57 protein-coding genes and 2 pseudogenes (2 of these 59 only partly in view) are annotated in these 56907 nt (G+C 66.5%); 20 read left to right on the forward strand and 39 right to left on the reverse strand.

Annotated features, from left to right (window positions below; genetic code table 11):
- Window positions 1-410, forward strand: partial view of a sigma-70 family RNA polymerase sigma factor gene (locus H7J93_RS20460; RefSeq protein WP_267308138.1) — the 3' portion only. 574 nt of this gene lie to the left of the window's left edge; only the last 410 of its 984 coding nucleotides appear in the window; its start codon lies beyond the left edge, outside the window; it ends in the stop codon at window positions 408-410.
- 10 nt (window positions 411-420) lie between these two features.
- On the opposite strand, the gene H7J93_RS20465 is transcribed toward H7J93_RS20460, so the two are convergent.
- A complete protein-coding gene (locus tag H7J93_RS20465) occupies window positions 421-867 on the reverse strand; it encodes a MarR family winged helix-turn-helix transcriptional regulator (RefSeq protein WP_267308340.1) in 447 nt (148 codons plus the stop codon).
- 67 nt (window positions 868-934) lie between these two features.
- Between H7J93_RS20465 and H7J93_RS20470 the strand changes: the two genes are divergently transcribed.
- Window positions 935-1696 carry a pirin family protein gene (locus H7J93_RS20470; RefSeq protein ID WP_267308139.1) on the forward strand — a complete coding sequence of 254 codons (762 nt, stop codon included), beginning with the start codon at window positions 935-937 and terminating at the stop codon, window positions 1694-1696.
- Window positions 1674-2981, forward strand: coding sequence for a PQQ-dependent sugar dehydrogenase (locus tag H7J93_RS20475; RefSeq protein ID WP_267308140.1), 1308 nt, complete (start codon window positions 1674-1676; stop codon window positions 2979-2981). Before H7J93_RS20470 ends, H7J93_RS20475 begins: the two co-directional genes overlap by 23 nt.
- Here H7J93_RS20475 and H7J93_RS20480 read toward each other — a convergent pair.
- Window positions 2978-3256, reverse strand: coding sequence for a GlsB/YeaQ/YmgE family stress response membrane protein (locus tag H7J93_RS20480; protein WP_267308141.1), 279 nt, complete (start codon window positions 3254-3256; stop codon window positions 2978-2980). The genes H7J93_RS20475 and H7J93_RS20480 overlap by 4 nt on opposite strands.
- Complete coding sequence (locus H7J93_RS20485) at window positions 3253-3702, reverse strand: SRPBCC family protein (RefSeq protein ID WP_267308142.1); 450 nt, start codon at window positions 3700-3702, stop codon at window positions 3253-3255. The genes H7J93_RS20480 and H7J93_RS20485 overlap by 4 nt, the downstream gene beginning before the upstream one ends.
- A gap of 218 nt (window positions 3703-3920) precedes the next feature.
- On the opposite strand from H7J93_RS20485, the gene H7J93_RS20490 reads away from it, so the two are divergent.
- Entirely contained in the window at window positions 3921-4946 is a 1026-nt protein-coding gene (locus H7J93_RS20490) for a phosphodiester glycosidase family protein (protein WP_267308341.1), read from the forward strand.
- On the opposite strand, the gene H7J93_RS20495 is transcribed toward H7J93_RS20490, so the two are convergent.
- The 17 genes and pseudogenes from H7J93_RS20495 to fadD5 form a co-directional block, all read right to left on the reverse strand.
- Window positions 4943-7525 (reverse strand): alpha/beta hydrolase family protein, encoded by a 2583-nt coding sequence (locus tag H7J93_RS20495; RefSeq protein ID WP_267308143.1) that lies wholly within the window; start codon window positions 7523-7525, stop codon window positions 4943-4945. The two genes, H7J93_RS20490 and H7J93_RS20495, sit on opposite strands and share 4 nt — an antisense overlap.
- Window positions 7526-7685: 160 nt before the next feature.
- Window positions 7686-8453 carry a fructosamine kinase family protein gene (locus tag H7J93_RS20500; RefSeq protein WP_267308144.1) on the reverse strand — a complete coding sequence of 256 codons (768 nt, stop codon included), beginning with the start codon at window positions 8451-8453 and terminating at the stop codon, window positions 7686-7688.
- 1 nt (window position 8454) lies between these two features.
- Window positions 8455-9285 carry an SDR family NAD(P)-dependent oxidoreductase gene (locus H7J93_RS20505; protein WP_267308145.1) on the reverse strand — a complete coding sequence of 277 codons (831 nt, stop codon included), beginning with the start codon at window positions 9283-9285 and terminating at the stop codon, window positions 8455-8457.
- Window positions 9286-9294: 9 nt separating this feature from the next.
- Window positions 9295-9975, reverse strand: a complete 681-nt coding sequence (locus tag H7J93_RS20510; protein WP_267308146.1) for a YoaK family protein — start codon at window positions 9973-9975, stop codon at window positions 9295-9297.
- Window positions 9976-9994: 19 nt separating this feature from the next.
- On the reverse strand, window positions 9995-10843 hold the full coding sequence (locus tag H7J93_RS20515; RefSeq protein ID WP_267308147.1) for a mammalian cell entry protein: 849 nt from the start codon (window positions 10841-10843) through the stop codon (window positions 9995-9997).
- Window positions 10810-11361 carry an Rv1363c family protein gene (locus H7J93_RS20520; protein ID WP_267308148.1) on the reverse strand — a complete coding sequence of 184 codons (552 nt, stop codon included), beginning with the start codon at window positions 11359-11361 and terminating at the stop codon, window positions 10810-10812. The genes H7J93_RS20515 and H7J93_RS20520 overlap by 34 nt, the downstream gene beginning before the upstream one ends.
- Window positions 11358-12332, reverse strand: a complete 975-nt coding sequence (locus H7J93_RS20525) for an RDD family protein (RefSeq protein WP_267308149.1) — start codon at window positions 12330-12332, stop codon at window positions 11358-11360. The genes H7J93_RS20520 and H7J93_RS20525 overlap by 4 nt, the downstream gene beginning before the upstream one ends.
- Entirely contained in the window at window positions 12329-12982 is a 654-nt protein-coding gene (locus H7J93_RS20530; protein WP_267308150.1) for an Rv1363c family protein, read from the reverse strand. Before H7J93_RS20530 ends, H7J93_RS20525 begins: the two co-directional genes overlap by 4 nt.
- Window positions 12952-14517, reverse strand: a complete 1566-nt coding sequence (locus H7J93_RS20535) for an MCE family protein (protein WP_267308151.1) — start codon at window positions 14515-14517, stop codon at window positions 12952-12954. Before H7J93_RS20535 ends, H7J93_RS20530 begins: the two co-directional genes overlap by 31 nt.
- Before the next feature lie 3 nt (window positions 14518-14520).
- Window positions 14521-15681 carry a virulence factor Mce family protein gene (locus tag H7J93_RS20540; RefSeq protein WP_267308152.1) on the reverse strand — a complete coding sequence of 387 codons (1161 nt, stop codon included), beginning with the start codon at window positions 15679-15681 and terminating at the stop codon, window positions 14521-14523.
- On the reverse strand, window positions 15681-17330 hold the full coding sequence (locus H7J93_RS20545) for a virulence factor Mce family protein (RefSeq protein WP_267308153.1): 1650 nt from the start codon (window positions 17328-17330) through the stop codon (window positions 15681-15683). Before H7J93_RS20545 ends, H7J93_RS20540 begins: the two co-directional genes overlap by 1 nt.
- A 13-nt stretch (window positions 17331-17343) precedes the next feature.
- Entirely contained in the window at window positions 17344-18927 is a 1584-nt protein-coding gene (locus H7J93_RS20550) for an MCE family protein (RefSeq protein WP_267308154.1), read from the reverse strand.
- Complete coding sequence (locus tag H7J93_RS20555) at window positions 18924-19955, reverse strand: virulence factor Mce family protein (protein ID WP_267308155.1); 1032 nt, start codon at window positions 19953-19955, stop codon at window positions 18924-18926. Before H7J93_RS20555 ends, H7J93_RS20550 begins: the two co-directional genes overlap by 4 nt.
- A pseudogene (locus tag H7J93_RS20560) lies at window positions 19952-21164 on the reverse strand (MCE family protein). Before H7J93_RS20560 ends, H7J93_RS20555 begins: the two are co-directional and overlap by 4 nt.
- Before the next feature lie 4 nt (window positions 21165-21168).
- Window positions 21169-22038, reverse strand: coding sequence for an MlaE family ABC transporter permease (locus H7J93_RS20565; protein ID WP_083153110.1), 870 nt, complete (start codon window positions 22036-22038; stop codon window positions 21169-21171).
- A 1-nt stretch (window position 22039) separates the two neighbouring features.
- Window positions 22040-22837, reverse strand: a complete 798-nt coding sequence (locus H7J93_RS20570; RefSeq protein ID WP_267308156.1) for an MlaE family ABC transporter permease — start codon at window positions 22835-22837, stop codon at window positions 22040-22042.
- 212 nt (window positions 22838-23049) lie between these two features.
- Window positions 23050-24693 carry a fatty-acid--CoA ligase FadD5 gene (fadD5, locus tag H7J93_RS20575; RefSeq protein ID WP_267308157.1) on the reverse strand — a complete coding sequence of 548 codons (1644 nt, stop codon included), beginning with the start codon at window positions 24691-24693 and terminating at the stop codon, window positions 23050-23052.
- Between the two features lie 127 nt (window positions 24694-24820).
- Here fadD5 and H7J93_RS20580 point away from each other — a divergent pair, with 127 nt between their 5' ends.
- Window positions 24821-25513 carry a GntR family transcriptional regulator gene (locus H7J93_RS20580; RefSeq protein WP_267308158.1) on the forward strand — a complete coding sequence of 231 codons (693 nt, stop codon included), beginning with the start codon at window positions 24821-24823 and terminating at the stop codon, window positions 25511-25513.
- 13 nt (window positions 25514-25526) lie between these two features.
- Here the strand turns inward: H7J93_RS20580 and H7J93_RS20585 are convergent, their stop codons facing one another.
- From H7J93_RS20585 to H7J93_RS20600, 4 genes are all read right to left on the reverse strand, one after another.
- Window positions 25527-25967 (reverse strand): SRPBCC family protein, encoded by a 441-nt coding sequence (locus tag H7J93_RS20585; protein WP_267308159.1) that lies wholly within the window; start codon window positions 25965-25967, stop codon window positions 25527-25529.
- Window positions 25968-25983: 16 nt separating this feature from the next.
- A complete protein-coding gene (locus tag H7J93_RS20590; protein WP_267308160.1) occupies window positions 25984-26430 on the reverse strand; it encodes an acyl-CoA thioesterase in 447 nt (148 codons plus the stop codon).
- A gap of 25 nt (window positions 26431-26455) precedes the next feature.
- Entirely contained in the window at window positions 26456-27148 is a 693-nt protein-coding gene (locus tag H7J93_RS20595) for a class I SAM-dependent methyltransferase (RefSeq protein ID WP_267308161.1), read from the reverse strand.
- 80 nt (window positions 27149-27228) lie between these two features.
- Window positions 27229-28269, reverse strand: a complete 1041-nt coding sequence (locus H7J93_RS20600) for an alpha/beta fold hydrolase (protein WP_267308162.1) — start codon at window positions 28267-28269, stop codon at window positions 27229-27231.
- A 53-nt stretch (window positions 28270-28322) separates the two neighbouring features.
- Between H7J93_RS20600 and H7J93_RS20605 the strand changes: the two genes are divergently transcribed.
- The gene (locus H7J93_RS20605) at window positions 28323-29432 is read left to right on the forward strand and encodes an alcohol dehydrogenase catalytic domain-containing protein (RefSeq protein ID WP_267308163.1); all 1110 of its coding nucleotides are present in this window, start codon (window positions 28323-28325) and stop codon (window positions 29430-29432) included.
- Here the strand turns inward: H7J93_RS20605 and H7J93_RS20610 are convergent.
- The 3 genes from H7J93_RS20610 to H7J93_RS20620 all read right to left on the reverse strand — a co-directional run bounded on the left by H7J93_RS20610 (window position 29419) and on the right by H7J93_RS20620 (window position 32802).
- Window positions 29419-30273, reverse strand: coding sequence for a mechanosensitive ion channel family protein (locus H7J93_RS20610; RefSeq protein WP_267308164.1), 855 nt, complete (start codon window positions 30271-30273; stop codon window positions 29419-29421). The genes H7J93_RS20605 and H7J93_RS20610 overlap by 14 nt on opposite strands.
- 69 nt (window positions 30274-30342) lie before the next feature.
- Window positions 30343-32109, reverse strand: a complete 1767-nt coding sequence (locus H7J93_RS20615; protein ID WP_267308165.1) for an acyl-CoA dehydrogenase — start codon at window positions 32107-32109, stop codon at window positions 30343-30345.
- Between the two features lie 33 nt (window positions 32110-32142).
- On the reverse strand, window positions 32143-32802 hold the full coding sequence (locus H7J93_RS20620; protein ID WP_267308166.1) for a TetR/AcrR family transcriptional regulator: 660 nt from the start codon (window positions 32800-32802) through the stop codon (window positions 32143-32145).
- 140 nt (window positions 32803-32942) lie between these two features.
- Between H7J93_RS20620 and H7J93_RS20625 the strand changes: the two are divergent.
- The 6 genes and pseudogenes from H7J93_RS20625 to H7J93_RS20650 form a co-directional block, all read left to right on the forward strand.
- Window positions 32943-33053, forward strand: a pseudogene (locus H7J93_RS20625) (CAP domain-containing protein); the annotation flags it as partial.
- Between the two features lie 90 nt (window positions 33054-33143).
- Window positions 33144-34613: an IS30 family transposase gene (locus tag H7J93_RS20630; protein WP_267308167.1), complete on the forward strand. Its 1470-nt coding sequence runs from the start codon at window positions 33144-33146 to the stop codon at window positions 34611-34613.
- Between the two features lie 137 nt (window positions 34614-34750).
- Complete coding sequence (locus H7J93_RS20635) at window positions 34751-36271, forward strand: Re/Si-specific NAD(P)(+) transhydrogenase subunit alpha (protein ID WP_267308168.1); 1521 nt, start codon at window positions 34751-34753, stop codon at window positions 36269-36271.
- A gap of 3 nt (window positions 36272-36274) precedes the next feature.
- Window positions 36275-37720, forward strand: a complete 1446-nt coding sequence (gene pntB / locus H7J93_RS20640; protein WP_267308169.1) for a Re/Si-specific NAD(P)(+) transhydrogenase subunit beta — start codon at window positions 36275-36277, stop codon at window positions 37718-37720.
- Between the two features lie 68 nt (window positions 37721-37788).
- Window positions 37789-38691 carry a DUF4436 domain-containing protein gene (locus H7J93_RS20645; protein WP_372507975.1) on the forward strand — a complete coding sequence of 301 codons (903 nt, stop codon included), beginning with the start codon at window positions 37789-37791 and terminating at the stop codon, window positions 38689-38691.
- Window positions 38692-38760: 69 nt separating this feature from the next.
- Window positions 38761-39912, forward strand: a complete 1152-nt coding sequence (locus H7J93_RS20650; RefSeq protein ID WP_267308171.1) for an acyl-CoA dehydrogenase family protein — start codon at window positions 38761-38763, stop codon at window positions 39910-39912.
- Between the two features lie 70 nt (window positions 39913-39982).
- Here H7J93_RS20650 and H7J93_RS20655 read toward each other — a convergent pair whose 3' ends face one another.
- The 3 genes from H7J93_RS20655 to H7J93_RS20665 are packed head-to-tail and all read right to left on the reverse strand — an operon-like array spanning window position 39983 to window position 42762.
- Window positions 39983-40882, reverse strand: a complete 900-nt coding sequence (locus H7J93_RS20655) for an alpha/beta fold hydrolase (RefSeq protein ID WP_267308172.1) — start codon at window positions 40880-40882, stop codon at window positions 39983-39985.
- 51 nt (window positions 40883-40933) lie between these two features.
- Window positions 40934-42118, reverse strand: a complete 1185-nt coding sequence (locus H7J93_RS20660) for a sensor histidine kinase (RefSeq protein WP_267308173.1) — start codon at window positions 42116-42118, stop codon at window positions 40934-40936.
- 2 nt (window positions 42119-42120) lie between these two features.
- A complete protein-coding gene (locus tag H7J93_RS20665) occupies window positions 42121-42762 on the reverse strand; it encodes a response regulator (protein ID WP_267308342.1) in 642 nt (213 codons plus the stop codon).
- Window positions 42763-42943: 181 nt separating this feature from the next.
- On the opposite strand from H7J93_RS20665, the gene H7J93_RS20670 reads away from it, so the two are divergent.
- The 3 genes from H7J93_RS20670 to H7J93_RS20680 all read left to right on the forward strand — a co-directional run bounded on the left by H7J93_RS20670 (window position 42944) and on the right by H7J93_RS20680 (window position 43939).
- Window positions 42944-43273, forward strand: coding sequence for a hypothetical protein (locus H7J93_RS20670; protein WP_267308174.1), 330 nt, complete (start codon window positions 42944-42946; stop codon window positions 43271-43273).
- 108 nt (window positions 43274-43381) lie between these two features.
- Window positions 43382-43549 carry a hypothetical protein gene (locus tag H7J93_RS20675; RefSeq protein WP_308204939.1) on the forward strand — a complete coding sequence of 56 codons (168 nt, stop codon included), beginning with the start codon at window positions 43382-43384 and terminating at the stop codon, window positions 43547-43549.
- 141 nt (window positions 43550-43690) lie between these two features.
- Window positions 43691-43939 carry a hypothetical protein gene (locus H7J93_RS20680; RefSeq protein ID WP_267308175.1) on the forward strand — a complete coding sequence of 83 codons (249 nt, stop codon included), beginning with the start codon at window positions 43691-43693 and terminating at the stop codon, window positions 43937-43939.
- A gap of 13 nt (window positions 43940-43952) precedes the next feature.
- Here the strand turns inward: H7J93_RS20680 and H7J93_RS20685 are convergent, their stop codons facing one another.
- Entirely contained in the window at window positions 43953-44414 is a 462-nt protein-coding gene (locus H7J93_RS20685) for a nuclear transport factor 2 family protein (protein WP_267308176.1), read from the reverse strand.
- A gap of 77 nt (window positions 44415-44491) precedes the next feature.
- Between H7J93_RS20685 and H7J93_RS20690 the strand changes: the two genes are divergently transcribed.
- Window positions 44492-45724 (forward strand): acyl-CoA dehydrogenase family protein, encoded by a 1233-nt coding sequence (locus tag H7J93_RS20690; RefSeq protein ID WP_267308344.1) that lies wholly within the window; start codon window positions 44492-44494, stop codon window positions 45722-45724.
- Window positions 45721-46518 carry a tyrosine-protein phosphatase gene (locus H7J93_RS20695; protein ID WP_267308177.1) on the forward strand — a complete coding sequence of 266 codons (798 nt, stop codon included), beginning with the start codon at window positions 45721-45723 and terminating at the stop codon, window positions 46516-46518. The genes H7J93_RS20690 and H7J93_RS20695 overlap by 4 nt, the downstream gene beginning before the upstream one ends.
- Window positions 46519-46521: 3 nt before the next feature.
- On the opposite strand, the gene H7J93_RS20700 is transcribed toward H7J93_RS20695, so the two are convergent.
- The 8 genes from H7J93_RS20700 to H7J93_RS20735 all read right to left on the reverse strand — a co-directional run bounded on the left by H7J93_RS20700 (window position 46522) and on the right by H7J93_RS20735 (window position 53603).
- Window positions 46522-47007: a DUF456 domain-containing protein gene (locus H7J93_RS20700; protein WP_267308178.1), complete on the reverse strand. Its 486-nt coding sequence runs from the start codon at window positions 47005-47007 to the stop codon at window positions 46522-46524.
- Between the two features lie 17 nt (window positions 47008-47024).
- Complete coding sequence (locus H7J93_RS20705) at window positions 47025-47765, reverse strand: methyltransferase domain-containing protein (RefSeq protein ID WP_267308179.1); 741 nt, start codon at window positions 47763-47765, stop codon at window positions 47025-47027.
- 22 nt (window positions 47766-47787) lie between these two features.
- On the reverse strand, window positions 47788-48492 hold the full coding sequence (locus H7J93_RS20710) for a haloacid dehalogenase type II (protein ID WP_267308180.1): 705 nt from the start codon (window positions 48490-48492) through the stop codon (window positions 47788-47790).
- Window positions 48493-49461 (reverse strand): NADPH:quinone oxidoreductase family protein, encoded by a 969-nt coding sequence (locus H7J93_RS20715; protein WP_267308181.1) that lies wholly within the window; start codon window positions 49459-49461, stop codon window positions 48493-48495. It abuts the gene before it with no gap.
- A gap of 6 nt (window positions 49462-49467) precedes the next feature.
- The gene (locus H7J93_RS20720) at window positions 49468-50331 is read right to left on the reverse strand and encodes an SDR family oxidoreductase (RefSeq protein WP_267308182.1); all 864 of its coding nucleotides are present in this window, start codon (window positions 50329-50331) and stop codon (window positions 49468-49470) included.
- A gap of 83 nt (window positions 50332-50414) precedes the next feature.
- The gene (locus H7J93_RS20725) at window positions 50415-51827 is read right to left on the reverse strand and encodes an aldehyde dehydrogenase family protein (protein ID WP_267308183.1); all 1413 of its coding nucleotides are present in this window, start codon (window positions 51825-51827) and stop codon (window positions 50415-50417) included.
- Window positions 51828-51943: 116 nt separating this feature from the next.
- On the reverse strand, window positions 51944-52879 hold the full coding sequence (locus H7J93_RS20730) for a class I SAM-dependent methyltransferase (protein WP_267308184.1): 936 nt from the start codon (window positions 52877-52879) through the stop codon (window positions 51944-51946).
- Between the two features lie 85 nt (window positions 52880-52964).
- Complete coding sequence (locus tag H7J93_RS20735) at window positions 52965-53603, reverse strand: TetR/AcrR family transcriptional regulator (protein WP_267308185.1); 639 nt, start codon at window positions 53601-53603, stop codon at window positions 52965-52967.
- 145 nt (window positions 53604-53748) lie between these two features.
- Between H7J93_RS20735 and H7J93_RS20740 the strand changes: the two genes are divergently transcribed.
- The 3 genes in view from H7J93_RS20740 to H7J93_RS20750 are tightly spaced (at most 1 nt apart) and all read left to right on the forward strand, a layout consistent with a single transcriptional unit that may run on beyond the window.
- The gene (locus H7J93_RS20740; RefSeq protein WP_267308186.1) at window positions 53749-54315 is read left to right on the forward strand and encodes a TetR/AcrR family transcriptional regulator; all 567 of its coding nucleotides are present in this window, start codon (window positions 53749-53751) and stop codon (window positions 54313-54315) included.
- The gene (locus tag H7J93_RS20745; RefSeq protein ID WP_267308187.1) at window positions 54308-54832 is read left to right on the forward strand and encodes a hypothetical protein; all 525 of its coding nucleotides are present in this window, start codon (window positions 54308-54310) and stop codon (window positions 54830-54832) included. Before H7J93_RS20740 ends, H7J93_RS20745 begins: the two co-directional genes overlap by 8 nt.
- 1 nt (window position 54833) lies before the next feature.
- On the forward strand, window positions 54834-56907 hold the 5' portion of the coding sequence (locus H7J93_RS20750) for an FUSC family protein (protein ID WP_267308188.1). It continues 92 nt past the right edge of the window; 2074 of the gene's 2166 nt are visible here — the first part of the coding sequence; the start codon lies at window positions 54834-54836; the stop codon falls past the right edge of the window.

A 56907-nucleotide genomic window follows, 5' to 3' on the forward strand; every position in this document is an offset into this window, starting at 1 on the left:
ACCCCAGCGAGGACGACCGTCTCGAGGCGCCGGAGTCGGATGAGGCCAAGGATCTGCTGACGCGGTACATCGCCGCGTTCGAGAACTACGACATGGACAAGCTCGTCGAGCTGTTCACCGAGGACGCGGTGTGGGAGATGCCGCCGTTCGACGGCTGGTACCAGGGCCCGCAGAACATCGTCCTGCTGTCGAAGACGCACTGCCCGGCCGAGGGGCCAGGGGATATGCGGTTCATCCCCACGGTCGCCAACGGCCAGCCCGCGGGCGCGATGTACATGCGCAACCGCGAGACCGGTGTCCACGAGCCCTTTCAGATGCATGTGCTGGCCGTGACCCCCGACGGCATCTCCCACGTCGTCGCGTTCCACATGACGTCGTTCGCGAAGTGGGGCCTGCCCGACACGCTCTAAGTCGACGCGCTCATCGGGCCAGCCGCTCGGCGACCTGCCGCGCCATCACGCCGAACGCCCGCAGTTGTTCAGCCGGCATGCCGTCGAACAGGGCGCTGCGCACCAACTCGACATGTCCCGGCGCGGCCAATTCCAGGGCAGCACGACCGCCGTCGGTGATCTCGACGGTGGCGCCGCGCCGGTCGTCGTCACTTCCCTGCCGTTCCACGAGGCCGCGCCCGCGCATACGTCGCAGTTGATGCGACAGCCGGCTCTGTTCCCAGGCCAGCACCTCGCCGAGTTCGTTGATCCGCAGCGGCCCGCGCTCGGTCAAGGCGACCAGGACGTCGTAGTCCGCCAGCGAGAGCTCACAGTCCTGCTGGAGCTGACGGTGCATCGCCGTCTGCAGCCGGCTGGTCATGGCCAGATAGTTGCGCCAGATCTGCTGCTGTTCGTCGGTCAACCACACGGAATATATGACACATCATGCAAGTTGTCCTGTCCAGTGGCCGCCCCTAGGCTGGGCCCCGAGCGAGAGGATCGCGATGACCGCCCCGACAGTAGACATCCGCCGCGCCGACGACCGCGCGAAGACCAGGATCGACTGGCTCGACTCCAAGCACTCCTTCTCGTTCGGCAGCCACTACGACCCCGACAACACCCACCACGGCCTGCTCCTGGTCAACAACGACGACATCGTGAAACCGGGCACGGGATTCGAGACGCACCCGCACCGTGACATGGAGATCGTCACCTGGGTGCTACGGGGATCGCTCGTTCACCAGGACTCGACAGGGAACTCCGGCGTGATCTATCCCGGCCTGGCTCAACGGATGTCAGCGGGGCGGGGAATCCTGCATTCCGAGAAGAACGACTCCTGGACGTTGACGGGCGGGCAATCGCACACGGAGCCCGTACATTTCGTGCAGATGTGGGTGATCCCCGACGAGTCCGGCATCGATCCCGGTTACCAGCAGCTCGAGATCGATGACGAACTGCTGCGCGGCGGCCTGGTGACCATCGCCTCCGGAATCCCCGCACACCGCGATCAGGCCGCGATCAGCATCCGCAACAGAAGCGCGGCACTGCACGGCGCGCGCCTGCAGGCGGGCGAGAGCGTCGAATTACCCTCCGCGCCATACCTACACCTGTTCGTGCCCCGCGGTGAGGTGATGCTCGAGGGCGCGGGCACGCTGCACGAGGGTGACGCGGTGCGGTTCACCGCTTCCGGCGGCCAACGCGTCACCGCCAGCGCACCCGCTGAGATATTGGTCTGGGAGATGCATGCGGGTTTGGCTGCGGCGTAATCGGATTGGGGCTTGCCTCGCCAGTGTGGCACTGCTTGCGGCGTGCTCGACAGCTCCGGATCCCCAGAGCACAAGCCCTGAACCGCCGCCGTCCGCCGGCCCGACCACCGCTTCCGCCCAAGGCCTGTCCCCGGTGCCCGTGCAGGTGCCCCCCGACATGGCGCAGGGGCCATTCGATGAGCCGCGGCAAGCGCTCGTGCCGCAGGGTTGGACGATGTCGGTGTGGGCTCGGATGCCGAAACCCAGGTTCGCGGCGTGGGCACCCGACGGCGTACTGCTGATCTCCGTACCGAGCACCGGTGAGGTCGTCGCGTTGCGCCCGACTGACGACGGGCCGACACGATCGGTGCTCCTCAAAGGACTCGACCAGCCGCATGGCATGGCGTTCGCGGGTGACACCTTGTACGTCGCGGAAAGCGATCAGATCGATGTCTACGACTACATCGACGGCGCCGCGGTCAACGGGCGGACCGTAATGGCCGGACTCCCCGACGCCGACAGCCAGGACCTTCGCGGCAGCTATCACCATGCGCTCAAGAGTGTCGTCGTCGGCGAGGACGGCGCGGTGTACTTCTCGATCGGGTCCAGGGGGAACATCACGGCCGATGACCGCGACGCAGACCCGCCGCGCGCGACAATCATGCGAATTCCTCCAGGCGGCGGACCTGCTGAAGCGTTCGCGACCGGCGTCCGCAACGGCACGGGGCTGGCGATCGCGCCCGACGGGTCGGTGTGGACGGCGGTCAACAACCGCGACAACGTCGCCAATCCTGAGACCGGTGAGGTGGACCCCGAGTACGTCGACGAGCATCCGCCGGAATCAGTCGCCCGCCTGACCCCGGGCCGTGAATTGGGGTGGCCCTACTGCAATCCCGACGGCGGGCCGGCGAATATGCCGTTGATCCGCGACGTGCAGACGAACGCCGACGGCAGCCGGATGGACTGCGAGTCGCTGCCGCCCATCGAACAGAGCCTGGGTGCGCACGCAGCGCCCCTGGGGATGAGTTTCACCGAAGGCGTCCTGCCGGAGCCGTATGCCAGCGGGGCGCTCATCGGCGTGCACGGGTCCTGGAACAGGGAACCGCCCCGTGAGCCCGAAGTGGCCTTCTTCGCCTGGCGCGATGGTGAATTGGGCAACCAGCAGACGCTCGTTGGCGGCTTTCAGTCCGCCGACGGCTCACGGTGGGGCCGGCCGGTGGCCGCGGCCACGGGACCGGACGGCGCGGTGTACATCACCGACGACTACGCCGACGCCGTCTACCGGCTGGCCCCGCCGCCGCGCTAACGGACCGAGTGGTCCCGCTTCCCGGTGATGCCGACGTAAATGGCGATCAGCACGATCGCGATGACGACACCGACGAGGAACGGGATGAACTCCCACCCACCGTTCGAGTTCGAGTAGCCGAGCTGGTAGGTCAGCCAGGTCCCGAGGAATGACCCGATAGCGCCGAGCACGATCGTCATGATCACGCCGATCGCCTGCTTGCCCGGCATGATGAGGCGAGCGAGTGCTCCCACGATCAAGCCGACCACGATCGCGCTGAGAATGGTGCCGATCATCTTTTCTCCTCTATAGGTAGCCGGTTGAGTACCGACGTCAACTGTTTCTCTGTGTCATTGGCCAGCTTTTCGAAGGCCAGCTTCATGACCGGGCTGAAAAGTGATAGCCACCCGTGCATTTCGAGCTCGTTGCGATAGGTGATCACCGAACCCGTGTTGGCGGCGTCGATGTAGATCCGCTCGACCGACGTCGCCGACTTGTTCTTTCCGACGAACACGATGGTGCTGTCGGACAGGCTGTCCAGGGTGTAGGTCAGTTCGGTTGTCACGCCGAAGATCCGCGAGACGTTGCGCCAGGATGCGCCTTGTTGGATGGCGCCGCTGTCGGTGCGAGTGCAGATCTGTGTGCCCGGATCCCACTCGACGGCGTTGGCGAAATCCTTGAGGTAGCCGATGACCTGATGCGGCGGGGGGCTGACCGAAAACGTGCGCGACACGGTGGGCATGCGGTGCGGTTACCCGCTTCGCGCGGATATAACCCGCGGGCTCTCGGGGTTGCCGACGGCGTGATCGTCGGTCGAAATCCGATCGTGATCGACTTGTTACGAAAGTTGACAGGGTTGCTGGCGAGGTTAATGTGATCTCAGTTAGCTGTCTTGAAGGGGCCACATTGTCCAGTCCAGTGACGATATTTCGGCGCTTCGCGGCATGGGTCGCCGCGCTGATGTCGTTCGCTGCGTTGTCGACGACAGCCGCCCCGAACGCCGGCGCCGCGAGCGGCCGGGATCTGCTCGCCGGCGCCATCGCGAACACCCGCGGTTCGTACCTCGTCTACAACTTCGGCGGCGGCCATCCCGCGCCGATGCTCAACGCGGGCGGCAAGTGGTACGAGATGAGCAACGGCGGTCGGCTGATGATCATCAAGTCGGCGTCACAGCGGCTCGCCCCGCGACTGCTTGTCGATTCGCACCGCGGATATCAGTCCCGCTGCGAACGCGATCCGCGCGCACGTACCCGCGAGGGACTGCTACAGGCGTCCGAGATCTTCTCCCCACTGCAGGCTTGGCAGGCGTTGGGTCAGCCGACCATCGCCATCAACGCGAACTTCTTCGATATCCGGCCCCAGAAGGGTGGCTCATGGAAGTCGACCGGCTGCAGCTCGCCGCTGGGGGCCTACGTCGACAACACCCGCGGACAGGGCCGCGCCAACACCGTGGTGACGGGCACCCTCGCGTACGCGGGCAAGCAGGGCCTGTCGGGCGGCAACGAACACTGGAAAGCGTTGTCCACCATGATCCTTCCTGTCGCCGGGGCGCCGTTCGTGCTACCTCCGAAGAGTCCCGACGACTACGACGCCGCCTCCCCCGTCATTCAGGACCTCATCGACAAGGGCACTCGATTCGTCGCCGTCGCTGGCATCGGGTTGTTGTCGCCGGGCGATACCGGTCAGCTCAACGACGGCGGTCCGAGCGCTGCGCGCACCGCCCTCGCATATAGCAGGGGCAAGGACGAGATGTACGTCTTCCAGGGCGGCAGCTACACGCCGGATCAGATCCAGGATCTGTTCCGCGGCCTCGGTAGCGATACGGCCGTGCTGCTCGACGGCGGGGGTTCGTCGTCAATCGTCCTGCGCCGCGACACCGGCGGAATGTGGGCGGGTGCCGGTGTGCCGGACGGTAACTGCGACACACGTCAGGTGTTGTGCGACTCCCGTGAGCGCGCGTTGCCGAGCTGGCTGGCGTTCAACTAGGCGGCAGCGCCCGAGGAATCACTGCCCGACGAACCACTGCCCGACGAACCACTGTCGGAGGAACCAGCGCCCGACGTCCCGGCGTCCGAGGCGGAATCGGTGGCCGCGCCCGCGGAGGTGTTGGTGGCGGCGACATCGGCGGCAGCGTGGCGTCCGCCGCCGGAACGCTTCGGGGTGATCCCGCCGGGGCGGAACGCATTCGCGGTGTCCCGAATGATCGATCCGCCGGAACCTTCCGTCTCCGTCTTGGCATGTCGGGGTGTGGACGACCCAGACGAGTCGTCAGGCTTGGCGTGCCTGGGTGTGGACGACCCAGACGTGTCGTCGGGCTTGGCATGTCGCGGTGTATAGGAGTCGGAGGTGTTCTCGGACTTGGCGTGCCGGGGTGAGTACGAGTCAGACGCGTCGTCGACGTTGGCATCGCTCTGGCTGACCGTGTGGTTCTGGCTGACGGTGCGCTCGTTGGAATTCGCTTCCTCGCGGCCTCCTTCGACGTTGACTGTGCCTTCCGAAAAGACCGTGTCCTCCGAAAAGACCGTGTCGACCTCTTCAGCGTCGACCTCTTCAGCGTCGACCTCTTCAGCGTCGACCTCCACCTCGAGAGCAGCCACCTCGGAGACGTTTTCGTCGAGCGTGGCCTTCTCGACGAGGAACCCCTCGACCTCATCGAGTTCCTCACCGCTCGACTCTTCCTCCGCGCTGAAAAGCGCTGCCTCTAGGAGTGATTCGTCGTCCTCGGCCTCCTCAGTAGACTCCGTAGCCACGAGGTCGTTCTCGGACGAGGACGGGTCTTCCTCGTCCCCCGGCGGGGCCACCACAATGGAACTCAGTGCGCCCGCCACTGCTCCGAACAGGCTGCCGTTGAGCAGGTTGGAGAGGGTCGCCAGCACATTCGGGGTGGGGGGAGTCGGGTTCCCGCTGAGGAATTCCCGGTAGAAGCCGACCACCAATTGGGTCAGTATCACCCCGATCACAAAGCCCAAGTCGAAAGTCGGGCGGGTCGCGAACGGTGTTGGTGTGCCTGCGTCGGCGAACGATCGTTCGAACGCACCTGTCGCCGGGTTGTAGAACACGTCCGTGTACCCGAGGTTGACCAGGCTCGTCAACGCGGGCGCCAACGCGTTCGCCAACCTGGTGATCCAGTTGAGCTGCGGACCACCCATCATGTTGACGGCGTCCCCCAACAGGTACAGCGGTTCGAGCAGCGGCAGTGTGACAGGCGGGATCGTCACGTACAGGTTGAGCGCCAACGGATTTCCCTCCGCGGCGCTGGCCGTCGCCTCGGCGATTTGAGCGTCGACCTGTTCCCGGACGGCATCGAAGTCGAGGCCGCGCAGCATGTAAGTCGGAAACAGCCCCGCCATGACGTTGTTGGCCAGCGAGAACAGATTCGGGGACGCTGCGAGGTCAGACAGCGGATGGTACGCAACACCGATGTCGATCAGCATCGGAATGATCGTCGCAGTGCCGTTGGTGGTTATCTCCGTGACCGGATTGACGACGTTGATGTCTGTCGAGTCGAACATCGGGTAGAAGCGGGCCAGCGCCCCGCCGTTGGGGCGGGCCGGATTGAACAGCAGGAGCATCGGCAGCACGGTCACGCTGCCCTGCGCCGGATCGCCTGTGTAGTTGAGGCCGCCGGGCTGGTTGGGTAGGTCGGCAACGACCTTGTCGTATGCCGTTGCGATGGCGAAAGCACCCAGTCCGACGCCCATCGTCACGGGCACCCGCACCTGGGTTGCCTCCGGGGCGTCGACCGGCAGGTTGTCGATGACCGCTTGGAGTTGGTCGATCAACGGATTGCCCGGCTGCGTGTCGGTCAGCCGCTCAACGACGGTGCTGAGCAGGCCGTCGGCACCGACCTGCAGGTAACCGGTGTTGTTGATCTCGTTGGCGACAGAGTTGGGCAGTCCGGGTACCCATCCGAGATCCACGCCGAGCATCTTCAGCAGCGTGAAGACCGGACCTGCGGTGACGACGTTGAGCCCTGGAATATCGCGATCTTCGAGATCGAGCGGATCGCTGAGATCGAGACCGACCAGATTGAGCAGGCTGAGCAGGTCGCTGACTCCACCCGTCTCGGGGTACAGCTCTTCCAAGGCCTGAAGCACGAGAGGCGTGGCCTCCCCGTAGACGCCGCCCAGCGACTGGCCGAGGTCGATGGGGATCTGGCCCAACACCTCGCCGAGCGCCGAGCTGAGCAGGAGGTTTGGGTTGGCCAACGCGCCCTTGACGATCTCGGGGAGATCGATCCCCGCCTCCTGCAACACCGCAGCGCGGTTGTTGCTCTCGACGATGGCGCGGATGATCAGGTCTGCATTGGTCTGGAAGGCGTCATAGGAGGCGGCATCGGGGCCGAACGTCAGATCGGAGAACTGCCACGGATTGACGGTCGCCGTCAGGTTGAAGTTTCTCTTGACCAATCCTGCGGCGGTGTTGTCGACCTTGGGTTCGGCAGGGACTCCGACGGTCAGCGCGGCGGCGGTGGCGGTTGCTGCGCCGATTGCCCCGACACGCTGCGAGGTGCGGACGACCCGTCTTTTGGGCGAACGGCGCACTTTGCGGTGCTTGCCTGGCATCTAACCAGCCTTCGACCCCCGTGATCTTGAACCTCCGGGAGGCACCGTAACAGGACCGTAAAATTCTGGCTAACGTTTCCAAGAATTCTTGCGCACGGAATGTGTTGGGACTGTGCCTATTCCTTCAAAAAGCGTCGCGAGCTGTGAATACAGCAACTTGTCAGTTTGCCAGCGCCCGCGCCGCAGCCGTCGCGGTCTGATCGACGTACCCGGCCCCGAACAGCGCCACATGCACGAGCAACGGAAACAGCTGATGCAACGGGACCCGCTCCTGCCAGCCGTCGGCAAGGGGATGCTGGCGCTGATAGCCCTCGAGGACCGCACCCAGAAATGGGCAGCCGAACAGCGCCAGCATGGCCAGGTCGGTCTCCCGGTGGCCGCCGTGCGCCGCGGGGTCGATGAGCGTGACGCCACCCGGCGTCCACATGACGTTGCCGCTCCACAGGTCGCCGTGCAGGCGGACCGGGCGGTCGTCATCGTCGAAGTCGCCGCGTTGGCACCGGTCGATCACCGCCTCGATCGCACCGCGTGCCGACGGCGCCAGGAGGGCGGCGGCGCGTGCGGCCATCGGCGCCAGCCGCTCACGGGCGTAGAACGTTCCCCAACTGTCGAATCCGGTCATCGACATCGGGAGTGGATGGTGCAGCGGCCCGAAGAAGCCGGCCCCGGTCCATCCGGCCGGTGGCGCACCGAAAGCATCGGCGCCGGCGTCGTGGGTACGAGCCAGCCGACGGCCGAACTCGTATGCGGCGTCACGGTCGGGCCGAACGGACACGAGACGTTCCAGCGTCAGACTGGACTCGTCGTACCCGATGACACGGGCACACGGCACCCCACCCTCGGCAGCTGAAAGCCACTGCAGCCCTGCAGCTTCACAGGCGAAGAAGCCCGCGGGCGCGTTGGGGTTGCGTTTGACGAAGGTCGGCATCCTACGGTTGGCCGGTCACCTTCCGTAGCGCGACGTCGCGCACTTTTGTGGGTAGCGCTGTCATCAACGCCACCTGTGCCTTGGGGGCGAGTCCGACGATGTAGCGGGCGCGGGGCCGACGGGCGGTGAGCGCCTCCTCGACGACGGCGGACACCTTCTCGGTGGGAACGGCGATGCGCTGCGACATCGGGATCATCTTCTTGAATCCCGCGATGTGCCTGGCGTAGAGGCTCCTGTGCTCGGGCGTAAGACCCGCCTCCAGTTCTGCCACCATGTCGTCCGCGGTCCGCCACATGTCGGTGTCGGTCTGTGCGGGCTCGACGACGATGACGCGGATCTTCCAGGGAGTCAACTCCATTCGCAGTGCGTCGGCCGCCGCCTCCAACGCGAACTTGCTGGCCGCATACGCACCGACCAGAGGCATCGACATCCGCCCGTTGACGCTCGAGATAAACACGATGCGGCCACGGGACTTGCGGAGCCGCGGCAGCACCGCGCGAGTGACGGCGAACTGGCCGATGACGTTGATCTCCAGTTGTTTTCGCCACTCCTCGGTGCTCAACGTCTCCATCGCACCGCCGACGGCGATACCCGCGTTGTTGACGACCGCGTCGAGTCGCTCCGGAAGCGATGCCTCCAAGGCCGCGATGTCGTCGGACGAGGTGACGTCGAGGATCACCGACGACACCCGTTGCGGGTCGAGCTTGGTGACCGCGTCGGCATCTTCCCGGCTGCGTACCCCGGCGATGACGTCCCAGCCGCGGGCGGCCAGATGTTCGACGATCCCCTTGCCGATACCGCGTGATGCGCCCGTGACGAGTACTGATGGCATAGGTGGAGACTAGTGCGCCCGCCGTCCACCGAACCAGAAGATGGCCGCGCTGCTCGCCACCACGGCGGCGGCCAACCCGATCACGGGTGCGACCGCGAACCGCGTCAGTGTCGCGCCGAGCGCGGCGCCGGAGAGGATCGCGAAGATGACGCTGAACCGCAGCTTCTCGCGCTCACCGGTGCCCCCGGCCAGGCGACTGTCGAAGCCGATCCCCGAGATGGTCGTCGTCAGGACGGTGGTGGACAGCTCCTGGATGCCGAACTGGCGCGCCGTGGAGTTCTGGATCCCGAACGTGACCGCCAGCCCCGCGATCAAAAACAGCTTCGTGCGGTCGTGGTAGTCGAGGATTCCCGAGCCCGCCAGGATCGCCAGCGCGACAAGCAAAACGACCTCGAGGGAGAGGGCGACGGCGAGCCAGTGCCTGACCTCGCGGTCGAGGTGCCGAGCCAACCGGCCGCCGAGCACCGCACCGATCACGAAGCAGAACACCGCGACGAACGCCGCGGTCACGTCCACCACCGTGGAGGGGGCCAACCAGAAGCCGAGGAAGATGGCGTTGCCCGTCATGTTCGCGACGAACACATGGCCGAGCTCCAACACACTGACCGCATCGACGAGGCCGGTCGCGAACGTCAGCAGAAGTAGGGCGAGGTACGTCAGGCGTGAAGAGACCGGTGATTCGACGGCCACGGGCGGCGGATCGTCCGGCCTACAACTGCGGCGTGAGATCGAACGACGTCACGGTGGACATCTTGGTGATCAGCCACTTCGCGTCTTTGCGCTGCATCGTCAGCCGGTACGACAGGTAGCGCAGCGACGGGATGTTCTTGGTCACCGGGCTGGTGGCCACGGAGTTGGTGTACACGAGCGCGGTGGCCTCGTCGGCGGACAACGACTCCACGGCCGCACCCATCACCTGGGTGGTGTTGGTGACCTGCGCCTGCTTGTTGGGCGCGACGATCGCGTCGATGTACTTGCGGTACTCGTTGGCGAAGTCGCCACCCAGGAACACCTCCGCGCGGTCCGGCAGCGACTCCATGTTGTCGGGCGTGTAGGTCCACAGCGTGGAGATCGCGCTGGCCGCCGTCCTGGCGACGTCGAGCTTCGTGTCGACGGCCGCGCGCTCGGCCAGGTACGGCTGCAACGTCGCGCCCGCGAAGGCGGCGCCGCCGACGAAAAGGACTGCGGCGACGATGGCGGCGACGATCAATCGCTTACCTGCGGGGCGATGCGGAACGAGGACGCGGCCCTCGCCGGGTTCGGAATCCTCGGCCTCGACGGGCTCCTCGGAGGCGACGGTTTCGGCCGGCTCCGCAGGCTCGGTGGTGGTCGGCTCGGGCTTTCGCGCCTGGCGGGCACGTCGCGCTTTGCCGACGGGCTTGGGCGGCGTCGGGGCGATCTCCTCTTCCGGCGGCTGCTCGGAAACCGATTCGGGCTCAGTGGCTTTCGGTCGGCGTCGCAGCGAGAACCTCCGACGGCGTGGTTCGGCCGGCGATGAGGCGTCCGCCGCTTCGGCGTCGGTGGTCAGATCACCTGGATCAGCTGGCTGATCTTCCACTGCTGTCCTTCCTTGATTGCCGTTGCGACCCAGCGGTTTCCGCTTTCGATCGTCGACTTCCCGTCCGGCGACTTCGAACTGATCTTCGTGGCGACCAGGACGTCGGCGCTGCCGTTGTCGTTCCAGCGTTGGACACCCGCTGCCACCACGGTGCCGGTCGTCGGCTCCGCCTGTGCAACCTGTATCAGGATCTCGTTCTGCTTCTCCTTGAACATGCTCGCGAACTCACCGGTGCCTTCGCCAAGAATCCGTTCGACGTACGCGTTGGCGTTGAACGGATCCAGCGTCGTGTACGTCGTCATGAACGCCTGGACGTAATCCAGCACTTGGGCGTCATTGGCCCTGGTACGGACATCGCTGCGATGGCTGAGGAACATCAGGGTGCCCGCGGTCAGCGCTGCCGCGAGCAACAGCGACACCACCGCGGCGAGTACCGGCAGGCCCCAACGACGCGGTGGTTGTGGCTTCACCTCGAAGAAGTCGGGCTCGTCGGCCTCGATCTTGCGCCGCGGGCTCATTGGCCACCCGCTTCCATCAGTGGTTTCTTCAAGACCGTGAGATTGCCGACCTCCCATTGACCGTCGCTCGACTTCTCGAAGTCCACCCGCAACGTCGCGGTGATGAACTTCAGATCCTTCGGATCGGTACCGCGCTGGCCCTGCAACGCGACCAACATCGCCGCCTTGTCCGCCGACGCCGACAGCACCGCGCTGCTGACGGCCCAATACTCGTTGGAGGTCGCACCGGCCTGGAGCACCGCCTGCTGTTGCGCGATCAACTGGTCCCGGTAGCCGTCTGTGGTCAGCGACTGTGCGCGTGAAAAGTCTTGCGGCAGAGTGTCCTTGGTGTAGCTCAGCATCTGCTCGACGATTCTTGGTCCCTGCTCGGCGATCTGCTGGCGGGCGATGTCGACCGCCCGCTCCGGCCGGTACACCATCGCATAGCTCAGTCCGACGGCCAATGCGCACACCACCGTCGCGGCGATCAGGACCGCCCCCGTCGGCCTGCGCACATCGCGCGGTGTGCGTTCGACAGCGTGCACCTCGGTGCGGAGCAGCAGATCGGCGAACGTCCGGCGGCGACCATCCCACAGCGGCCAGAGCCACCCGATGAACAACGCCGCGGTGTCCAGGAGGTGCGCCACATCGCGGCCGACCAGCCGCAGCACCCCCGGTGCGGCGCCGTCGCGCGTACGCACCGCGATACCGAAAAGCGCTCTGCCCAGGCTCCATCCGGTCATCGTGGGAAGCAGCAGACGGTTCACCGCCATCGCCACGATGGTCAGCGCCGCCGTGCCGACGAAGACCCACCACAACCAGCCGCGCCACGGTGCGCTCCACGCCGACACCGCCATGGTCGCGATCACCGCGACGCCCAGCAGCACGTCGATGGCGAACGCGCCGGCCCGGGCCGGCCAGGTCGCCAGCGGCGGTTCGGGCGTCACCGCGGTGTCGGGCTTCTCGTCCACGGTGTCCAGTACAGCGGTCACGAGGTGACCTGGTCCAGCTTCGCGATTTTGTAGGTGCCCTCGTCGGGCGCCATCCGCAGCCGCAGCCGGTAGCCCTGCTCCTGGTCGGCGGCCTCGGAGTTGGTCACCTTCACCCGCACCGCGACCATGACGTCGAAGGAGCCGTCGTCGTTGTGACGTTCCACGGCGGCCCGCATGTCGGACACCTGCACCTTGACGTTCGCCGCCTGGTAGGCGTCCACCAGGACACCGCTGTACAGGCTCGCCTGCGCCCCGAAATCACCCGTCGAGCATTCGATGATCTTCGACTGAGCGGCGGTCATCGCCGTGACATCGGGCGCATGGGTGGCGGCCACGCAGTCCCTGGCGGCCTGGAGGGCGGCGGCCTCCTTCAGCGCGTTCTCCTCGCTCTGCTGGTTCGCCTTCAGTGCGAGATAGCCGGCGACCCCGCCTGCGGCGGCGAGGATCAGCAACGTCGCACAAATACCGGCGACCCAGCCGCGGCCCAACCGCGACGGGCGGCGGGTGTCACCCGGTTCGGCGGGGGCTTCTGCGGTCTGCGGCTCTTCGGGTTCGGTGGTTTCTGGCTGTGGGGATACTGCTAACGACTCGTCGGGCGCCTGATCAGCATCGGTGGGGTTCAGCTGGCGGGTGCCAGCATCTCCTTCCATCCGTCGTCTCCTGGGGTCTTTGAATTGCTGACGTTGTACCTGACGCCGTCAGGTCCCACCACCTGACCGCTAGCTGGGCTGTAGACGGCCGTGGAGCCGGGAGGTCCTGGTGCCGGAGTGTAGATGCACGGGTTGGGTTGTTGTCCACTGCACGTGACGGTGCCCTGGCCGGGAGGACTGAGCGGGTCACTGATCGGCGCGGTGGACTGCGGCGGAGGCAGCTGGTCGGCGGGCATGGGGTTCATGCCGTTGTTGACCGAAGGGGCCGGGATGACACCGCGCCCGGGATTCACCCCCTGGTCGCAGCGCGCACCTGGCGCGGGGCAGGACAGGATCTGGTTCGGATCGCCGTACCACGGGTTGGTGCCGAGCGGAACGTACGGTTCGTTGCTGCGGCATTCCATCGGGGTGGCCGCCCGCTTACCCGGCACGTCGACGCACGGGTAGTTGCGCGCACCGCGAACGACGTTGCCCTGGTAGTCCTTCGGGATCTTGCAGTAGGTGTTCTTGGGCAGCGGCGCCATGCTGGTGTCGGCAGGCGACCGCCATTCCGACGCGGGCAGGAACCCGGTGAGGCACGGCGGCGGCTGGTTGATCGACAGCGCGAGAGGCAGCTGGCCGAGGTCTTCGAACAACGTGCCCGCCTGGCTGGCCGCCGCGCCCTGCGGCAGGATCACCAGCGTCTGCTCCAGACCCTTGTTGTACCGCTTGAGCATGTCGATGACGATCGACAGGTTGGCCAGCGTTTGAGGCAGCGAATCCCGCACGCCGGTGAACACCGCGTTCACCTGGTCCGCGGTGGGCGCCGCCTGCTCGAGACCGCTGCGCAGCGCAGCGTCCTGCTCAGCGGCCTGCGAAGCGATGATGTTCAAATCGCGCGACCACTGTTCGATGTTGTCGCCGGACTGCACCTGGCTGTCCAGGATCGGCGCCGAGTTGGCGATGATGTCGTCGACCTGCGGCAGGTTGTCCCTGAAACCCTCGGCGAGGTTGGTGGTCGAGTCGACGAGGCGTTGCAGCGACGGACCCAAACCGCCTACGGCGTTGGCGGTTTCGGTGAGGAGGGCGTCGATCTTCTCCTTGGGCAGCACGGACAGGCCGTCGTTGGCCGCGTCCAGTGCCGGACCCACCTCGCTCGGCACGGTGCTCTCGGTGATGGTCGAGCCGGGACTGAGGTACTGACCGGGATTACCGGTCGACACCAGGTCCAGATACTGCTCGCCGATCGCCGACACCGAATGCACATTCGCCGTCGCGTCCGCGGGAATTTTGTACCGGTTTTCGATGCTCATCGTCGCGTGCGCACCGGTCTCGGTGGGCACCACGCTGGTGACCTTTCCGATCTGCGTGCCGCGGTACGTCACGTTGGCCGTGGCGTACAGGCCACCGGAACGGGGCAGTTCGGCGTGCAGTTCGTACTGTCCGATGCCCACCAGGCTGGGCAGGCGCAGGTAGTACCAGCCCAGCACCACGACCGCGATGACGGTCAGGATGGTGAACAGCACCAGCTGGACCTTGATCAATCTGGTCAACACTGCTCACTCACCCCTTTCCACAAGCGGTCCGCCCGGAACGTTGTGCGGGTTCGGCGTGAAGCGAACATCCGGGATCATGGTCGCCGGATCGCGTCCCCAAGCCTGCTCGAGTGCCCGCAGCATGCCCGAGACTCCCGTACCCGACAGAACCGTGTTATCGAGCGCGGACAGGGTCAGATCGACCGTCAGCGATGCGTTGAGATAGTCACCGCGCACCACCTTCGGAATGTTCTCGATCGAGAACGGTGCGGTGAGAAGCAGTTTGAGCGCGCCGATGACGTACGGCGACGCCCGGCCCAGCTGCTTCAGCGGCCGCTGCAGGTTCTGCAGGTTGGTGTGCAGATTGTCGCTCGCGGGCGCCAACGCGTTGTCCGCGGCGAGGCTGATGCGGCCCAGCGCCTCCACGGCGTCGGCGAACAGGTCGCGGGTGTCCGCGAAATGCTTGATCAGCGGCGGGAATTCGGTCAGCACCTGATCCAGCGTGTCGTTGCGCTGCGCCACGATCGACAGCAGCCGGTTGGTGGAATCGATGGCGCGGGTGATGTCCTCGGTCTGCTTGTTCAGCTCGTCGGTGAACGTGTCGAGCTTGTTGAGGAACTCCCGGATCTGGTCGGCGCGGCCGTTGAGCACGTTGAAGATCTCGGTCTGGATGGTCTCGAGGTTCTGCACCCCGCCGCCGCGCAGAATGGTGGCGATGCTCGCCAGCACCCGCTCGGTGCTCGGGAACGCCGAGCTGTTCTTCAACGGGATCGTGTCGCCACTGCGCAGGGGCTGATCCGAGGGATCCGGCGGCGGCTCCAGTTCGACGTGCTGACTGCCCAGCAGGCTGGTCTGTCCGATCCTGGCCAGCGCGTTGGACGGCAACCCGAGGTTGGGCTCCATGTCCAGCGTCAGCGTCGCCACCCAGTTTTTCAACTCGATGGCCCGGACCCGTCCGACGAACACATCGGCCACCCGGACGCGGCTGTTGACGTTGAGCGCCAACGTATCCGGCATCTGGACGTAAACCGTCATCCGCTCCGAACCGGTGCCCGGGCCGCCGGGCAGCTCGACATTGGAGATGCCCCGCCATGGCCACACACCGCACGAGCTGAGCACCAGCGCGATCGCGGCGAGCGCGACGGTGCGTAGCGCGATTCGACTCCATCTGCGACCGGTCATCATCAGCCTGCCTCAGCGGGTAGCGGTGGTCCGGCGGGTACGACGGCGGGTGCCGCCGGTGCGGGTCCGGGGCCGCGCCCTGGGGCCGGCAGCGGACCGGTCATTGCCGCGCTGCCCGGATCACCCGGGATCACACCGGGGGCGGGTCCTGGCGGCGGCCCCGGCTGCGGGTACCACGGCGGGGGCAGGGGGTTGTTCTCCGTGTACGCGTCCGGTGGGCCGGCCTGATGCGGACCGCCGAACGTCGGCGGTGCAGGCGGGATCACGCAGTCCGGACCGCCCATCAACTCGGCGAGGCACTCCGGGAACATCATGTTCGCGGTGAACGGCTGCACCTGGATGCCCTGCATACCGGGTGCGGTCACCCACCCCTGCTCGTGATTGCCGTGTGAGAACAACGTGTCACGCGACCAGATGCCCGGCACGGTCGTGTCCTTGTAGCCCGGCGGCGGCTGCAGCCTCGGCTCGGAGTAGGCGATGTGCTTGGGCAGCGTCATCGCCGAGCTGAACTGGTTGACACCGAACGGCGGGAAGTTGAACTTGATCGCGTCCAGGATCGGGGCGAGGTACTGCGCGCACATCTCGGCCGACTCCTGATAGCCCAACCGACTGCCTGCCTGGATCGAGCTGCAGATGAACTGGATCGGGTTGGCGAAGTTGTTGATGACCGGGATGCCCATCACGCCGCCGGTGACCGGGGAAATGATGTTCATCAGGTTGGCGCCCAGCGTGGGGAACACATGCAGCGCGGTCTCCAGCCCGTCCTTAGCGTCGGGCTGCAGGATCGCGTTGGTGGTGTCGGCCAGGTTGTTGATGTCGTGGGTCAGCACCTCGGCGTTCTCGTCGAGGAACTGCCGGGTGGTCGACAGCAGCGAGTTGAGGTCCTGCAGCGCGTTGGCGACCTCACGGTTGGTGTTGGTGAACGCGCTGGTGAACGACGCGAGGTCGTTGTTGAGCGCGACGAACTGCTGATCGCTCTTGTAGAGCGCGTTGACAAACAGGGCCAGACTCTTGACCACGCCGAAGAAGTCGTCGCGGCCCTCGTTGAGTGCGAACAGCGCTTCGGACAGACCGTTCAGCGTCCGGTTGAGCTCTTCGCCCTTGCCCGCGAATCCGTCGGCGGCCGATTCGATGATGTCGCCGAAGGGACCCTTGGGCTGCTCCGGCGTCGGCCCCAAATCCCGCAGGATGCGGTTGATGGAGTCGCGCAGCTCGTCGTACTCCACCGGAACCTGGGTGCGGTCCAACGGGATGACCGCGTTGTCCTCCATCACCGGTCCGCCCGTGTACGGCGGTGACAACTGAATGACGCGGGATGCAACCAGGCTGGGGTTCAGGATCGACGCGGTGGCGTTGGCGGGCACCTTGAACTTGTTGTCGTAGGTGAAGGTGACCTTCATCTTGTCGCCCGCCGGCTCGATCGAGTCGATGTTGCCGACCCTGACGCCCATGATCTGGATCTTGTCACCGGGGTACAGCGCCAGCGTGTCGGTGAAGTAGGCGACCACGGTGTTGGTGGTCAACCTCTTGTACAGGTTCCACCCCACGAACGCGGCCACCAGCCCGAGGATCACCACGAGGGTGCCGATGATGACCGCGGCACGAGATACCTGCGGCAGCTTCATGTTTCGAACGTTGAAGATCGTCGACATCGGTTACACCCCCCTACTGTCCCTGTGAAAGTGGTGGAAGGAACGGCGGGTTCCCTGGCAATGGCGGTGTGCCGGCAGGCCCGGCGTCGGGTCCCGGCCCCGGCGGTGGTGGCGGACCCGTCAGGGCGGGCGGCAGCGGAGCGATGCCCGGCGTGAAGTCCGGCGGCAGCGGCGGCTGCGGACCCACCGGAACCGTGCGGGCACCCGGCGGTGCCGGCGGAAGCGCCGCGGGCACGCCCGGCATATCCGGCGAGATCTGGCCTGGGATCGCGGCCGCGGGCACCCCCGGCGACGGCTGCGGGCCGTGCGCGTTCGGATCGGACGTGACCACGTCGGGCGGTCCGTAGTTCGGTCCGTACGGGTTGTTGCCGAACGGGCCGACGGTCAGGCCCGCACACGGCAACGGGTTGCCGGGGGTCGGGATGCCGTCCGGAGGTGGCGTGTAGGAACACGGCGTGCCCGCGCGCACAGCAGGCCCGGGATGCTCGGGCGTGCCTTCCAGCACGGCGGGTCCCGGCGCCGGCGCGCCGTTCGGGAACCTGGCCCCGTTCGGATCCGGGAACCGCCAGGCGGGCAGACCCGCGTCGCCCCAGAACTTCTCGGGATCGATGCCGCGCTTCTTGAATGCGGCGTCGACGAACGGCTGCAGGATCTGGCCCGGCAGCAGGTTGACCAACATGACCTTGAAGTAGGGGCCGGACGCGACGGCCTCACCGAGCGACGCCACGAAGCTGGCGACCGTGGTGAGGGTGTCCATCAGGTCGAACCGGCGTGCGGAGAGGACGTCGCTGACCTCACGCAGTTGTTCGAGCACCCGATTCAGGTTCGGGTTGTCGTCGATGAAACCTGTGATCTGCTCGGAGAAGGCGCCGACGCGTTCGAGCAGCATGCTGACCGCGTACTGCCGTTCGTTGATGGCTGCGAGCAACTGCTGGGCGTTGACCAGCAGCTTGTTGATCTGCTCACCGCGGTTGCCGAGGATCCCGGCGATCTGGTTGGCGTTGGCCAACAGTTGCTTGATCTGGTCGTCGCGCTTACCAATGGTCTCGGAGAACCGCGCCACCCCGTCGAGCGCGGCGCTCAGGTGCGGATAGGTCTGGTCGATGGTCTCCGACAGCACGTTCAGCGACCGCTTTACCGTCTCGGTGTCCCAGTTCGACGACGCCTCGGTCACATCGAAGAAAGCGTCGTAGATCTGATACGGCGTGGTGGTCTGACCCAGCGGCAGAGTCTCGTTGGCACGCAACGGTGTTGACCCGCGCGGCTCGATCTCGATGTTGCGGCGGCCGAGGATGGTGTCCGTGCGGATGGCCGCGCGGCTGTCGGTCCCGATCTGCGTGCCGCCGAGCGAGTAGCCGATCCTGACCTTGTCACCGACGATCTCCGCGCTGCGCACCAGGCCGACGTCCACACCGGCGATGCGCACCTTGTCGCCGTTGTTGATGCCGCCGGTGTCGGAGAACTCCGCGTAGTAGGTGGGTGTCGCGAACAGCATCGGCACGCTGGCGAAGCTCTGCCCGACACCGATCACGAGTACGAGGACAAGGATGCCCATCAACCCGTTACGGACGCGGTTCGATCCCTCCAGAGTTCTCATTGCGGCGTGCACCTACCCGACGGCTGGCTGAAGAGTTTCACCGTCCGCACCGGACCACCGGGCTGCAGACCGTTCATCCGAATCGAGATGTCGCAGGAGTAGAAGTTGAAGAAGTCGCCGTAGATACCACCCGCGCGGCCAAGGATTTTGAACGACGTCGGCAGCCTCGTGAGGATGTCGTTGAGCTTGTCCTTCTGGTCGATCAACGGCTGCTGAACGGCCTCGAGGTGGCCCAGCGTGCTCTGCAGCACCGGCCGGTTGTCCGCCAGCAGATCCGCGATTGTCCCTGCGGCATCGCTGATTTCGGCCACCGACGTGGCAATCGGATCGCGGCGGTCGTTCAGCCCCGAGATCAGGGCCTGGAAATCCTGCACCGTCTCGTCGAACTGCTGCTGATGTTTGACGGTCGTGTCGAGCACGGTGTTGAGGTTCTTGATCACCTCTCCGATCGCCTGGTCACGGTCGGCCAGCGCCGACGTCAGTGACGCGGTCTGGTCGAGGATGTCGTTGATGGTGCCGCCCTGCCCCTGGAACACCGTGATGATCGACTGGGCGATGGTGTTGACCTTGTCCGGGTCCAGTGCGCGGAACACCGGACGGAACCCACCGATCAACGCGTCGAGATCCAGTGCGGGCTCGGTGCGTTCGAGCGGGATGGTGCCGCCGCCGGGCAACCGCCGGTCGCTCTCGCCGCGCTTGAGCTCCATGTACCGGTCGCCGATGAGGTTGAGGTAACGGATCGACGCGGTGGTGCCCTCGTACAGCGGCAGCGAGCGATCGACGTTGAAGTCGACCCGCACCTGCGATCCGTTGTTGATGAGCTCGACCTTGGAGACCTTGCCCACTTCCACGCCGGACGCGCGGACGAATTGCCCTTCCCGAAGCCCGCTGGCGTTCGAGAACACCGCCGAGTATCCGGTGGTGCGATCGAAACGCACCTGGCCGAACACGATGATGATGATCGCGGTGAACAGCAACAGCACCAGGGAGAAGGCGCCGAGCTTGATGGCTGTACCGGTGATTTTCATGGGTTGATCGTGTTCTCCCCAACCTGGCGACCCCAGACGTACTCGATCAGGATCGGCTGGCCCAACTCGAAGTGGTTGTACGGCGCGATCGAAGCGCCGGTGTCCATCACGAGGTACGGGGCCGGCCACAGGTCACGCGTGATCGGCTGCCAACAGCCGGGTTTGCCCTCCGGACCGCCCCTGGCGTTCACCCGCGGCAGGTTGTCCGGGTAGACGTAGGGGTTGCCCGCGCCCATGAGTCCCGACAACGTCCGCAGCGAGTAGCCGTTGCCGCCCAGCGACGCGGCCACCTTCGGTTCGACGTCGTGGAAGTTGCGGATCGTGCAGAACAGCGCCGGGCTGTACTCGTCGAGGATCTCCGACGGGCGGATCAGATCCGCAGCGCCACGAACCAGATACGGACCGCCACGCTCGAAGACGTCGGCGCCGGTGTTGCCGAAGCCGACCGCAGCCATCAGCGCCTGGTCGATGTTGCCCTGCTGCTGGTTGAGCGTGCGGGCGGTGGTCACTGCGTTCTGCAGGCCGTCGAACAGATTCGGCGCGGCGTCGGCGTACACCTCGCCGAGATCGGCGAGCAACTGGTTGTCCCGCCGGATCTGAGGCATCTGCGGATTGATGTCGGACAGGATCTCGTTGCCGTTGATGATCGACTGGCCGAAGCGGTCACCCAGGCCGTCGAGCGCCTCGGCGGTGGCGGCCAGCGTCTGGTTCAGCTTGATCGGATCCACCTGCTGCGCAAGCGACACCACCGTCTCGAACAAGGTGTTGAACTCGGTGGTCACCGACGTCACGTCGATCACGTCGGACGGCGTGATCCGTTGCGGTGACGGATCTTTCGGCGAGGTGAACGAGATGTACTTGTTGCCGAACACCGTCGTCGCGCTGATATCAGCCACCACGTTCTTCGGAATCAGCTTGATGTACTTGGGATCTACGTCGAGGACGATCTTCGCCCGCGGCTCGCCTCCGACGTCCACCGCATTGATCGTGGCAAACCCGGCCGATCTCGACGCCGTTGTAGGTGACCTTCGCGCCGGGGTCCATCGACAGGCCCGCACGCGCCGACATCATCGTCAGCTGTTCGCGCGGCATGAAGTCGCCGCGGAACTGGAGGTACACCAGCACCAGTGCGACGATCGTCAGGAGCGAAAGCACCAGACCCGCCAGCTTGTACGGCGGGGTGCGGGACGAGTTCAGCGGCGCGGCCATGGCGCTACACCGTCAGGTTGAAGTTCGGGTCGACGCCGTAGAGCGCCAACGATGCGAACAGGACCACACACACGATCGCGACAAGGGACGCGCGCATCGACCGTCCGACGGCCTCGCCGACGCCCACCGGTCCGCCGCTGGCGAAATAGCCGTAGTAGCAGTGGTTGAGCATCACGATGACCGAGATGATGATGGCCTGCACGAACGACCACATGACGTCGTCGGGGCGCAGGAACGTGCGGAAGTAGTGCTCGTAGGTGCCGATCGACTGCCCGTAGAAGAACGTCGTGGTGACCTGAGCCGACAGGAAGCTCATGATGATCGCCATCGCGTACAACGGGATGATCACGATGAAGCCGGCCATGATGCGGGTGGACACCAGGTAGGAGATGGACTTGATGCCCATCACCTCCAGCGCGTCGATCTCCTCGCTGATCCGCATGGCGCCCAGTTCGGCGGTGGCGCCGGCGCCCACGGTGGCGGCCAGTGCCTGCCCCGCGACGACCGGTGCGGCGATGCGCACGTTGATCAGTGCGGCGAAGAATCCGGTGAACGCCTCGACACCGATGTTGCCGAGAGATGCGAAGCCCTGGATCGCGACGAGCGATGAACCCGACAGCGTCACGAAACCGACGATCGCCACGGTGCCACCGATGACCGCCATCGCACCGGTGCCCATGCCGATTTCGGCGATCAGCCGCAGGGTTTCCCTGCGGTAGTAGCGCAGGGCGTGACCGATGGACCCGATCGCGGTGACGACGAACCACGCGACGTGGCCCACGCTGTCGAGGAACCGCGCCGGGGCGGTGATGACATCCGCTCCGCGGGAGAACCCCCGCGGAAACCGAGAACGCAGGACCTGGGTTGTGCTCACGTCAGCTCCCCGTTCCGAATCGGACACCGATCGTGGTCAGCACCACGTTGACCGCGAACAGGGCAATCACGCACAACACCAGCGTCTCGTTGACCGCGGTGCCGACGCCTTTGGCGCCGCCCGCGACCGTGAGCCCGCGGTAGCAGCCGACCAGCCCGGCGATCAGGCCGAAGGTCATGGCCTTCACGATCGAGATCAGCACTTCGGGCAGTCCGGTGACGAGGGTGAGGGTGGCGACGTAGGCGCCGGCCGAGACGTTCTGGAGGTAAACGCCGAAGATGAAGCCGCCGACCAGACCGATTGTGATCACCGCGCCGTTGAGCAACAGGGCGACGAAGGTGGAGGCGACCACGCGGGGGACGACCAGGCGGTGGATCGGGTCGATGCCGAGCACCTCGAGCGCGTCGATCTCCTCACGGATGGTGCGGGCACCCAGGTCGGCGCAGATAGCGGTGGAGCCGGCGCCGGCCACCACCAGCACGGTCACCAGGGGGCCGAGCTGGGTGACGGCGCCCAGTGCGGCACCGGCACCGGAGATGTCGGCCGCGCCGAACTCGGTGAGAAGGATGTTCAGCGTGAAGATGAGGAGCACGGTCAGCGGGATCGACACCGCCAGCGTCGGCAGGAACGCCACCCGCATCAGGAACCAGCTCTGCAGGATGAACTCGCGCCACTGGAACGGCGGCTTGAAAAGGGCTCTGGCGGTGAGGACGCACATCCGCACGAATCCGCCGACCGCAGTGAGGCCGGGCCTCACCTGATCGCGTACATAACCGACGATGTCGGTCGACGCCGTCATCGGTGCGCCCCCACGACGAAACCGCGGTCATGGTGGCGCGACGGCTGCCCCTGTCGCACGCGGCCTCCTTGCCCCAACCCGCTGACTGTGACCAGCGTCTCCCTACTCGTCGGTAGTAAGACAGACCACAGGACTGTACCCGATGCCATCGTCGCAATGGACCGCATCCGAGAGATTGAGCCCTCAACCGTTAGCAAACCCACCCCGGTTCCCTAATTCTCTTGTGCGCCAGCAGAAACCGTCGGCGGAGTGGCGCTTTCGCCCGCGTCAACCCCCTTGTCACCCCCGAAGCGCACCCGCAACTCGGTTTTGAGGACTTTGCCAGCAGGGTTGCGGGGTAGCGCGTCGACGATCTCGAGAGCCTTCGGATGCTTATATCGCGCAAGGCGTTCGGTGAGGAATTCGTCGAGTTCGGCGAGCTCGATTTTGTTCTCGGCGCCGAGGGCGACCACCGCCACCGGCACCTCGCCCCACTTGTCGTCGGCCCGGCCGATCACGGCCACCTCAGCGATCGCGGGATGGGCGGCGAGGACGTTCTCGACCTCCGCGCAGTAGATGTTCTCGCCGCCGGAGATGATCATGTCCTTCTTGCGGTCCACCACCCAGATGTAGCCGTCCTCGTCCTGTCGAACGAGGTCGCCGGAGTGGAACCAGCCGCCGGCGAAGGCCTCCGCGGTCGCCTCGGGGTTGTTCCAGTAATCGGCCATCAGCGTGGGCGCGCGATAGACGATTTCGCCGACCTGGCCCACCTCGACGTCGTTCATGTTCTCGTCGACGACGCGTGCGGAGACGGTCGGGATCACCCTGCCCACCGAGCCGAGTTTGCGGATCGCATCGTCGCCCAGCAGCATGCACGTCACCGGGGACATCTCCGTCTGGCCGAAGGCGGCCAGGATCTGCGCGCCGGGGAATGTCTCAGACATGCTGCGCAGCAACGTATCTGAGGCAGGCGCCGCACCCCAGGACAACATGCGCAACTTCAGGTTCCGCGGTCGCGCGCGCTGCTCGGCCACCACCGCCTGCCACTGCGCAGGCACCAGGAAGATGCCCGTCACCCCTTCGGCCTCGAGGACGTCGAGCAACTCAGCGGGATCGAAGGCACCCAGCGGGTAGAGGACGGTCGGCCGACCGAGCGTGAGGCCGGGCAGCATGCTGCCGATACCGGCGATGTGGAAGAGCGGCACACCGATGAAGCCGACGTCGTTGTTGATGTCGGCGCCGTTGGTGAAGAGCATCGTCATCGTCTGACCGGTCAGGTTGGTGTGGGTGAGCACCGCCCCCTTGGGCCTGCCGGTGGTCCCCGACGTGTACATGATCAGCGCCGGCGACTCGTTGGGGATGTCGACGGTGTCGGCGGGGCCGCCGTCCTCGGCGAGCAGGTCGTCGTAGCCGATGAAGGTGTCGTCGGTGGTGCCGCCCGCGACGATGACGGTCGTGAGCGTCGCATCGATGTCGCGGACCGCGGCCGCCACGTTCGCGAGCACCGATTCGGTGATGACCACCTTTGCCTGACAGTCGCTCACCAGGAAGGCGATCTCCGGCGGCGTCATCCGGAAGTTGACCGGCACGGCGATGGCCCCGAGCTTGTTGACCGCCAGGAACGACTCGATGAACTCGGTGCGGTTGAGCATCAGGATCAAGACGCGATCGCCGAATGCAACGCCCCGTCGGCTCAGTGCACCCGCCAGGGCGCCGACCCGGGTGTCGAGTTCTCGCCATGTCGTGGTCTTGCCGAGAAAGCGCAGCGCCGTGGCGTCGGGCTGCATCAACGAGTGCCTGGCGAGCTGATTGGTCCAGTTTTGGCGGCGTGCGAGATACGGCTGTTCAGTCGGGTCCGGCGCTACGGGGGAAGCCAACGGCGACGACTCCTCTGATCCTTGGGTTGCGTGATGTTGATATTTGATCAAACATGGTGTTGCCCCGGTCACAGTATGGCCTCGGCGGCTCGGGTACAACCCCACGCCAAATTGACCGGAGAGTCCAGTGAACGCACCCCCCAGAACCCGGCCCCGGCCCCGACGCGCGGTGCGGCGCGAACAGTTGTCCGACGAGGTAGCTGCCCGGCTGCGCGCCGACATCATGACCGGTGTTCTGCGGCCGGGCAGTTTCATCCGGTTGGACGAGACGGCCGCGGCGCTCGGGGTCAGCATCACGCCGGTTCGCGAGGCCCTGCGCACCCTGCGCGGCGAGGGCATGGTGACACTCGAACCGCATCGGGGTCATGTCGTCGTGCCTCTGACCCGCGACGACATCGACGACATCTTCTGGTTGCAGGCCACCATCGCCAAGGAGTTGGCGGCTACCGCCGCCGAACGGATCACCGAACCGGAGATCGACGAGCTCGAGCGGCTCAACGAGCAGTTGGCCGCGGCGGTCGAGCGGCACGACCTCGAGGAGATCGCCATGGCGGAGTTCGCGTTCCACCGGGCGTTCAACAGGTCCACGGGCCGCATCAAGCTGGCGTGGTTCCTGCTGCACGCCGGCCGCTACCTGCCGGCGCAGATCTATGCCGCTAGTCCCGAGTGGGGGGTCGCCGCCGTGGCCGGGCACCGCGAGATGATCGCGGCGCTGCGCCGCGGCGACGTGGACACCGTCGTCAGGCTGACCGGCGGCGAGTTCACCGACGGCGCGCAGCGCCTGATCGCCCTGCTCGATGAGACGAAATTGTGGGGCTGAACCCGCGTCAGGGTCAGCCTGCCGAGAGTTCTTCGGCGCGGGCCTTCAAATTGCCCGCCAGATAGTCGAGCGTGTCACCGATGGCCTTCTTGACCAGCTGGCTCGGGATCGACAGCTTGGTCTCGACGTCCAGGTCGACCGTGAGCAGCGATGTCGCCCCGATGGGGACCACCGAGAACTTCTGCTCCTGCTTCTCGAAGAAGTCGCCCTGCTGCAGCACCGTCTGGATCTGGTTCTCGCCGGGGTAATAGACCGCGGTGATGAACGTCCCCGACTGCCCCTGGACCACGACATCGAGGCGCAACTGGCTGGGCCGGCCGTCGTCGTAGCGCGCCAGCACCCAGCTGCCCTTGATCTCCTCGTTCCACAGCGGGTACGACTCGAAGTCGGCGACGATCCCCATGATCGCCTCGGCGGGCGCGGCGACCTCGACGGTCTTGCTGACGATCGGCATCGCCCGAGCATATCGGCTACTCGACACGCGCCTTTTCGAGCAGGGAGCGAATCACCTCCGGTATCGGCACCGGCCTTCGGCCGACCCGGTCGACGTACACGTGCACCCAGTGCCCCACTGCGGCGGTCGGTTCGTCGGCCTCGCCGTCCGCCCACAGCCCCAACCGGTACGTCACGCTGCTGTTGCCAAGTCGGGTGACCGCCACACCGACGGAAAGCGCTGTGGGGAAACGCAATTCAGCGAAGTAGCGGCAGCCCGACTCCGCGACGACGCCCAGCCACGGCACGGTGAGCGGGTCGATATCACAGGTCGTGTTGATCCACCCGTTGATCGCCGTGTCGAACATCGCGTAGTACACCGCGTTGTTGAGGTGACCGAACATGTCGTTGTCGGTCCACCGGGTGGTCACCGGCCAGTGCACGGGAAAGTCGGCGCTGGTGAGCGAATGCTCACTACTGCTCATGAGAGCAGTCTCGCAGGCCACCTCCCTAGCAGTCCGCGGTCACGCTCTCCCCTCGTGTCCCACGCCCGATGACAAGTGGGTGGACGACCGCGGGCATGCCGCGCCACACGGCCTCGCGGACCTCGACGGTGAAACCGTGGGCGCGCATGCGCTCGACGGTGTCGCGGTTGCAGCGGCAGCCGCCCGCGAAGTGGCGCCACGGTTCGGCGAGTTTGTCCTGAAATGCCGCCAGTCGTCGCGAATTCGCACGTACGTGCTCGATGAACAGCAGCTGCCCGCCGGGCCGCAGTACGCGGGCGATTTCACGCAACGCACGATCGGGATCGTCCACAGTGCACAGGCAAAGCGTCGACACGACGGTGTCCACGGACTCGGCCGCGAACGGCAGCTGCTCGGCCTGAGCGTCGACAATGCCTGTGAGACAACTGTTTCGACGCAGTCGACGGGACAGCTTCTTGCGCATCCCCGGCTCGGGTTCGGTGAGCAGCAACTCTGTGACCGCCTCCGGATAGTGCGCGAGGTTCAGCCCGGTACCGGCCCCGATCTCGACGACGCGGCCGTAGGCGTCGGCAAGCAACTCTCTGCGCCGGCGGCGCATACCCCGGAGCTCACCCAGCCACAGCAGGGGGTCGTAGACGGCGGCGAAGACCTGCAGCCACGCGGCGGACGGTGGCTTCGGCAATTCGACACCCAATTTGATGTCAGCGATTTCAGTCATTGCGCCAACGTAAGAGCGGCGGCGTCGCGCCCGCATCGCCCGATGCGGCCATCTTCTGCCGATGGCCGCTTTCGGCTACGTCACAGCAGTCCGAGCCGCGCGGCCTCTGCGACGGCAGCGGTTCGCGAGGTGCGGCCCAGCTTGCGGCGGATGTTCGCGACGTGGCGATGCACGGTGTGCGGGCTGAGCACCAGTTGCTCGGCGATCTCGCGATCGTTGAGACCGCGCGCGATGCACGCGAGGATTTCGCGCTCCCGCACCGACAGGACCTGCTCGTCGTCGCTCACCTGCTGCGGCGGCGGCTGCCCCGGCGCCAGCATTTCGCGGCACGCGCGGACGACGGCATCGGCGTCACCGTGCCATGGGAAGTGCGCGCTTCCCGACAGCGGGATGAACGTCGCACCCGGAATCGCTGCCGCGACCTCACGTCCGAGCCGGTACGGCACGGCACGATCGTCGCGCCGATGCACCACCAACGCCGGCGAGCGGACGAGCCCCAGCTGATCGCGAACGTCGAGCCGATAGACCATTGCCAACACCGCGGCCGCGGTGTCGGCCGTCGCCGATTCGCGCTGCAACCGGCCGAACCGCGCATGCTCGTCGGCGCTGGCCCCGCCGAGGAAGATGTCCCCGAGAAGACGCGATCCAAGGCCCCAATGTGCTTGTATCGCAGCCAGTATCGCGTCACCCACCCCCGGCGGCGTCAGTACCGTCCCATCCGCATACGACCCGTACAGCACCATCCGGTCGACCCGCTCGGGGAACGCCGCGGCGAACGCGACTGCGGTGCAACTCCCCGACGAACCGCCGATGAGCGAAACGCGCTCGAGCCCGAGTTCGTCTACGAGCGCACGCAGCACCGCGACCTCGCTGTCAAGCGTCAGATCGGAATCGTGCAGCGTGCGGTCCGACATGCCGACCCCGAGCCGGTCGTACCGGATCAAGGTGTATCCGTCGGCGATGCCCTCCCAGAAGCGCCGAAAGTCGGGGTCCTGCCAGTCGAGTTCGAGGTGACTCACCCACCACGCCGGAGCCACCAACGGCGGACCGCTGCCGCGCGCCTCGTAGGCCACCCGGCGTCCACCGACGGGCAGAAACCGGATCTCGGAGCGTGCCAGCATCTCCGCAGCGTAAGGGGGACTGTCGGATTGGGCGCGGTAACGGGCAGGCTGTAGTGATGAGGATCCGCGGCGCCGTACTGGAACAGATCGGACTGGAACGCCCCTACGCCGACTCGCGGCCGATTTCCGTGGATGACCTCGACCTGGCACCACCTGGGGCGAATGAACTCCTCGTCCGCATCGAGGCCGCAGGCATGTGCCATTCCGACCTGTCAGTCGTCGACGGCAGCCGGGTCCGTCCGGTGCCGATGCTGCTCGGTCACGAAGCGGCAGGGGTCGTCGAGGAGGCCGGACTCGGAGTCTCCGACGTACACCCCGGCCAGCGGCTGGTGATGACCTTCCTGCCCAGGTGCGGCCAATGCGAGGCGTGCGCGACGAACGGGCTGACGCCGTGCGTGGCCGGCAGCGCTGCCAATGCGGCAGGCACGCTGATGGGCGGCGATCGCCGACTCTCGCGCGACGGGCAGCCGATCCATCACCACCTCGGCGTCTCCGGTTTCGCCACCCACGCCGTCGTCGACCGGCGCTCGGTCGTTCCGGTACCCGCCGACGTGCCGGCCCAGGTCGCGGCGCTGCTCGGATGCGCCGTGCTGACCGGCGGCGGTGCGGTGATCAACGCGGGACGACCGCGCCAAGGCGACACCGTGATCGTCGTCGGACTCGGCGGCGTCGGCATGGCGGCGGTGCTCACCGCTCTCGCACGGGACGATGTCCGTGTCATCGGCGTCGACCAGCTGCCCGCCAAACTCGAGCTGGCCCGCACCATGGGTGCGCATGCGGCCTACACCCCGGACGAGGCACGCGAGGCCGGGATCAAGGCCGCCGTCGTGATCGAGGCCGTCGGCCATCCGAAGGCGGTGGAGACGGCCGTCGACCTGACCGCCGCGGGCGGCCGCACCGTCTGCGTCGGGCTGCCCCGGCCCGACGCGCGAATCAACCTGTCGCCGTTGGGGTTTGTGGCCGAGGGCCGTGCGCTGATCGGCAGCTACCTCGGCTCGGCCGTGCCGTCGCGGGAAATCCCGCACTTCGTCGGCCTGTGGCGCGCGGGCCGGTTACCGGTCGAGTCGCTGGTGTCGTCGACGATCCCGCTGGACGACATCAACAGCGGTATGGATCAGCTCGCCGACGGCGCGGCTGTGCGGCAGATCATCAGTTTCGACTAGCGGCGGCTTCGGGATTCGCGACACCAGCGCGCCGCAGCGCCGACACGATGAGTGCGCGCAGCCGCCGGCTCACCTCGAACTGCTTACCCGGCAGCGTGCGCGCCACGACCCGCAGGTTCACGGTGTCCTTCTCGATGCTCTCGACACCCATCAGCTGCGGCTCGTCGAGCAACAGATCGGAAAGGCTGTTGTCGCGCATCGCGATCGCCGACACCTCGCGCAGCGAATCATTGACGACGTTGAGGTCCGCCGAGGTGGCGACGGGAACGTCGACGACCGCGCGGGCCCAGTCCTTCGACAGGTTGAGCGATTTGACGATCTGCCCGTTGGGAACGGTGAACACCTCACCGTCACTGGTGCGTAGCTTGGTGACGCGCAGGGTGACATCCTCCACGGTGCCGCGGGCTTCACCGCCCCCTGTGACGGCCAATACGACCAGGTCGCCGAATCCGTACTGCTTCTCCGTGATGAGGAAAAAGCCGCTGAGCAGATCCTGCACGATGCGCTGGGCGCCGAAGCCGAACGCGGCGCCCAGCACGGCGGCAGGCGCGACCAACGACCCGATCGGCAGGCCGAGCTGGTTGGCGATGTCCACGCCGACCACGATGTAGAGCACCGCGATCGCGACCGAGGAGATCACCGAGGCGACCGCGCGCCGGTGTTTCACACTTTCCGGGCGCAACACCGCATCACTGCTGTCCCCGCCGTCGAGGCGCTTACTCAGGCGGCGCGCAATGAACCGGATCAGCCTGGTGGCCAGCACCGCGAACAGCAGCACCGCGACGATGTGCACGCCCTTGGTCAGCAACCAGTCGGTGAGAGATTCAAGTGTTGGAGGCATATCGGCACCGGCTTCCCGGTAGCCCCGCAAGATCAAACACGTATGTGAGCTTGTGCACGCGCGGAAAGCTCAGAACCAGCCGTCGCGCATTTCCAGCGTCGTGCGGTCCAGCGCGGCGAGCAGATCGAGTTGCGGCCCGGTCTTGGGCAGTTCGCTGCGGAAGAAGTACCGCGCTGCCTGACGTTTGCCGTCGTAGAAGTCCCCGGTGCGGCCGTTGCACGCCACCACCTGCTGCAGCCAGATCCAAGCGACCACGATGTGGCCGAACGCCTCGAGGTACACCACGCTGTTGGCCAGCGCGGCCTCGATGTCTCCGGAGGCGAACATTGCTGTGGTCACCTCGACCAGTCGCTGCCACGTCGCACTGAGACTTGCTGCCATCTCGGCGGCCTCGCCGCCCGCAGTCGTCGCCGCCTCGACCGTCGCCGAAATGGCCTCTCCCAGTGCCGCCAAACTCGCCCCACCCCGCTGAGTCACCTTGCGGCCCAACAGGTCCAGGCTCTGAATGCCGTGCGTCCCTTCGTGGATCGGATTCAGCCGGTTGTCCCGGTAATGCTGTTCGACGTCGTACTCGCGGGTGTAGCCGTAGCCCCCGTGCACCTGGATGGCCAGGCTGTTGGCCTCCAGACACCATTGCGACGGCCAGCTCTTGCCGATCGGTGTCAGGATGTCGAGCAGCAGCGTCACCGCGTCGCGCTCTGCATCGGTCTCGGCGCTGTGCTGCAGGTCGACGAGTTTGGCGCAGTACAGCAGCAGCCCCATCCCGCCTTCCACATACGCCTTCTGCGCCAACAGCATTCGCTTGACGTCGGCGTGCTCGATGATCGGGACCTGTGGTGTGGTGGGATCCTTGGCCGTGAGCGGACGGCCCTGCGGCCGTTCACGTGCGTACTGCAGCGATTTCAGGTATCCGGTGTAGCCCAACGCCACCGCACCCATGCCGACGCCGAGTCGCGCCTCGTTCATCATCGTGAACATGTACCTGATGCCTTGATGCGGTTCGCCGACGAGATAACCGGCGGCGCCGTCGAAGTTCAGCACGGTGTTGGTGATTCCGCGCTGGCCCATCTTGTGATTCAGCCCGGCGATGGCCACCTTGTTCCGCTCACCGACCGAACCGTCGGCATTGACAAGGTACTTGGGCACGATGAACAACGAGATGCCCTTGGTGCCCGGCGGTCCGCCCGGGATCTTGGCCAGCACCAGATTGACGATGTTGTCGGTGAGTTCGTGTTCGGCCCCGGAGATCCACATCTTGGAACCGAACAGCCGGTACGTCCCGTCCGCTTGCGGTTCGGCGCGGGTGAGGATGTCGGCCAATGACGATCCGGCCTGTGTCTCCGACAGCGCCATGGTTCCCGAGAAGCGGCCCGCCAGCATCGGCCGCAGGAACGTGTCGATCTGCTCGGGGGTGCCGAACTTCGCGATCAGGTTCGCGTTGGCGACGGACAGCATCGCATAGCCCGACGTCGAGATGTTGGCGGCGTAGAACCACGCGAACCCGGCCTGCGCGACCGTCACGGGCAGCTGGGCGCCACCGAGTTCGGCGTCCATCGACATGCCGAGCAGATCGGCGTCGGAGACGGCGTCCAGCGCCTCCTTCACCTCATCGATGACGGTGACCTTCTCGCCGTCGAAGGTGGGCTCGTTGGCGTCGCTCTTTTTGTTGTGAGGCGCGAAGTACCGCGTCGCCAGCTGCTCGCACAGGTCCAGCACGTCGTCGAACGTCTCGCGGGAATGCTCAGCGAAGCGCTCACGCTTCGTCAGCTCGTCGACTCTCAGCCATTCGTAGAGCAGGAAGTCGAGGTCTTGTCGCGACAGCAGGTTGGACTTCATTCACCCATCCTTGTCGAGACTGTGCCCGGGCAGTTAGTTGACCGCGCTGATGTTCACACCCAGCGGCTGCGATTCGCGCACCGCCTCGTCACGGATCAGCCCGCGCAGTAACGCGGTACTGAACTCGACGGCGATCTCCTGCGCGGTGCGCCGGCCGTGCGGTCGCAGCCAGCGGTAGGAACCCAGCGTCATCCCGATGTAGCCGAGGGCGAGCACGTGGCTGTCGCAGTCGTAGAACTCCCCGCTGGCGATGCCGCGGTCGATCACGTCGCGGACATGCTCGTAGACCTGTGCCTCTTTCTCCCGGATATAGGCGACCTGGTCCTCGGTGAACCACTCCGTGATGTAGGGGCCCTCCTGGAAGTACACCGCCGCGCGCTCGATGTCGCTGGCGATGCCCACCAGCAGCCGGCGGGTGAAGTGGTAGATGGTCTCCCGGGCAGATGCCGTCGGATCGTCGTGCAGGGCGTCCACCGTGAAGTCGGCGGCACCCTTGTAGATGTCGTAGAGGATCAGCGACTTGCTGGCGTAGTAGTGATAGACGGTGGCCTTGTTCAGGCCGACGGCGTCGGCGACGTCATCCATCCGGGTGCCGTGGTAACCCCTGGCGGCGAACAGTTTGGTCGCGACGGCCAGCAGCTCTTCGCGCCGCGACATCCCATTGCTGGGTACTCCCGGTGACGAGGCGTTCATGGCGGCTCACTCTATGCAGGCCCGGAGCGCATCCGGGGGTATCAATCAACTGGTTGGCTAGTTTATGCGTTGAGGCTGTCGCCGCCGGGGCGGCGGGTCTAGACTCGGCAGGAACCAGCGGCGACGCGAGAGGTGATGACGTGGATCCCAACCCGGATTATGACGCGAGCGACGAGCTGGAATACGGCGTGAACTGGCTCGCCTGGATTCTTCGCGGTGTCTATCCGCCGCCCGCCTATCCCCCGGTGTGAGCCACCCGCAGTAACGCCCGGTCGTCACTCGGATGGCGACGTAGTCACCGATGAGGTGACGAGAAAGTTCGGTCGGCCCCAGTCAGTGTGATGCGCGGTGCGCGCTGCCGCGGTACCAACGATTCGCCGAGACTGCTCAGAGATCGCGCTCCTGCGCTCAGACTCAAGTGGTCGCTGCAACACCTGACGGGTTCGGAGGTGTTGTTCGATGGGGTTTCGGGAGCCTGGTTGGCCGCGGGTGTCGGAGTCGGTTCGCGGGGAGTTCTGGGCCGCGGTGCGACGGTGGCTGGAGTGCACGGCAGTACCGGCCGCAAGTGGGCCAAAGACGCTGGTTATCAAACCAATACTCAGCATCGAGGTCTCCGCTATTCGACCGCGGTTCGGCAGGTGTTCTGGGCGGCGGTGCATGCAGGTCAAAGCCCGTCGCGCGCGGCGGTCATCGCCGGCGTGTCGGAGAACGCCTCTCGGCAGTGGCTCCAACAGGCTGGATTCGTGCCACGAACCTCGATGCCTGCCGATACCTGCGCTATCGATCCCGATGCCGGCCCGCCGCGGGGGCCAATATCGTTTATCGAGCGTTGCCGGTTAGAACAGCTGCTGGAAACCGGACATACCCCGATGCAGGCGGCGGTGTTGTTGGGGCGTCATCGGGACACGATTGGCCGTGAGATCGACCGTGGGCAGACCGGTTCGAGATACCGGGCGCGGGTCGGTCAAGACACCGCCGAGGCCAACCTCAAACGCCCCAAACCGCGCCATCTCGAGGACCGCCCTGCGCTGTTGGCCGAGGTGGTGGCACGCTTGGAACAGCGGCACAGTCCCGAGCAGATCGCGTGCCGGCTGCGCCAGGATTTTCCCGATGATCCGGAGATGTGGGTGTCACACGAAACGATCTATCAGGCCCTTTACATCCAACCCCGCGGGGAGCTGGCCCGACTGGTCAAGACCGCGCTGCGCACCGGCCGTACTCAGCGAAAACCACAGGGCCGCAAAGCAACCGATCGCGGCCAACTAAAAGACATGATCAACATCAGTGACCGCCCCAAGGAGGCCGATGACCGCGCGATACCCGGTCATTGGGAAGGTGATCTGATCCTGGGCAGTACCGCCTCAGGCTCAGCGATCGGCACCCTGGTCGAGCGCACCACCGGATTCGTGGTCCTGCTGCACCTGCCCGAGGATCGCACCGCAGCCACCCTGGCCGACGCCATGTCGGTCAAGGTCCCAGAGATCCCCGAGATCCTGCGCCGCTCGCTGACCTGGGACCAAGGCAAAGAGATGGCGCTACACACCAAGATCACCGAAGCCACCGGCCTGCCGATCTACTTCTGCGACCCACACAGCCCCTGGCAGCGCGGCACCAACGAGAACACCAACGGACTGCTGCGCCAATACTTTCCCAAAGGCACCGACCTATCGTTCTACGGTCCCGGCTGGCTCGACCAGGTCGCGGCCGAACTCAACGCCCGACCCCGCAAACGCCTCAACTGGCGCACCCCAGCCGAAGAACTCGACCGACTACTCTCAGACCCGTCCACATTCGTTGCAGCCACCGCCTGAATCCAAGGCGCGATGTCGCGATCTCCCCGCAGTTTCGATGGCGCGCGATACCGTCTACCTCCCATCACGGGGTAAGCGCACCGCTTACGACCGGAGGGCCACGGCGGTCCCCAAGAGGTGGATGGGAGACTTTTCGGATGATCATCGGGATACCGCGCGAATCCCAGGCGGGTGAAACGCGGGTGGCCGCCACCCCGCAGACCGTCGGAGCGCTCCTGAAACTGGGCTACTCCGTCGTGGTCGAGTCGGGTGCCGGCGCCGCCTCCAGTTTCGCCGACACCGCCTACGAAGACGCAGGGGCGGAGATCGGTGAGGCCTGGTCCGCCGACATCGTTCTCAAGGTCAATGCTCCCGACGACGCGGAGATCGCACGCCTCAAGGACGGTGCGACGCTGGTCAGCCTCATCTCCCCGGCGCTGAACCCCGAGCTCGTCGAGAAGTTGTCCGCCCGCCCCATCACGGTGCTGGCGATGGATGCCGTTCCGCGTATCTCGCGGGCGCAGTCGCTGGACGTGCTGTCGTCGATGGCGAACATCGCCGGATATCGGGCGGTCGTCGAGGCCGCACACAGCTTCGGCCGGTTCTTCACGGGGCAGGTGACCGCGGCGGGCAAGGTGCCCCCGGCCAAGGTGCTGGTGGTCGGCGCCGGGGTGGCCGGCTTGGCCGCCATCGGCGCGGCGGGCAGCCTGGGCGCAATCGTGAAAGCGACCGACCCGCGGCCGGAGGTGGCCGATCAGGTCGCCTCGCTCGGCGGTGAGTACCTGGCGGTGGATCCGGCCGCGGCAGAGGTGTCGTCGACCGGTTACGCCAAGGAGATGGGCGAGGACTACAAGGCCCGCGAGGCACAGCTGTACGCCGACCAGTGCAAGGACGTCGACATCATCATCACGACGGCGCTGATCCCGGGTAAGCCCGCTCCGCGCATCATCACCGCGGACATGGTCGCGTCGATGAAGCCAGGAAGCGTCATCGTCGACATGGCCGCCTCCAACGGCGGCAACGTGGAAGGCACGGTCAAGGATCAGGCCGTCGTCACCGACAACGGCGTGACCATCATCGGCTACACCGATCTTGCTGGGCGTCTGCCCGCCACCGCCTCACAGCTCTACGGCACCAATCTGGTGAACCTGCTCAAGCTGCTCACCCCGGAAAAGGACGGGCAGCTCACCCTGGACTTCGACGACGTGGTCCAGCGGTCGGTGACCGTGGTCCGCAACGGCGAGACCACCTGGCCGCCGCCGCCGGTGCAGGTGTCCGCGGCGCCCGCGGCCGCTGCTGCGCCGGTCGAGGTCGGACCCGCCAAGAAACCGATGACGACCGCGCGCCGGTTGGGGTTGACCTTCGCCGCTGCCGCGGTGCTGTTCGCGCTCATCGCACTCTCACCCGCCGCACTGCAGGTGCACCTGACGGTGTTCGCGTTGGCGATCGTCATCGGCTACTACGTGATCGGCAACGTGCACCACGCACTGCACACCCCGCTGATGTCGGTGACCAATGCGATCTCCGGCATCATCGTCGTCGGCGCGCTGCTGCAGATCGGCCACGGAAATGTCGCCATCACCGCACTGGCAACGGCAGCGATCCTGCTTGCCAGCATCAACGTCTTCGGCGGTTTCGCGGTGACCCGCCGCATGCTGGCGATGTTCACGAGGAGCTAGACCATGTTCTCCATTTCAACTGTCGCCACCGCCGCCTACGTCGTCGCAGCGCTGCTGTTCATCCTGGCGCTTGCCGGCCTGTCCAAGCACGAGACATCAAGGGCCGGAAACACTTTCGGTATCGCCGGGATGACCGTCGCGCTGCTCGCGACGATCGCGCTCGCGCTGGCCCGCCACATCGAGCCGCTGGGCCTTGCGCTGCTCATCGGCGCGATGGTCGTCGGGGCCGCGATCGGCCTGTGGCGCGCCAGGGTCGTCGAGATGACGGGCATGCCTGAGCTGATCGCGCTGCTGCACAGCTTCGTCGGCCTGGCCGCCGTGTTGGTCGGCTGGAACGGCTATCTGCATGTGGAAGGCGAGCTGGCCGGGGCCGAGGCGGCGCAACTGGCACAGGAGGGCATGCTCGGCATCCATTCGGCCGAGGTCGTCATCGGGGTGTTCATCGGTGCGGTGACGTTCACCGGTTCGGTCGTCGCCAACCTGAAGCTGTCGGCCCGCATCAAGTCCGCGCCGATGATGCTGCCCGGCAAGAACTTCCTCAATGTCGGCGCGCTCGTCGTCTTCGCCGCGCTCACCGTCTGGTTCGTGATCGACCCGCAGCTGTGGGTGCTGGCGGTGGTCACCGTGCTGGCGCTGCTGCTCGGCTGGCACCTGGTCGCCTCCATCGGCGGCGGTGACATGCCGGTGGTGGTGTCGATGCTCAACAGCTATTCCGGTTGGGCCGCAGCGGCTTCGGGCTTCCTGCTGTCCAACGACCTGCTCATCGTCACCGGCGCGCTCGTCGGCTCCTCGGGTGCGTACCTGTCCTACATCATGTGCAAGGCGATGAACCGCTCGTTCATCTCGGTGATCGCAGGTGGCTTCGGGATCGAGGCCGGGCCCGCTGATGACAAGGACTACGGCGAGCATCGCGAGATCACCGCCGACGGCGCGGCCGAGCTACTCGAATCGGCCAGTTCCGTGATCATCACGCCGGGCTACGGCATGGCCGTCGCACAAGCCCAGTACGGTGTCGCCGACCTGACCCGCAAGCTGCGCGAGCGCGGCGTCAACGTCCGGTTCGGCATCCACCCCGTCGCGGGACGCCTGCCCGGCCACATGAACGTGCTGCTGGCCGAGGCGAAGGTGCCCTACGACATCGTGCTGGAGATGGACGAGATCAACGACGACTTCGACGACACCGACGTCGTTCTCGTCATCGGCGCCAACGACACCGTCAACCCGGCGGCCTCCGAGGACCCAGGCAGCCCGATCGCGGGTATGCCTGTGCTCACGGTGTGGAATGCCAACCACGTCATCGTGTTCAAGCGGTCTATGGCGTCGGGCTACGCTGGCGTGCAGAACCCGCTGTTCTTCCGTCAGAACACCCAGATGCTGTTCGGTGACGCCAAAGACCGCGTGGACGCGATCAACGCCGCGCTCTCCGAAACGGTGTCCTCCTCGCACTAGATATTTCGCGTCGGCGCAACATTTCACATCGGCACGGCGCACCGGTTCGGCCACGGAGTCGAACTAGCATGCGCAGCGTGCCGGTAGAAGACCCGCCGAAGTCCGAAGCTGACGTACGAGGACGGCTGGCCAGTTTCGGCACGGTCCTGATCATCATCGTCGTGTACGCCGCGGCGCTGGCCGGCTACCACTACGTCGCCGGTCCGGCCGAGTCGTTGCCCCCACCGGATCTCGGCGAGAGCGGCGACACCGTCGTGCTGGTGGACCTAGAGGAACTCCACACGGTGGATACCAAGTTGGACGTGAGCGTCATGGTCTTTCCCGCCGACGACCACATGAACCCGGTTCTCAATGTGGTGAACACCAACGTCGCGGTGCGCCTATTCGTCGACGAGATCAGCATCGGTGGCGACCTCGAAACGCCGGCAGGGAGTCTGCCCCAAGAGATCAACGCGACGCTCGAAGCGAGCGGTGACCCGGAGATTTGGCCTTTTGACGACTACACAATCGGGCCGCTGGGGGCGGATGTGGTCGTCGGTTCCGGTGACGATCGCAGGTTCGAACCCGCCCGGGTGGAAGTGGCGGGCAGCCTCAACAGTTGGGACATCACCACCACGCGAAGCGGACCGGTCACCCAGTCCTCCGGTGAAGGCGATTACCAGACAATCCATTTGAGCCGCGCCCATGGACCGCTCGCCTTCGATGTGGGCTTGTGCCTGGTGCTGCTCACCCTGCCCGCGATCGCTCTCTTCTTGTCGATCGAGATGTTCCGTGGGCGGAAGAAGTTCATGCCGCCGTTCGGGACGTGGTATGCCGCATCGTTGTTCGCGATCATTCCGATACGAAGCTTCATGCCCGGCGCTCCCCCGCCCGGCGCGTGGATCGACCAGATCCTGGTGTTGTGGGTGCTCGTCGCGCTGACGGCAGCGATGGTCGTGTATTTCGTCGCCTGGCACCGCCGCTGCGACTGACCGGCGGGAACCGGCCGTCGGGGATGCGCCTATGGTTACCTCACCCGCACAACCATGGGGAGGCATCGGATGGCCGTCGATCGGCTGCTACCCAACCAGGACGCCGAAGACCTGATCGCACTGACCCGGGAGATCGCCGACAAGGTGCTCGACCCGGTCGTCGACGCGCACGAGAAGGCCGAAACGTACCCGGACGGCGTGTTCCCCGCGCTCGGGGCCGCCGGCCTGTTGAGCCTGCCGCAACCCGAGGAGTGGGGCGGCGGCGGTCAGCCCTTCGAGGTGTACCTGCAGGTCCTCGAGGAGATTGCGGCGCGGTGGGCGGCGGTGGCGGTCGCGGTCAGTGTGCACAGCCTGTCGTCGCATCCCCTGCTCATGTTCGGCACCGACGAACAGCGCAAGCGGTGGCTGCCCGGCATGCTTTCCGGCGAGCAGATCGGGGCCTACAGCCTGTCGGAGCCGCAGGCGGGATCGGACGCGGCGGCGTTGCGGTGTGCGGCGAAGCCCGACGGTGACGGCGGAGAGGGTTACGTGCTGAACGGCTCGAAATCGTGGATCACCCATGGCGGTGTCGCCGACTTCTACACATTGTTCGCCCGCACCGGCGAAGGCTCGCGAGGCATCAGTTGCTTCCTGGTGCCCGGTGACCTGCCTGGCCTCAGCTTCGGCAAGCCCGAGGAGAAGATGGGGCTGCACGCCGTGCCGACGACGGCGGCGTTCTACGACAATGCGCGTATCGGGTCCGACCGCCGCATCGGCGACGAGGGGCAGGGGTTGCAGATCGCGTTCAGCGCATTGGACTCCGGCCGGCTGGGCATCGCCGCCGTCGCCACCGGGCTGGCGCAGGCCGCGCTGGACGAGGCCGTCCGGTACGCCAACGAACGAACGACGTTCGGCCGCAAGATCATCGATCATCAGGGCCTCGGCTTCCTGCTCGCCGACATGGCCGCGGCGGTGGCGACCGCGCGTGCCACCTATCTCGACGCTGCACGCCGCCGCGATGCCGGCCGGCCGTACTCGGAGCAGGCCAGCGTCGCCAAACTGGTCGCGACGGACGCCGCGATGAAGGTCACCACCGACGCCGTGCAGGTGTTCGGCGGCGCCGGCTATACCCGCGACTTCCGCGTCGAGCGCTACATGCGAGAGGCCAAGATCATGCAGATCTTCGAGGGCACCAACCAGATTCAGCGCCTGGTCATCGCGCGCGGATTGGTCACCTCTTAACCGCGAGCAGACGTGAGCACCCCCAAATTGGCCCCAAAATGGGGGTGTACGCGTCTGCTCGCCACCAGAACTATTGGATGAATTCCGTGATGGCGTTGATGAACTCGCCCGGCTTCTCGATCATCGGACTGTGCCCCGATCCGGGGATCACCGTCGGGGTCAGTCCCGCCTGGCGGTAACGCTCGACGTTGGCGGCGGTCGGCGTCAGCACGTCACGCTCACCCCACACGACGAGCACGGGCTTTCCGAGAGCGGCCAAGCGATCGGCCGCGTCGCGCTCCTCATCCGCGTTGCCCGATTTGCAAACACCTTTGTGCGTGAGCTGTTTCAGCGAGCGATGCGCCAACGCCGGCACTTGATAGTCGTCGGCGAAACCGGTCTGCAGCGAGCTGGCGGTCACGGGATCCAGCGACCGGAGCAAGTCCACGGCGGGCCCGATGAGCGGCACGCACGCCAGGCCTGCGAGCGCGGGCGTCTGCACCAGGTGCGGGGCGGCGGGAGTATCGGAAACCGCCACGCGCTCAACATGTTCTGGATCCAGCTCGGCGAGCGCGATCGCCACCAGCCCGCCCATCGAATGGCCTACCAGAGTCGCATGCTCGACACCGAGCGCATCCAGCGCCCGCCGCACCGCTTCCGCCTGTCCGTCGATGCCGTAATGCGACGCATCGCTCGGGGCCTCTGAACCACCGTGTCCCACGAGGTCGATGGCGATGACCCGGCGATCGAGCAGCGCCGCGGTGACGCGGTTCCACCACTCGACGGACGCCGAATACCCATGAAGCAGTACAACGGCGCGGTCACCAGCAGGGCCATACTCTTTGACGTTGAGGTCTGGGCCGTCGAGTTGGAGCACCCGACCGCCGTCGAATGCCTGCGCCGGACGCGTGGCTCTCGTCACCACGAACGCGTTCACTGCGAGCGCCACGACCACGACCACTGCCGCGATCATGATCATCCGCCACTTCATCGGCCGGACGCTACTCCCCATCCCCCGTTCTCCGTCAATGGTTTTTCGCCGTCACTCACCGACCGGCTCCGGCGGTGAGGTTGCTGTCACCTGCGTGCCGTGACCGACCACGGAGTTGATGTCTATCGAGCCACCGAGCCCATCGAACCGCGCCAGCAACGACCCCAGTCCGATGTGCCCGTCGGCGACGTAGCGCTCGACGTTCGCGGTGTCGAAGCCTTTCCCGTTGTCGGTGACGGTCAACACGATCCGGTCGCCTTGCCGCGACAGACCTACCCGCACAGTCGTTGCGCGCGCGTGTTTGTGCACGTTGGCGAGCAGTTCTCTGGCGGCCCGATACATCAACTGCTGGGACTCGACTTTGCCGACGTCCTCGAGATCGGCCTCCACCGCATAGTCGCCGCGAGCCTCGAACTGCCGCAGCAGTTCTCGCACGGCCGGCGTGAGGCCGAGCTGGGCAAGCACCTGCGGATGCAGTTCGGTGACGGTCGATCGCAGTGCGGCGGCGGTCTCCTGCAGCGCGGCGTGGACCGCTTCGAGCGCCGGATCGTCGTTGCGTTCGCGGATTTCGTCGAGATCGAGCCGCGCGGCCAGCAAGATCTGCAGTGGGCCGTCGTGCAGATGCTCGGCCACTTCCCGGTTGTGCCTCTCATCGGCCTGCATCGCCTCGGACACCAGTTGCAGGCGGATGTGCTGGAGCTTGGCGACGCGCGCGCGACGCCACACCAGCACCAGGCAGAGCGCGGTCGTAGCGGCCGCCGCCCACAGCAGGAAGCCGACGTGCGTGTAGACGATGTCGGGCAGACCCACATGGTCATCGCGCTTGGAGTACACCATCCACACGGCCAGATAGCCGAGGGCGGTGCCGGTGCCGAGGATCGCGGTCAGCATGGGCCGGTCCTGGAAGGCCACCGCGATCGGCAGCAGGAAGAACACCGGTAGCAGTGCTGCCGTCGCCCCACCGGACACCAGACACAGCACCACGACGACCAGGACGTCGACGGCGGTCGAGGTCCAGTCCGCCCAACGAGGCACGGGCCCCTGCAGCACCACGACCAGCCAAACCACCGCTGCTGCGCCGTAGAAGCCCAGCACCACTTCGTACACGCCGGGCAGCCAGTGGTCGACCTCCCATGTCCACACCAGCAGCGCGATCAGACCGATGAGCGGCAGCCGCAGAAACGCGGTGACGCGCACAGGCTCCCTTGCGAAATAGCCGGCGACGCGGTCCAGCACGGCTAGTCCAGCAGCTTGCGGCGCATCGCCTCGGCGACCGCGGCGGCCCGGTCGTTCACACCGAGTTTCTCGTAGAGCCGTTGTACGTGGGTCTTGACGGTCGACGGGGCAAGAAACAGTTCCTTGGCCATCGCGGGGATGCTGCTTCCCGCCGCGATCAGCTTGAGCACTTCGCGCTCCCGCGGGCTCAGCACGGGCCCCTCGGGTTCGGCGCGCTTACGGATCTCGCCGGCCAGCCCGGCGGCGAGGCTGGGCGCCACGACGTCGCGGCCCTTGGCGCAGTCCAGGACGGCGTTCACCAGTTCAGAGCGGCTGGACTCCTTCGGCAGGAATCCCGCGGCACCCTCCTGGAGCGCGCGGAAGACGATCGCCGACTCGTCGTGCGCGGAGACCAGCAGCACGCGCGTCGGCAGTTCATCGCGCTGGACGGCCGCGGCGACCTCGGCACCGTCCATCCCCGGCATTCGGTAATCCAGCAGAGCGACCTGCGGCAGATGCGTGCGGATCGCCTCGAGCGCGGACACTCCGTCATCAGCCTCGGCGACCACCTCGATCGACCCGCTGGAAACGAGCGCACGCACCACACCGTCGCGAAACATCGGGTGGTCATCGCCGACCACCACCCGGACTTTGTCCCTGGTCAGGCCTGTCGACACAGCAGCCAGCTTCGCACAGCCCGCTGGCCGATGCCGCCCAAAGCGTCTCGACACACCGTTCCCCCGACCAGGGGACGGTCGAATCGACCGATTCACGGGTCGATCAGCGGACATACGCGCCGCCCGGCACCGCCGATAGTCGATCCAACGCGTCAAGCCAGGAGGACAAGTGACCGCTACCCGTAGCTTCGCCCGCTACATCGCACTCCCCGCCGTGACCGCCGGCATCCTCGGTGGTGCCGCGCTCGGCTTCGCGGGGCTGGCCAATGCCGACACCGACTCGCGCGGGCCCCAGCCGCGTCCCGGCCAGGTCGCCACCACGAACGCCGCCGATACCCCGGTCATCGTGGTGCACCGCAACGACAGCTATCCCGGCGGTCACGGGTTCGTCATCGACATCCCTGCGGCCGAATTCACCCCAGCGACCTGTTCGTCCCATGCCCCCTCTCCGGTCCCGAACCACAGCGCCGTCTCGATGCCGCGCTCTGCACGTCGTTGAATCTCAGCGCCGAACTTCGGCGTTGAACTCCCGTCACTCGTTGCCGTAACGGCATCAGCTTGAGCCCTCGCGCTCACGGTCGTCTCGGCCGGAGTCATCGGCGGGGCTGTGCTCGGGTTGGCCGGCACCGCGAACGCGGGGACCTACGCACCGCCGCGACCGCCGGTCATCGCCCCGCCGGTCGTCAAGGCTCATCCCGCACCCTCGGCCGTGGCGGGGATGCACCACAACGGCATCGAGCGCGTGGTGATGCTGGAGCCGGGCGCGCTGCGCTGACGGCCTCGGATTCCGCTGTCCTCCGATCGGGGGACAGCGGAATCCCCCAGGTCAGAGGGCGATCAGCCGACAGACTCCGCCGCCCGCACGGGCGATAGTTGTTTCAACGCAGGAAGAACTCGAACCGACAGGACCACGCAGATGACCATCAGCCGCAGCTTCGCTCGCTACATCGCCCTCCCCGCCGTCACCGCGGGCATTCTCGGCGGTGCCGCGCTCGGCCTGGCGGGGATGGCCAATGCAGGCACCTACTCGTATCAGCCGGAGCCCCGGCCGGGTCTGGTCGCCACCCCGAATACCATCGCCCATCCCCCCGTCATCGTGATCCCCCGTCACCGCGGCTACCACGGCGGCACGGGGTTCGTCATCGACATGGGCACCGGCGAATAGTCACGGCGAATAGTCACCACAGGGGTATCTCCACCCCGTATTCCGACTCCGGCCGCGGACCGAAATACCGCCGCTGCGACGCCTCGATCTTCACGTCGTTGATGCTGGCCTCCCGGCGCGACATCAGACCCTCGGCGTTGAACTCCCACAGCTCGTTGCCGTAGCTGCGGTACCACTGGCCGTCGGCGTCGTAGCATTCGTACTGAAACCGCACCGCGATCCGGTTGTCGTGGAAGTCCCACAGGTTTTTGCGCAGCACGTAGTCGAGTTCGCGCTCCCACTTCTGCGTCAGGAACGCGACGATCTCGGCACGCCCGACGACGTGCACGTCCCGATTGCGCCATCGCGAATCGGCCGTGTAGGCCAAGCTGACGCGCTCCGGGTCGCGGGTGTTCCAGGCATCCTCCGCGGCCTGGACCTTCTGCATCGCGGTTTCGGCGGTGAACGGCGGGAACGGCGGACGGCTTTCGATCATGCCCAGTTATACGTGTCATGGACTGCCGCGATTCCCGTTTTTACGGGTGTCATATCGTGACAGCCATGGACTTCGCGATGTCGGCCAAGGGTCAGGACTACTACGATCGGCTCTCCGACTTCATGACCGAGTTCGTGTTCCCGGCGGAGAAGGATTACGAGGCCTACCGGCACGAGAAGGGGCCCGACGACCACACCGTCCCGCCGGTCATCGAAGACCTCAAGAAGCTGGCCAAGGAGCGGGGCCTGTGGAACCTGTTCCTGCCGTCGGTCTCGGGTCTGACCAACCTCGAGTACGCCCCGCTGGCAGAGCTGACCGGCTGGAGCATGGAGATCGCGCCCGAGGTGACCAACTGCGCGGCACCCGACACCGGCAACATGGAGACGCTGCACCTGTTCGCCAACGAGCAGCAGCGCAAGCAGTGGCTCGAGCCGCTGCTGAACGGCGAGATCCGCAGCGCATTCGCCATGACGGAGCCCGCGGTGGCCTCCAGCGACGCCCGCAACATCCAGACGACGATGCTGCGCGACGGCGACGACTACGTCATCAACGGCAGGAAGTGGTGGATCACCGGCGCCGCCGACCCGCGGTGCAAGATTCTCATCGTGATGGGCCGCACCAATCCGGACGCGGCCAGCCACCAGCAGCAGTCGATGATCCTGGTGCCCGTCGACACCCCTGGGGTGGACATCCAGCGTTCGCTCCCGGTGTTCGGCTGGCAGGACCAGCACGGGCACTGCGAGATCGTCTTCGACAACGTACGGGTGCCCGCCACGAACCTGTTGCATGAGGAGGGCAGCGGCTTCGCGATCGCGCAGGCTCGTCTCGGACCGGGCCGCATTCATCACTGCATGCGCGCCATCGGTGTCGCCGAGCGTGCGATGGCGTTGATGATCGACCGGGTCAACACGCGCATCGCCTTCGGCAAGCCACTGGCCGAACAGGGTGTCGTGCAGCAGCAGGTTGCGCAGTCCCGCAACGAGATCGAGCAGAGCCGGCTGCTGTGTCACAAGGCGGCCTGGGTGATCGACAAGCACGGCAACAAGAGCAAGGAAGCCCAGCAGTTGGTCGCCATGATCAAGTCGGTTGCGCCGCAGATGGCGTGCAACGTTCTCGACCGGGCCATCCAGGTACACGGCGCGGCCGGCGTCAGCGACGACACCGTGCTGGCGCGGCTCTACGGCTGGCACCGGGCGATGCGGCTGTTCGACGGTCCCGACGAGGTCCACATGCGGACCATCGCGCGCGCGGAACTCGGCAAGGAGAAAAGCGCTTTCGCCGCGGCGGTGACGCCGAGGTCCACTCGGTGACCCCGAACCCTGACGCCCTGTCAGGGGCGTGGAACTTCCGTGACATCGCCGAGGAGACCGGCATCCGGCCGGGCAGGTTCTTTCGCTCCAGCGAGTTGAGCGGGCTCGACGACTCCGGGCGCAGCGCCCTGCTCGGCTTCGGCATCACCGATGTGGCCGACCTGCGGTCGGCTCGCGAGGTGCAGCGTCATGGCACAGGTGCCATCCCCCCCGTTGTGGAGGTGCACCATCTCCACTTTCACGAGGTCACCACGGTCAACGGCGAGGCGCCGCACGAGACGGCCTTCGCGAAGATGATGACCGAGAAGCCCGACGACGAAGACATCGCGGAGGCCGCGTCGCGGTTCATGGCGGAGGAGTACCAGCGCTTCCCGACGTTGGCCGGGGCGCAACGCGCGGTGCGACAACTTGTTTCGCTGATCGGTGCGGGCCGTCCGGTGATCACGCACTGCTTCGCCGGTAAAGACCGGACGGGGTTCGCCGTGGCGACCGTCCTCGAGGCCGTCGGCGTCGACACCGACGCGGTGCTCGCCGACTTCCTGCGCAGCAATGAGGCCGTGCCGCGGCTGCGGGAGCAGATTTTGAAGTCGGTCCGCGAACGCATCACGACCGACGAAGAGGTGACCTTCGTCGAGGCCCGGCTGACGGATCCGGTGCTGGGCGTACGGCCTGAGTATCTGGAGGCGTCGCGGCGGACCATCGTCGACACCTACGGCGGGCTGCCGAACTACCTCGAAGCCGCCGGAGTGACCCCCGAGGACGTCACCCGGCTGCGCGACTCGCTGCTGGGCTAGCCGCTACTGGGTCAGATAGACCCCGACTATCCACGCGACGGTGGCGAGCAGCGCGCCGGCCAGCTCGACACCCATCGACAGCGCCACACCCTTCACGGCGTGCTTGGTCGACATCCACGCCAGTCGCTGATCTCCGCGGGTCGCGACCTCGGCCAGATAGACGCCCAGCACGAAGCCGATTACCAGGCCGATCACCGGGATCACGAAGAAGCCGATGATGCCGAGCACCCCGCCCGCCACCAGGCTCAGTGTGCGCACGTCGGCGGCCCGCATCCGTTTCACGGGCCAGGTGTACTTGATCAGGGCGGTCACGCCGAGGAGTGCGGCCACCACGCCGAGCGTCACCCAGCCGGTGACGTTGTTCTCGTAGACGGCCCACACCGCGATGGCGGCGAACACCAGCAGAGTGCCCGGCAGCAGTGGCACCACGATGCCGACGATGCCGACGGCGATGGCGAGTGCGACGAGGATGATGCCGCCGGTGCCCACACCACGAGGCTAGTGGGTCACGGCCGGCGGGCCCGTACCCATTGGAAGGTGCCGACGGTCTTCGTCCTGACACCGGTCATGCCGAGGTCTTCGAGGATGTCGGCGAGTTCGTCCTCGCCGAAGAAGCGCGCCCCGCCGGCAGGCAGCGCCCGGAACAGCGGCTTGGCGAAGCCCGCGGTCGGCACCATCACGGCCATTCGCCCGCCAGGTCGCAGCACCCTGACGATCTCCGACAGGGTCTGCGCGGGGTTCGGAATCAGCTGCAGCACGGCGAGGGAGACCGCCGCGTCGACGGTTTCGTCGCGCAGCGGCAGCTGTTGCGCATCGGCGCGCAGGAAGCCGACATTTGGCGCCGCGTGCGCAGCGACCGCGCGGGCGAGCATCGGCTCGGAGATGTCGACACCCAATGCGAGGCCGTCAGGGCCCGCCACACGAGCCAGTTGTGCGGTGATGTTTCCCGGCCCGCTACCGACGTCGAGCGCCACGCCGCCCGATGGAATGCTCAGCCACTCGACGGGCAGCTGCCATGCGCCGATGAATCTGCGGGCGAGGGCCTGCGCGTTGTCATAGAACATCGAGCCGGGACCCGAGGCCCATACCGCCTGGATGAAGCCGGTGTTCCTGGGCGGGGCGTCGCCACTGGGCGGCCGGTCGGCCAGCAGGTCGAGATACCCCCTGCTGACGTCGGGATTCGCAGGCGGGTCGGAGAGCAGATCCAGGGCCCGGCTCAGGGCCGGCGGGAGGTGCTGATCGGTCACGATCCCACGCTACGCCGGGTGATCAGACACCGAGCTGGTCGGCGAGATCCAGAAAATCCGTTGCCGTGAAGTCGAATTCGCCGTCGGTCACCCGATGCGCACGCTGATTGGGCCCGTACTCGAGCGGGCGGGCGACGTAGGCCGCCATCAGACCCGCCTGCTGCGCTGCGCGCAGGTCACCGGGATGGGCGGCGACGAGCATCAGGTCGCCGGGAGCCACGCCGAGCAGGTCCGCACAGCCGAGGTAGGCCTCCGGGTCGGGCTTGTAGTGGCGGAACAACTCGGCCGAGATCACACAGTCCCACGGCAGCCCGGCCCGCTTGGCCATGTTGGTCAGCAGGGAGACGTTTCCGTTCGACAGCGTCGTGATGACGAACCGTTCCTTGAGCCGGGTGAGGCCCTCGACGCTGTCCGGCCACGGATCGAGGCGATGCCACGCACGGTTCAAGCCGTCGACGTCCGCGTCGCTGATCCCCGTGATCCCGGCGTCGAGCAGCAGGTCCTCGAGGATCATGCGGTGCAGGTCGTCGATCCTGGTCCACGGCAGCTCACCGCGGCGCACCCGGTCCATCGACGGCAGATAGCCCTTGCGCCAGTTGTCGGCGAAGGTCGGCCAATCCCCTTCCACCCCATGGGTTTTGCCGAAGGATTTGAGCTCGTCGATGATGCTCGAGCGCCAGTCGACGACCGTGCCGAACACGTCGAACGCCAGCGCCCGCGGACTCATCTACGGCTCCAGTACGACCTTGCCGAACACTCCACCGTCAGCCAGCGACTGCAACGCCTCGGCGCCCTTCGACAGGGGGAAGCGCATCGGTGGAGGCGGACGCAGGCCGGCCCGAACCAGTTCGCTTACACCGAATTCGAACAGCGACTGGGCGCCGGGAGTGCGGTTGACGAACTCGCCGTAGCCCACCCCGATGACCGCGACGTTGCGCAGCAGCAGCCTGTTCACCTTCACGCTCGGGATGCCGCCACCGGACGCGAAGCCGAGGACGAGCAGCCGCCCCTCGGTCGCCAGCGCGCGGATCGCGTCGTCGAACACGTCGCCGCCGACGGGATCGACCAGCACGTCGACACCGCGCCCGCCCGTGTGGTCCTTGACCGCCTGGAGCCAGCCGTCGGTCAGCGGCAGGACGACATCGGCGCCCAGCGACTTCACGAACTCGGTGCCCTGCGGACGGTGCACCATCGCGATCACGGTGGCGCCCAACGCCTTGGCGATCTGAATGGCCGCGGTACCGACGCCGCCCGCCGAGCCGAGAACGAGGACGGTCTCACCCGCTCGCAGCGCGGCGCGACGGGCGAGCGCGAAGTACATCGTCTGGTAGTTGCCCAGCAGCGCGACGGCTTCGGCGTCGTCGAGTTCGGCGGGTGTGGATCTCAGGTTGGTGGGCGACACGGCCACGCGCTCCGCCCAGCCACCCATCATCGTCAGCGCGGTGACGCGCTGACCCGGTTTGAACTCCGACTCGTACGGCGCCGAAGCCACCACCCCCGCGGCCTCCATGCCGGGAATGAACGGCGGCTCCAACCGCAGCTGGTACTCACCTCGCAGGAGCAGCAGGTCCGGGAAGCTCACACCGGCGGCGCGGACGTCGACGATGACTACGTCGTCATTGCCCACGACGTCGTCGACGTCGGTGTAGGCCAACCCAGATGGTCCGGAAAGCTCCTGCGCGACAAGCGCTTTCACTCGGCGTCAGCCGAGCGAGAACGTGGCGCGCTGCGCCGCGGACAGATCGGTGATCTCGCCCCACTTGGCGGCGATGTCCTCGACCGAAGGAACCTCGGTGAACGTGACGCCCTCGTTCTGGAACAGCGCGGTGCGCTGCACCTTGCCGCCGCCGACGATGAACACCGAAGCGGTCTCGGGCAGTTCCTCGGTCATCAGGTAGGCCACCACCGGCGCAACGTATTCCGGCGTCAGCTTCTCGAAGACCTCCGGCGGCAGGATGTCCTGCGTCATCCGGGTCGCGGCGATCGGCGCGACCGCGTTGGTCTTGATGTTGTACTTCGCGCCCTCCTGGGCCAGCGTGTTGATCAGGCCGACGAGACCGAGTTTGGCCGCGCCATAGTTGGCCTGGCCGAAGTTGCCGAACAGGCCGCTGGTCGAGGTCGCCACGACGACGCGCCCGAAGTTGTTCTCGCGGAAGTGTGGCCAGGCCGCGCGGATCACGTTATAGCCGCCGTACAGGTGCACCTTGAGCACGGCGTCCCAGTTCTCGAACGTCATCTTGTGGAAGGTGCCGTCGCGCAGGATGCCCGCGTTGCTCACGACGCCGTCGATCTTGCCGAACTCGTCGATGGCGGTCTTGATGATGTTCTCGGCGCCCTCGGACTCCGCGACGGAGTCGTAGTTGGCCACCGCGCGGCCACCGGCGTCCTTGATCTCCTTGACCACCTCGTCGGCCATGTTGTGGCCGGCGCCGGTGCCGTCACGCGCACCGCCGAGGTCGTTGACGACGACGCTGGCGCCCTCCTTGGCGAGCGTCAACGCGTACTCGCGTCCGAGTCCGCCTCCGGCGCCGGTGACGACGATGACGCGATCCTGCACTCCTGGCATGGGTTTCCTTCCTAGACAGTTGGGATTTCGGCGTGTTCAGTCGCGCTGAGCGTTACTAAACACGCCGAAATCGCTAAACGACGCTAAAAGAGGCGCTTGGCGAGCTTGAGAGCCTTCTCTGTATACGGGGGATAGATCATGGCGCCCAAATCGGGTCGGGTCGGCTTCGTCATGACCGTCTTCTTGTGGCTGAACTGCTCGAAGCCGAACTTGCCGTGATAGGCACCCATGCCCGACGGGCCGACGCCGCCGAACGGCAGCTTGTTGGTCGAGAACTGGAAGAGCAGGTGGTTGACCACCATGCCGCCCGCAGTGACCTCCTTGATGACCCGCTCGCGGATGCTCTTGGTCTTGGTGAACAGGTAGGCGGCCAGCGGCTTGGGCCGTGAGTTGACGAAACCGATTGCGTCGTCGAGGGATTGGACGGTCATCACCGGCAGGATCGGGCCGAAGATCTCATCGGTCATCAGCGGCTCGGCCGGATCGGGGTCCACCACGACCGTGGGCTCGATGGTGATGTTGGACGCGTCGGAACCACCGCCGACGACGACATTGCCCTTGGTGGCGGCCAATGACGCGGTCAGCCGGGCGAAGTGGCGCTCGTTGACGATGCGCTTCCCGCCGATCTTGTTCTCGGCCTCGAAACTCGTCACGGCCTTCTTGATCTCGTCGACGAGCTGGTCGCGGATCTTGGCGTCGGCCAGCACGTAGTCGGGCGCGATGCAGATCTGGCCGGAGTTGATCAGCTTGGTCCACGCGATGCGCTTGGCGGCGACCTCGATGTCTGCATCCGCGGAGACGATCACCGGGCTCTTGCCGCCCAGCTCGAGGGTGACCGGCGTCAGATGCGGCGCGGCGGCCTCGTACACCTTGCGGCCGATCTCGGTGCCGCCGGTGAAGCAGATGTGGTCGAAGCCCTGGGCGATGAGCTCCTGGCTGCATGCACCGTCGCCCTCGATCACGGCGATCGCGTCGCTGTCGAGGTAGCGCGGCACCAGTACGGCCATCAGGGCCGAGGATGCGGGGCAGACCTCAGAGGGCTTGAGCACGATGGTGTTGCCCGCGGCGATGGCGCCGACGGCCGGCCCGAGCGTCAGCACAAACGGGAAGTTCCACGCGCCGATGATCAGCACGGTGCCGTACGGCTCGTACTCGACCCAGCCGCGGCCGGGCAGCTGCGACATCTCCAGCAGGCGATAGCGGCGGCGCATCCACTTCTTGACGTTCTTGGCGGCGTCCTTCGCCTCACCGATGGTGCTGGCGATGTCGGCGAGGTAGGCCTCGAACGGGCTGCGCCCGAGGTCCTTGTCGAGGGCCTCCATGATGGCGCCCTCGTTCTCGCTCATCAGCCGCACGAGGGCATTGAGCTGTTGTTTCCGCCATTCGACGCTGCGGGTGCGGCCGGACGCGAAGGTCTCGCGCAGCCTGCGCACGGTGCCGGGGATGTCTGGGGTGGTTGTCGCGGTGGTTTCGGGCGCGACGGATTCTGTGGTCATGGGTGGGTGTCCTTCCTGACCCGAGGATTACCCGATCCTAACCAACCGGTTGGCCCGTCCTGAAGGGGCAACTTCCTGCCCCTCTACTCGCCCGTTCGGGCGGTCAGTCCGCCTTCTCAGACCTTCTCAGCCGTGACGAACGACGAGAACGCGTCCTGGTCGGACTCTCCCGGCGGCAGCACCCACCGGTCGAGCCTGCGCATCTCGTCAGCGGAGCTGACGGCCGACGACCGCCAGCCGTGCTCGTTGAGCCACTGAGCGACATCGGCCCGGTCGGGGTCGTTGTACATCAGCTCGGCGACGTCGGGCGCCTCCTCGATGCCGAACTGCGCGGCGATGCGTTCGAACTTCTTCCGGAACTCCGCACGTCGCTCGTCGGACCGCGTGCCGACCGTCTCGGCCGCGACCCGGCTGCCTGGCGCGCTCAGCGCGGTGACCTGTTCGAACAACCGGTCCTGCGCTTCGGCGGGCAGATACATCAGCAGCCCCTCGGCCAGCCACGCGGTCGGCTTGCCGGTGTCGAATCCTGCGGCGCGCAGGGCGGTGGGCCAGTCCTGACGGAGGTCGATGGCCACGGCGTGGCGCTGGGCCGACGGCAGCGCGCCGTGCTCGGCCATTCTCGCCGCCTTGTACTCGAGCACCTTGGGCTGGTCGATCTCGTAGACGACCGTCTCCGGAGGCCACGGGAGGCGGTAGGCGCGTGAGTCGAGACCTGACGCGAGGATCACGACCTGCCGGATGCCCGCGGCCACGGCGTCGGCGAAGAACGCGTCGAAGAAATGGGTTCGCACGGCCTGGTAATTGCCCATGTGTGTGAAGACCGCGGCGACCTCGGCGTCGGCCTCGGCGACCTTGGCCGCGAACTCCTCGCTGCGCACGAAATCCCAGATGCCCGGGCCGACGCCGGCGACCAGCACTTCGGCGTACGGATCGCGGATCAACGGGTCGGGCTTGGCAGTCTCGCCCGCGCGGGCCGCGGCCACCATGACGGCCGTGGAGCCGACGCTGGTCGCGATGTCCCAGCTGTCGTCGTGCGTGCGTAATGAGCTCATAGTCGAGCCCCCTCGTTCCGATCGGTCATACCGTTCGCCATGCTAGCGATTTCGCTTAGGCGAGCTATGCGACGACCGGGTTCGGCTAGGGGCGCAGGCTCCAGAGCTTGTTGGCCAGCAGTCGCTGGAAGTTGTGGACCACCCCGGCGAGGTCTTCGTGACTGCCGACGAAACCGGCGTAGAAACCCATCCCCCAGACCATCGCGACGAGCAGTTCCACGAGCTCGGTGACGTTGGTGTCGGTGGTGAGTTCGCCGTTGGCGATCGCGTCGTTGACCGCCCAGGTGATGAACTCGCGCGACGTCCGCAGCGAATCGTGCTCGTCGCCGATCAGCTCGGGGTGGCGCTGAGACTCCAGCACCGAGGTGACGAGAAACGCTGCCGCCGAACGGTCTTCGGAATTGGTCTGCATCGCGGCGCTGAAGAACGCTCCGAGCCGGTCCAGGAGGCTCGTCGCCTCCTCGGCCCGGGCTTTGCCCGCGCTAACTACCTGTGCGTCGATTTGCTCGACCACCTGACCCCACAACACTCGCTTACTCGCGAAGTAGTGGTTGATCGCGGGGCGCGTCAGACCGGCGCGAATGGCGATCGCCTGAAATGTCGCCGCGTCGTATCCGAGTTCGCTGAAGACCTCGCGTGCGGCTCGTATGATGCGCTCCCGAGTCTCCGCGGCCTTCGCTGCGGGTGGGCGACCCGGACCCCTACTCGCGATATGTTGCGGCACGGTCAAATTGTGCCACAGCCCACTTGTGGACCTACGGGGTATCACCTTCCGGGTAGCTCGGAGCGTCCTTCCAGCAAATTTTTCGCGATATGCCGGCGCGATGCGACGTAGAGAATTCGATACGGCGGGCGCTAGGTTCGGAGCCATGGCCAGCGTCGCATCTCGGGAGGCCTACTTCGAGACCGGGCTCGAAGTGTTGTCCGATCTCGGCTATGGGGGGCTCAAGCTCGCCGAGGTCTGTAACCGCCTCGGTGTCACCACCGGTTCCTTCTATCACTACTTCACCAACTGGCCGGCCTACACCAAGGACCTGGTCGAATACTGGGTGCAGGAGCGGACCGTCCAGACGGCCGACGCGGTGCGCAGCGAAACGGACCCGCGCCGCCGCATCGACATGATCATCCAGCTCGGCCTGGGGCTCCCCCACGGAGCCGAGGCGGCGATCCGGGTGTGGAGCTCTGTCGATCCGGAGGTGCACGCCGTCCAGGCCGCCGTGGACCGGCAGCGGTTCGACGTAGCCTACGAGTCGGCGTACGAGATCCTGCAGAGCAAGCGGAAAGCCGAGGTCTTCGCACTTTGGGCGGTATACCTCCTCGTCGGTTACGAGCAGGCCGCGCTGCCCCACGACGCCGCAGCGCTGCAGTGGATCGCCGAACGGCTGCGGGTCGCGCTCGACACGGACGGGTTTGCCTCGGTGCCCGACAGTGACTGACGCAGCGACTGCAATCGACGATTCACCGGACGGGGTCCACCATGTTGTCGCGCTGCTGCGCGAGCGTCTCTACGGGGCAATCTCCTGTTTGGCGACCTTGGCCATCCTGGCCCGCTACAGCGACGAGGACACCAGCGCGCTGGCACGGATCCTCGACATCGCGGTAGCCACCGGTGGCCTGTGGGCCGCGAGCCTGCTCTCGCACTGGGTGGCCCACCTCGCGGTGTTCGGACGTGCTCCGCAGGGGCGCGACGCCCTGCGGATCGTGCAGACGTCCGGCCAGATCGTGGCGGCGGCCGTACCCCCGCTGATCGTCCTGTTGGTCGCGGTGTTCGGCATCCTCGACACCGACACCGCGATGTGGATCGCGATGTGGACGCTGATCGGTGAACTCGGACTCATCGCGCTGCTGGCGGTGCGGAAGACCCGGTTGCCGTGGTGGCAGCGGGCGCTGGCGGTAGCCGGGCTCGTGGGCGTGGGGCTGATCGTCGTCGTCATCAAGATAATTGCGCACTGACATGACGAGCTGGCGGCGGCGCGCGGTTGATCTGCTCCGCAAGCGCGACCCTGAGTTCGATGCGCTGCGTCGCGCCGCCCGCGCGGCGATTGTGGTTCCCATTTCGGCCGCAGTCGGCTTCGCCGTCGGAAGTGGTTCGCAGACACCGCTTATGGCGATCTTCGGCTCGGTGGCGCTGCTGATCATGGTGGACTTCCCGGGTAACCGCCCGGCGCGCGCGCTGGCCTACTGCGGTCTGGGCATCAACGGCGCGGTGCTGATCACCCTCGGAACGCTGGTGGCACCCCATCCCGCGATCAGCGTCGCGGTGATGTTCGTTCTCGGTGTGGTGGTGACGTTTTCGGGTGTGCTCAGCGAGATCATCGCCTCCGGGCAACGCGCCACCCTGCTGACATTCGTGCTGCCCGCCTGTACGCCCGTCGGGCCCATCTCCGAACGTCTTCTCGGCTGGTTCATCGCGTTGGCGGTGTGCGTGCCCGCGGCCTTGTTCCTCTTCCCGCCCCGCCATCACGACGAACTGCGCAGGCACGCCACCCAGGTGTGCACGCGGCTGGCCGATGCGCTCGAGGGCACCGGGACGGCCAAGGATGCGACGCGCGCGATGAATGCGCTGTGGGAGAGCTTCCTCGGCGCCGACTTTCGCCCCGTCGCACTCACCGCAGGCAGCCGGGCGCTGGTGCGGGTGGTGGACGACCTCGGCTTCCTCGCCGACCGGATCACCGACGACACCGGGCGCATGCTCGGCACCCTGAAGGCACCGCTCATCCGGGTGTTGCGGGATTGCGCCGCGGTGCTCAACATCTCCGAACCGGCTGCGCGGGCAGCCCGGGGAGCGGACCTCAACTCGGCACTGGCCGAGCTGAGATCTATTGCGCAGGGCCGGTATCGCGACGACATCATCGAGATACTCGCCGAGCCCGACGACGCGGCGGCGGTGGCCGTCGGACGAAAGCTGTTGGGGCGCCGTACATTCTCGGCCACCGTCGGCGTGACGGGCCGCATCATCCGCAATGCGGCCGAGGCCGACGCCCGTCCGGTATGGGCCCGCGTTCTCGGTCGACGGCTGCCGCCGACAGGGGTGGCGGATTGGGTGATGCCGGAGACGACCGCGGTCGCCACGATCACCAAGGGTCTGCTGGCCACCAGGGCGGTGGTGCTGCGCAACAGTCTGCGCACCGGTCTCGGCCTCGCGCTGGCCGTCGCCGTCACGCACGTCTTCCCGCTGCAGAACGGGTTCTGGGTGGTGCTCGGCGCGATGTCCGTTCTGCGAAGCAGCGCGTTGACGACGGGAACCCGGGTGCTGCGTGCAGTCGCAGGCACCGCGATCGGCCTACTGATCGGTGTCGTGGTCATCGAGTTGGTCGGCGTCGACCCGATCGTGATGTGGTCGCTGCTGCCGCTGGTGGCGTTCGGTTCGGCCTTCGTGCCAGAGGTCGCGTCGTTCATCGCCGGCCAGGCGGCCTTCACGATGATGGTGCTCATCATCTTCAATCTCATCGCCCCGACCGGTTGGAGTGTGGGGCTTATCCGTATTCAGGACGTCATCGTCGGCGCCATGGTCGGCATCGTCGTTTCGCTGCTGCTGTGGCCACGCGGTGTGCGGACCCGGGTGTCGAAAGTCATCGACGATGCGTTCACCGTCGGTGCCGACTTCCTCACGGCCGCCGTCTTGCGCGTCACCCGCGGAGCATCCGAGGAGGCCACCAACCGGGTCATCGCGCTCAGCCACGAAGCCCTGGAGGCGTCGCGAACCGTGGATGACGGTGTGCGCCAGTACCTTTCGGAGAGCAGCGGTAACGCCGACGTCCGAGCTCCCCTGGTTCGTCGCGCCAACCGAGCGGCCAGACTGCGCGCCGCCGCCGAACTGATCGCCGACATCGTCCCACCGCCGCACGGCGTGTACGAACGGACCCGCGCGGTGCTGGAAGCGCACACCGAGGCAGTGTGTCGTGTCCTCACCCGTCGGTCACTGGGCCTTTCGGTGCAACCGATCAGCGACGACTTCGTCATCGCGTTGCGCGCCGAGGCCACCGACGACGAGTTGGCCGTCGCCGCGGCCCTGCCCTTGGTGACCG

It is taken from the genome of Mycobacterium barrassiae (assembly GCF_025822765.1).
GTDB lineage: Bacteria > Actinomycetota > Actinomycetes > Mycobacteriales > Mycobacteriaceae > Mycobacterium > Mycobacterium barrassiae.

Bases quoted from the DNA above. Each gene is read 5' to 3' on its own strand.
- H7J93_RS20710 (WP_267308180.1), bottom strand. From the start codon at position 48,492: ATGAGTCCGCGGGCGCTGGCGTTCGACGTGTTCGGCACGGTCGTCGAC.
- H7J93_RS20540 (WP_267308152.1), bottom strand. From the start codon at position 15,681: ATGATGACCGGTCGCAGATGGAGTCGAATCGCGCTACGCACCGTCGCG.
- H7J93_RS20690 (WP_267308344.1), top strand. From the start codon at position 44,492: ATGTCGGCCAAGGGTCAGGACTACTACGATCGGCTCTCCGACTTCATG.
- pntB (WP_267308169.1), top strand. From the start codon at position 36,275: ATGTTCTCCATTTCAACTGTCGCCACCGCCGCCTACGTCGTCGCAGCG.
- H7J93_RS20570 (WP_267308156.1), bottom strand. From the start codon at position 22,837: ATGACGGCGTCGACCGACATCGTCGGTTATGTACGCGATCAGGTGAGG.
- H7J93_RS20480 (WP_267308141.1), bottom strand. From the start codon at position 3,256: ATGATCGGCACCATTCTCAGCGCGATCGTGGTCGGCTTGATCGTGGGA.
- H7J93_RS20505 (WP_267308145.1), bottom strand. From the start codon at position 9,285: ATGCCATCAGTACTCGTCACGGGCGCATCACGCGGTATCGGCAAGGGG.
- H7J93_RS20685 (WP_267308176.1), bottom strand. From the start codon at position 44,414: ATGATCGAAAGCCGTCCGCCGTTCCCGCCGTTCACCGCCGAAACCGCG.
- H7J93_RS20550 (WP_267308154.1), bottom strand. From the start codon at position 18,927: ATGAGAACTCTGGAGGGATCGAACCGCGTCCGTAACGGGTTGATGGGC.
- H7J93_RS20630 (WP_267308167.1), top strand. From the start codon at position 33,144: ATGCGCGGTGCGCGCTGCCGCGGTACCAACGATTCGCCGAGACTGCTC.
- H7J93_RS20530 (WP_267308150.1), bottom strand. From the start codon at position 12,982: ATGGAAGGAGATGCTGGCACCCGCCAGCTGAACCCCACCGATGCTGAT.
- H7J93_RS20555 (WP_267308155.1), bottom strand. From the start codon at position 19,955: ATGAAAATCACCGGTACAGCCATCAAGCTCGGCGCCTTCTCCCTGGTG.
- H7J93_RS20725 (WP_267308183.1), bottom strand. From the start codon at position 51,827: ATGACCACAGAATCCGTCGCGCCCGAAACCACCGCGACAACCACCCCA.
- H7J93_RS20490 (WP_267308341.1), top strand. From the start codon at position 3,921: ATGTCGTTCGCTGCGTTGTCGACGACAGCCGCCCCGAACGCCGGCGCC.
- H7J93_RS20475 (WP_267308140.1), top strand. From the start codon at position 1,674: ATGCGGGTTTGGCTGCGGCGTAATCGGATTGGGGCTTGCCTCGCCAGT.
- H7J93_RS20485 (WP_267308142.1), bottom strand. From the start codon at position 3,702: ATGCCCACCGTGTCGCGCACGTTTTCGGTCAGCCCCCCGCCGCATCAG.
- H7J93_RS20720 (WP_267308182.1), bottom strand. From the start codon at position 50,331: ATGCCAGGAGTGCAGGATCGCGTCATCGTCGTCACCGGCGCCGGAGGC.
- H7J93_RS20635 (WP_267308168.1), top strand. From the start codon at position 34,751: ATGATCATCGGGATACCGCGCGAATCCCAGGCGGGTGAAACGCGGGTG.
- H7J93_RS20585 (WP_267308159.1), bottom strand. From the start codon at position 25,967: ATGCCGATCGTCAGCAAGACCGTCGAGGTCGCCGCGCCCGCCGAGGCG.
- H7J93_RS20520 (WP_267308148.1), bottom strand. From the start codon at position 11,361: ATGAGCCCGCGGCGCAAGATCGAGGCCGACGAGCCCGACTTCTTCGAG.
- H7J93_RS20730 (WP_267308184.1), bottom strand. From the start codon at position 52,879: ATGAGCTCATTACGCACGCACGACGACAGCTGGGACATCGCGACCAGC.
- H7J93_RS20615 (WP_267308165.1), bottom strand. From the start codon at position 32,109: ATGAAGTCCAACCTGCTGTCGCGACAAGACCTCGACTTCCTGCTCTAC.
- H7J93_RS20650 (WP_267308171.1), top strand. From the start codon at position 38,761: ATGGCCGTCGATCGGCTGCTACCCAACCAGGACGCCGAAGACCTGATC.
- H7J93_RS20495 (WP_267308143.1), bottom strand. From the start codon at position 7,525: ATGCCAGGCAAGCACCGCAAAGTGCGCCGTTCGCCCAAAAGACGGGTC.
- H7J93_RS20500 (WP_267308144.1), bottom strand. From the start codon at position 8,453: ATGCCGACCTTCGTCAAACGCAACCCCAACGCGCCCGCGGGCTTCTTC.
- H7J93_RS20610 (WP_267308164.1), bottom strand. From the start codon at position 30,273: ATGCCTCCAACACTTGAATCTCTCACCGACTGGTTGCTGACCAAGGGC.
- H7J93_RS20620 (WP_267308166.1), bottom strand. From the start codon at position 32,802: ATGAACGCCTCGTCACCGGGAGTACCCAGCAATGGGATGTCGCGGCGC.
- H7J93_RS20680 (WP_267308175.1), top strand. From the start codon at position 43,691: ATGACCATCAGCCGCAGCTTCGCTCGCTACATCGCCCTCCCCGCCGTC.
- H7J93_RS20600 (WP_267308162.1), bottom strand. From the start codon at position 28,269: ATGCTGGCACGCTCCGAGATCCGGTTTCTGCCCGTCGGTGGACGCCGG.
- H7J93_RS20590 (WP_267308160.1), bottom strand. From the start codon at position 26,430: ATGAGCAGTAGTGAGCATTCGCTCACCAGCGCCGACTTTCCCGTGCAC.
- H7J93_RS20740 (WP_267308186.1), top strand. From the start codon at position 53,749: ATGGCCAGCGTCGCATCTCGGGAGGCCTACTTCGAGACCGGGCTCGAA.
- H7J93_RS20470 (WP_267308139.1), top strand. From the start codon at position 935: ATGACCGCCCCGACAGTAGACATCCGCCGCGCCGACGACCGCGCGAAG.
- H7J93_RS20545 (WP_267308153.1), bottom strand. From the start codon at position 17,330: ATGTCGACGATCTTCAACGTTCGAAACATGAAGCTGCCGCAGGTATCT.
- H7J93_RS20645 (WP_372507975.1), top strand. From the start codon at position 37,789: ATGCGCAGCGTGCCGGTAGAAGACCCGCCGAAGTCCGAAGCTGACGTA.
- H7J93_RS20655 (WP_267308172.1), bottom strand. From the start codon at position 40,882: ATGAAGTGGCGGATGATCATGATCGCGGCAGTGGTCGTGGTCGTGGCG.
- H7J93_RS20595 (WP_267308161.1), bottom strand. From the start codon at position 27,148: ATGACTGAAATCGCTGACATCAAATTGGGTGTCGAATTGCCGAAGCCA.